Source organism: Pseudoalteromonas sp. S3178 (assembly GCF_005886985.1).
GTDB classification, from domain to species: Bacteria; Pseudomonadota; Gammaproteobacteria; order Enterobacterales; family Alteromonadaceae; genus Pseudoalteromonas; species Pseudoalteromonas carrageenovora.
In genome coordinates this window covers 57,672-100,824 of sequence record NZ_PNCW01000006.1, presented here as the reverse complement: position 1 = coordinate 100,824, position 43,153 = coordinate 57,672, and the positions used below count along the sequence as shown (strand labels likewise).

General features: G+C 40.8%; 33 protein-coding genes (1 of these 33 running past the window's edge). 10 read left to right on the top strand and 23 right to left on the bottom strand.

What is annotated here, in order from left to right; all coding sequences use genetic code 11:
- Positions 1 to 28 precede the first annotated feature (28 nt).
- The 7 genes from CWC11_RS01665 to CWC11_RS01635 form a co-directional block, all read right to left on the bottom strand.
- Complete coding sequence (locus CWC11_RS01665) at positions 29 to 376, bottom strand: DUF3802 family protein (protein ID WP_058549265.1); 348 nt, start codon at positions 374 to 376, stop codon at positions 29 to 31.
- Between the two features lie 123 nt (positions 377 to 499).
- Positions 500 to 1,969 (bottom strand): succinylglutamate-semialdehyde dehydrogenase, encoded by a 1,470-nt coding sequence (gene astD / locus CWC11_RS01660; RefSeq protein WP_138681324.1) that lies wholly within the window; start codon positions 1,967 to 1,969, stop codon positions 500 to 502.
- Positions 1,970 to 1,984: 15 nt separating this feature from the next.
- Complete coding sequence (astA, locus tag CWC11_RS01655; RefSeq protein ID WP_058549263.1) at positions 1,985 to 3,001, bottom strand: arginine N-succinyltransferase; 1,017 nt, start codon at positions 2,999 to 3,001, stop codon at positions 1,985 to 1,987.
- Positions 3,002 to 3,086: 85 nt separating this feature from the next.
- Entirely contained in the window at positions 3,087 to 4,292 is a 1,206-nt protein-coding gene (locus tag CWC11_RS01650; protein ID WP_058549262.1) for an aspartate aminotransferase family protein, read from the bottom strand.
- A gap of 379 nt (positions 4,293 to 4,671) precedes the next feature.
- Complete coding sequence (locus tag CWC11_RS01645) at positions 4,672 to 5,832, bottom strand: HDOD domain-containing protein (RefSeq protein ID WP_138681323.1); 1,161 nt, start codon at positions 5,830 to 5,832, stop codon at positions 4,672 to 4,674.
- Between the two features lie 43 nt (positions 5,833 to 5,875).
- Positions 5,876 to 6,457: an anthranilate synthase component II gene (locus CWC11_RS01640; RefSeq protein ID WP_138681322.1), complete on the bottom strand. Its 582-nt coding sequence runs from the start codon at positions 6,455 to 6,457 to the stop codon at positions 5,876 to 5,878.
- A gap of 178 nt (positions 6,458 to 6,635) precedes the next feature.
- Positions 6,636 to 7,625: a zinc-dependent alcohol dehydrogenase family protein gene (locus tag CWC11_RS01635; protein WP_138681321.1), complete on the bottom strand. Its 990-nt coding sequence runs from the start codon at positions 7,623 to 7,625 to the stop codon at positions 6,636 to 6,638.
- Positions 7,626 to 7,929: 304 nt separating this feature from the next.
- On the opposite strand from CWC11_RS01635, the gene CWC11_RS01630 reads away from it, so the two are divergent.
- Entirely contained in the window at positions 7,930 to 8,169 is a 240-nt protein-coding gene (locus CWC11_RS01630) for an HP1242/YdcH family protein (protein ID WP_058549258.1), read from the top strand.
- Positions 8,170 to 8,246: 77 nt separating this feature from the next.
- Here CWC11_RS01630 and CWC11_RS01625 read toward each other — a convergent pair whose 3' ends face one another.
- Both CWC11_RS01625 and CWC11_RS01620 read right to left on the bottom strand, forming a co-directional pair.
- Positions 8,247 to 8,600, bottom strand: coding sequence for a putative quinol monooxygenase (locus CWC11_RS01625; protein WP_138681320.1), 354 nt, complete (start codon positions 8,598 to 8,600; stop codon positions 8,247 to 8,249).
- Positions 8,600 to 9,430, bottom strand: coding sequence for an SDR family NAD(P)-dependent oxidoreductase (locus CWC11_RS01620; RefSeq protein WP_138681319.1), 831 nt, complete (start codon positions 9,428 to 9,430; stop codon positions 8,600 to 8,602). Before CWC11_RS01620 ends, CWC11_RS01625 begins: the two co-directional genes overlap by 1 nt.
- 336 nt (positions 9,431 to 9,766) lie before the next feature.
- Here CWC11_RS01620 and galE point away from each other — a divergent pair, with 336 nt between their 5' ends.
- The 7 genes from galE to glpD all read left to right on the top strand — a co-directional run bounded on the left by galE (position 9,767) and on the right by glpD (position 18,768).
- Positions 9,767 to 10,780 carry a UDP-glucose 4-epimerase GalE gene (gene galE / locus CWC11_RS01615; protein ID WP_138681318.1) on the top strand — a complete coding sequence of 338 codons (1,014 nt, stop codon included), beginning with the start codon at positions 9,767 to 9,769 and terminating at the stop codon, positions 10,778 to 10,780.
- Position 10,781: 1 nt separating this feature from the next.
- Positions 10,782 to 11,846, top strand: coding sequence for a UDP-glucose--hexose-1-phosphate uridylyltransferase (locus CWC11_RS01610; RefSeq protein ID WP_138681317.1), 1,065 nt, complete (start codon positions 10,782 to 10,784; stop codon positions 11,844 to 11,846).
- Entirely contained in the window at positions 11,836 to 12,984 is a 1,149-nt protein-coding gene (gene galK, locus CWC11_RS01605) for a galactokinase (RefSeq protein ID WP_138681316.1), read from the top strand. Before CWC11_RS01610 ends, galK begins: the two co-directional genes overlap by 11 nt.
- A 19-nt stretch (positions 12,985 to 13,003) precedes the next feature.
- The gene (locus tag CWC11_RS01600; protein WP_138681315.1) at positions 13,004 to 14,005 is read left to right on the top strand and encodes a Gfo/Idh/MocA family protein; all 1,002 of its coding nucleotides are present in this window, start codon (positions 13,004 to 13,006) and stop codon (positions 14,003 to 14,005) included.
- Between the two features lie 31 nt (positions 14,006 to 14,036).
- Entirely contained in the window at positions 14,037 to 15,365 is a 1,329-nt protein-coding gene (locus CWC11_RS01595; RefSeq protein WP_138681314.1) for an alpha/beta hydrolase family protein, read from the top strand.
- Positions 15,366 to 15,572: 207 nt separating this feature from the next.
- A complete protein-coding gene (gene glpK / locus CWC11_RS01590; RefSeq protein ID WP_138681313.1) occupies positions 15,573 to 17,081 on the top strand; it encodes a glycerol kinase GlpK in 1,509 nt (502 codons plus the stop codon).
- 181 nt (positions 17,082 to 17,262) lie between these two features.
- The gene (gene glpD / locus CWC11_RS01585; RefSeq protein WP_138681312.1) at positions 17,263 to 18,768 is read left to right on the top strand and encodes a glycerol-3-phosphate dehydrogenase; all 1,506 of its coding nucleotides are present in this window, start codon (positions 17,263 to 17,265) and stop codon (positions 18,766 to 18,768) included.
- Between the two features lie 62 nt (positions 18,769 to 18,830).
- Here glpD and CWC11_RS01580 read toward each other — a convergent pair whose 3' ends face one another.
- Together CWC11_RS01580 and CWC11_RS01575 are read right to left on the bottom strand one after the other, a co-directional pair.
- Positions 18,831 to 19,781, bottom strand: a complete 951-nt coding sequence (locus CWC11_RS01580; RefSeq protein WP_138681311.1) for a 2-dehydro-3-deoxygalactonokinase — start codon at positions 19,779 to 19,781, stop codon at positions 18,831 to 18,833.
- A 3-nt stretch (positions 19,782 to 19,784) separates the two neighbouring features.
- Positions 19,785 to 20,543: an SDR family NAD(P)-dependent oxidoreductase gene (locus CWC11_RS01575; RefSeq protein WP_138681310.1), complete on the bottom strand. Its 759-nt coding sequence runs from the start codon at positions 20,541 to 20,543 to the stop codon at positions 19,785 to 19,787.
- Between the two features lie 185 nt (positions 20,544 to 20,728).
- Between CWC11_RS01575 and CWC11_RS01570 the strand changes: the two genes are divergently transcribed.
- The gene (locus tag CWC11_RS01570) at positions 20,729 to 21,430 is read left to right on the top strand and encodes a FadR/GntR family transcriptional regulator (protein WP_058549246.1); all 702 of its coding nucleotides are present in this window, start codon (positions 20,729 to 20,731) and stop codon (positions 21,428 to 21,430) included.
- A 63-nt stretch (positions 21,431 to 21,493) separates the two neighbouring features.
- Here the strand turns inward: CWC11_RS01570 and CWC11_RS01565 are convergent, their stop codons facing one another.
- The 7 genes from CWC11_RS01565 to CWC11_RS01535 form a co-directional block, all read right to left on the bottom strand.
- Positions 21,494 to 23,626, bottom strand: coding sequence for an alpha-galactosidase (locus tag CWC11_RS01565; protein ID WP_138681309.1), 2,133 nt, complete (start codon positions 23,624 to 23,626; stop codon positions 21,494 to 21,496).
- A 308-nt stretch (positions 23,627 to 23,934) separates the two neighbouring features.
- Entirely contained in the window at positions 23,935 to 25,413 is a 1,479-nt protein-coding gene (locus CWC11_RS01560; protein WP_138681308.1) for an SLC5 family protein, read from the bottom strand.
- 52 nt (positions 25,414 to 25,465) lie between these two features.
- On the bottom strand, positions 25,466 to 26,227 hold the full coding sequence (locus tag CWC11_RS01555; RefSeq protein WP_138681307.1) for a SapC family protein: 762 nt from the start codon (positions 26,225 to 26,227) through the stop codon (positions 25,466 to 25,468).
- A 12-nt stretch (positions 26,228 to 26,239) separates the two neighbouring features.
- The gene (locus CWC11_RS01550; RefSeq protein ID WP_138681306.1) at positions 26,240 to 27,766 is read right to left on the bottom strand and encodes a tryptophan halogenase family protein; all 1,527 of its coding nucleotides are present in this window, start codon (positions 27,764 to 27,766) and stop codon (positions 26,240 to 26,242) included.
- A 185-nt stretch (positions 27,767 to 27,951) separates the two neighbouring features.
- Positions 27,952 to 30,696, bottom strand: a complete 2,745-nt coding sequence (locus tag CWC11_RS01545; protein ID WP_138681305.1) for a TonB-dependent receptor — start codon at positions 30,694 to 30,696, stop codon at positions 27,952 to 27,954.
- Between the two features lie 186 nt (positions 30,697 to 30,882).
- Complete coding sequence (locus CWC11_RS01540; RefSeq protein ID WP_138681304.1) at positions 30,883 to 31,857, bottom strand: aldose epimerase family protein; 975 nt, start codon at positions 31,855 to 31,857, stop codon at positions 30,883 to 30,885.
- A gap of 200 nt (positions 31,858 to 32,057) precedes the next feature.
- Positions 32,058 to 32,456, bottom strand: a complete 399-nt coding sequence (locus CWC11_RS01535; RefSeq protein ID WP_076925789.1) for an acyl-CoA thioesterase — start codon at positions 32,454 to 32,456, stop codon at positions 32,058 to 32,060.
- 33 nt (positions 32,457 to 32,489) lie between these two features.
- Between CWC11_RS01535 and CWC11_RS01530 the strand changes: the two genes are divergently transcribed.
- Positions 32,490 to 33,194: a 2OG-Fe(II) oxygenase gene (locus tag CWC11_RS01530; protein WP_138681303.1), complete on the top strand. Its 705-nt coding sequence runs from the start codon at positions 32,490 to 32,492 to the stop codon at positions 33,192 to 33,194.
- A 75-nt stretch (positions 33,195 to 33,269) separates the two neighbouring features.
- Here CWC11_RS01530 and CWC11_RS01525 read toward each other — a convergent pair whose 3' ends face one another.
- From CWC11_RS01525 to CWC11_RS01505, 5 genes are all read right to left on the bottom strand, one after another.
- Positions 33,270 to 34,505 carry a cysteine desulfurase-like protein gene (locus tag CWC11_RS01525; RefSeq protein ID WP_138681302.1) on the bottom strand — a complete coding sequence of 412 codons (1,236 nt, stop codon included), beginning with the start codon at positions 34,503 to 34,505 and terminating at the stop codon, positions 33,270 to 33,272.
- Positions 34,506 to 34,514: 9 nt separating this feature from the next.
- Complete coding sequence (locus CWC11_RS01520) at positions 34,515 to 35,147, bottom strand: 2OG-Fe dioxygenase family protein (RefSeq protein WP_138681301.1); 633 nt, start codon at positions 35,145 to 35,147, stop codon at positions 34,515 to 34,517.
- Positions 35,148 to 35,367: 220 nt separating this feature from the next.
- Entirely contained in the window at positions 35,368 to 39,546 is a 4,179-nt protein-coding gene (locus CWC11_RS01515) for a hypothetical protein (RefSeq protein ID WP_138681300.1), read from the bottom strand.
- 225 nt (positions 39,547 to 39,771) lie between these two features.
- Positions 39,772 to 42,369: a bifunctional aconitate hydratase 2/2-methylisocitrate dehydratase gene (acnB, locus tag CWC11_RS01510; RefSeq protein ID WP_058549235.1), complete on the bottom strand. Its 2,598-nt coding sequence runs from the start codon at positions 42,367 to 42,369 to the stop codon at positions 39,772 to 39,774.
- Between the two features lie 297 nt (positions 42,370 to 42,666).
- A protein-coding gene (locus CWC11_RS01505; RefSeq protein ID WP_138681299.1) for an OmpA family protein crosses the window boundary here: on the bottom strand, positions 42,667 to 43,153 show its 3' end. It continues 575 nt past the right edge of the window; the window shows 487 of its 1,062 coding nt (coding positions 576–1,062); the start codon falls outside the window, past its right edge — the gene reads right to left on this strand; its stop codon occupies positions 42,667 to 42,669.

Genomic DNA, 43,153 nt, shown 5'->3' with positions numbered 1-43,153 from the left:
CTTAACCAGAGTTCAGGTTAACTAAAAATTAAGACTCTTGAGTTACTGCGCTATCGAACAAGTTTTTAATTAAGCTTGCAAACTCGTCTATAAAGGCATGCTGTTCAACCGTAACAGGCTGTGAGGTAATGCTACTGAGGACTTCTTGTAAATCGTAAACTATGCCGTCAACTTCACGCACAATTTGACTGCGTTGTTCGGTATTAAGGTTTGTGTGTTGCTCACAAATAAGCATAACGTTATGGGCTATTACGTCTTCAATTAGTTCCATAACCGTAGGTGCACCTGGTTTAATTTCGCCTGGCTTCTCAAATAAAGCTAAATTTTGAGTTAGATACATGATCAAATCATCGTACCCTTGCCTGTCTAAAACCATTACTGTCACCTTAAAAACGTTAATTGATTAGATTTAAGCAGAAAGTGCTGCTAATTACTAGCTTTGCGCGATAGCAATACAAAAAAAGCAGCCGAAGCTGCTTTTGTAGTAATTAAGTAGTACTTAATCTATTTTTAAGCCTGGGCTTAATGTTGCCGGCATCGCTACTTTTTCAAGCTCTACAGAAGCAACTGGGTATGCACAGTAATCAGCTGCGTAATACGCACTTGCTCTGTGATTACCCGACGCGCCAATACCACCAAATGGTGCTGCGCTTGATGCGCCAGTAATTGGGCGGTTCCAGTTAACAATACCTGCGCGAATACGACGTAAAAAGTGGTCGTAGTCTGCTTCGCTGTCGCTTAGTAAGCCAGCTGATAAACCAAACGTTGTGTCGTTTGCTTTATCAATTGCTTGGTCAAAGCTCTCAAAACGGAATACTTTTAAAAGTGGTCCAAAATGTTCTTCATCTGGGAAGTCGCCAATTGCTGAACACTCAATAATACCTGGCGTTACAAAGCCCGTATTCGCTGTGTGCTCAAGCTCTACTAATACTTTACCACCAAGTGCAACTAGCTCGCTTTGTGCTTTAACCATGCCTGCTGCTGCCGCTGATGAGATCATAGAGCCCATAAATGGCTGATCTGCATCATCGTAGTTACCTACTTTAATGGCTTTTGTTGCAGTGATAAGGCGCTCTAAAATTGCATCGCCTTTGCTACCTTTAGGTAAAAACAATTTACGTGCACACGTACAACGCTGGCCGCTTGAAATAAATGCAGATTGAATAATATCGTGTACAACTGCTTTGGTATCTTCAACGTCGGTAATAATAAGTGGGTTATTACCACCCATTTCAAGCGCTAAAATTTTACCCGGCTGACCTGCAAACTGCTCATGTAAAATATGACCAGTGCGTGAAGAACCAGTAAAGAACAAGCCATCAATACCTTTGTGAGCAGCAAGGGCTTTACCCGTTTCTACTTCACCTTGAACAAGGTTAATAACACCTGCTGGCAAACCTGCTTTTTCCCATAGTTTAAGCGTAAGCTCGGCAACTTTTGGTGTTAGCTCTGATGGTTTAAACACAACCGTGTTACCCGCTAAAAGCGCAGGAACAATATGCCCGTTAGGTAAATGCCCTGGGAAGTTATATGGGCCAAATACCGCGACCACGCCATGTGGCTTATGACGGATCATGGCACGCCCTAGTGGCATTGCGTTTTCTACGTCGCCAGTGCGCTCTAAAAATGCTTTTTCAGAAATGGCAATTTTACCAACCATAGCGCCCGCTTCAGTGCGCGTTTCCCATAGTGGCTTACCAGTTTCTTGAGCAATAGTAATAGCTAGCTCTTCGCTGTTTTCTTTTAATTGTGCTGCGAATGCTTTAACTATTTCTAAACGCTCAGCAAAGCTTTTATCAGCCCATGCGTAAAATGCTTCACGCGCTGAATTTACAGCGGCATCAACTTGATCAGCAGTTGCTGATGATGCTTGCCAAATAACGTCGTTATTTGCAGGGTTTACTGAGTTAAATTCTGTGCCTTGGCCTTGTGACCATTGACCATTAATAAATTGTGCAGGATGAGTCATATACTTTCTCCTAAATTAAACTGGGGTTGCGCTAACAATATCGCCAGATTGTAGTTGCAATGCATCGGCTAACTCTTGCGATAAAACAAGGCTGTCTGCTCTGTTGTCATACGACATTGGCGCTACAGTTGCTCTAAAACCTTCAAGCTTTTCGTTGGCTAAAAGCACCATGGTGTCGCCTGACGCTTCGCCTATTTCAACTTTAAAGTTATGTGCATTACGAATAGTGGCAATGTTATCTACTTTTGCTTCAACCGTTGGGCCGGCGTCAAAAATGTCTACGTAGCCGTTAAACGTAAAACCTTCGCTTTTTAAAAGCTCAATAGCTGGGCGTGTGTTGTCGTGCACTTTACCAATGACCGCTTGCGCATCTTTGCTTAGCAAGTTTACGTAAATTGGGTACTTTGGCATTAGCTCTGCAATAAATACCTTTTGGCCAATACCTGTTAGGTAGTCGGCTGTAGGAAAGTCCATTGAGAAAAAGTGCTCTTCTAACCACTGCCAAAAAGGGCTACTGCCGCTTTCGTCAGACACACCGCGCATTTCTGCGATTACGGTTTGTGCAAAACGTGCCTGATGTTGCTTAATAAACATAAAGCGCGCTTTTGAAAGAAGTTTACCGTTACAGTTTTTACGATATCCATCTTTTAAAAATAGCGTACATAATTCTGTTGCACCGGTGTAGTCGTTACACAGCGTTAAAATATCAACCGCTTTGTATACGTCTAATGTGCGTGATGAATGAATCACTTTACTTAAGTGGTAATGATAAAATGCATCATCAAGGCCTACAGCTGCTTCTATTGCAGATGTGCCAACTACTTCACCGGTTTCGCTATCTTCAAGAACAAACAAGTAGCCTTCGTCACCGGGTTGTGACGTTTGTTTAGCAAATGAGCTTACTGAATGGTCAATCTTCTTTTGTAATAGCTCTTCATTTAAAGGCAAAGACGTAAAACCATGCCCTGATTCGTGGGCAATTTTCAGTAATGCTGAGTAATCATTTTGCTGGATTGGGCGAAGGATCATCATGAGTCCGCTTGCTCCCTTATAAATAACGGTAAATAGGATTTACAGGGCAAACAGGGTTTGCCCTTAATTACTTGGCTTAGGTAGCTTATGCGTTTACTACGCTTGCTACTGCTTTTTCAAAGCGTGCCATACCTTCGCGAATGTCTGCTTCGGTAATGACTAGTGAAGGAGTAAAACGAACTACGTCAGCGCCTGCCACTAATGACATTAAGCCTTGCTCAGTACCCGCTACTAAAAACTCTTTAGCACGGCCTTTATATTGCTCGTTTACTACTGCACCAATTAATAAACCTTGGCCACGAATTTCGCTAAATACGTTGTATTTTTCGTTTACCGCTGCAAGTAGCTCGTTAAATAACGCGGCTTTTTCTTTTACGCCAGCAAGTACTTCAGGTGTATTTACAGTATCAAATGCAGCTTCTGCAACAGCACACGCTAGTGGGTTACCACCGTATGTAGAACCGTGAGTACCTACTTTAAGATGCTGTGCAATCTCAGTAGTTGTGATCATAGCGCCAATAGGAAAACCGCCGCCAAGTGCTTTAGCTGAAGTTAAAATATCAGGTACTACGTTTAAGCCTTGGTATGCGTATAAATCGCCAGTACGGCCAACACCTGTTTGTACTTCATCAAAAATAAGCAGTGCGTTGTGCTTAGTACATAAATCGCGAACACCTTGAGCAAACTCATCAGTTGGCGAAACAATTCCGCCCTCACCTTGAAGTGGCTCCATCATTACTGCACATGTTTTGTCGCTAATTAGTTTTTCAAAAGCAGCTAGGTCGTTGTAATCACAATGAACAATGTCGCCAGGCTTAGGGCCAAAACCATCTGAGTATGCCGCTTGGCCGCCAACAGTTACGGTAAAGAATGTACGACCGTGGAAACCTTTGTTGAATGCGATGATTTGTGATTTTTCTGCGCCAAATTTATCAAGTGCAAAACGACGCGCTAATTTAAGTGCGGCTTCGTTTGCTTCTGCGCCAGAGTTGGCAAAGTAAACTTTGTCAGCAAAAGTAGCATCAACCATTTTTTTAGCTAGACGAAGTGCTGGCTCGTTGGTCATTACATTTGAAAGATGCCAAATTTTTTCGCCTTGCTCTTTTAATGCGCCTACTAATGCAGGGTGGCAATGGCCTAGACAGTTAACTGCAATACCACCAGCAAAATCGATAAATTCTCGACCTTGTTGATCCCATACACGAGAGCCTTCGCCTCGAACAGGAATTACGCTTGAAGGTGCGTAGTTAGGAACCATTACTTGATCAAATAATTCGCGATTGACTGTCATTTTATTTCCTCTTAATTGTGAGCAACACAAAACATCAAAATAGGTGTTTGGTTAATATTTGTAACCAACTTTATAGGCAAAATCAGACTCTGATAATTGCGCAAAATTGCTTTGTGGTTCAATTTTCAGACGCACATTATTTCAGAATAAATGAGTACTGTCTCGTTAAAAACTTTCATCTACCCCTTGAAAATAAAGGGCTTGGGATATTATTTCATAGATAGTGAATAACTATTAGCAAAGTGAATAACCACCGCATTTTAGCCTCTTTGCGGCTGCGCATTGAACTGCGGCTAGCTTTAAGCGCTAATAAGTTACTATAGGAAAGCGTGTAGGATGAATGATTAGTCGCAAAAAAATTAACAAAAAATTCAGATTTTTAGTCAATTTGAATAGCTAAATTGGTAAAATTACTTGTTTGAAGGGTTTTTAGTTCCGTTTTAGTGAACTTAAAATACGAAAACCACGACAGTGTTTCGTCGGGCTCAATAAGTTGGTGCTCTTTTAAATTGAGATATTGAGAGTAACAACGTGCTTTTAGCATAATGTTGGTTAAAGGTAGCATTTCGTCATTTTTATCTACACCATGCACAAGTTGCTGCATTACCCCTTTAAACGGTAAATACTTAAACGCCATTTGCTCAATAACTTGAGCGCTTATCGCTAAAGACTTATTACTAAGTAACGTAGTTAAAAATAGCGGGTCGGGTTTTAGCTCTAATAAAGCGGTGTGTAAGTCTTTTTGTTGCTCTTGTCGTGCTATTTGTACTTTGCGCTGCCATACCTGCTCAAACGTTTTTAAATATAAACGTACTAATGCAATTCGCCCTACATCTAATAACATACCCAAAGTAAAAGCATGTATGGGGTTTACCTCGTTAAGCTCTGCTATTTTTTGTGCTGCAATAGCATTGGCCATCGCGCTGTCGCGTAACCTGCGCTTTAAAAGTGAAAATGGATCAGTACTGTGCGGCATCCAATGACGTACTGCAAATGTAGGAATGACTAACTGCAAGTTATCAAGCCCAATATAACGAAGCGCCAATGCGGGGCTGTCTACTTTAACTGAGGTGTTTTTGCTGCGTTGATTACGGTAATAAGGCAAATTAACCAAGGTTACAAGCTCGCGACCTAGCCAGCTTAAATCGTTAACTAAGGGCTCAAGGCGCCCAACAGATGCCGACTTTACTGCAAGTATGTCGAGTATACTGGCAATGCCGTCTTCAATACCTATGGTGCTGTGTATAACACCGTCCATATCTTCGAGCTGTTTAAAAATTGCGGTTTCGATTACTTTATGCAGCTGTTCACTCGCTTGTGCACGATATTTATGATGTGCTGTACTGCTTTGCTGGCGCTTTTGTTGCGCGGCCACTTCAACCTGCAACAAGGTGCGCTGCTTCATCGGTTCGCCGTAATCTATATCAAGGGTATGAATGAAACCAATTTGCTGATGTGCAAAGCTGTGCCCAAGCAATAAATCATGTGCTCGTTGGTCTAATACTTTGGCAATACGCTGCTGGGTTACAAGTTCAGTCATGGCATCCATTCAATTAATATAAAATGCGTTTTGTATTATAACATTAGAAGCGAGTTAAAAAGTTATCAAGCAATTGCAAACCATGCTCAGTTAAAATTGCCTCAGGGTGAAACTGCACACCTTCTATTGCAAGCTCGGTATGAAGTAAGCCCATAATTTCGTCAAACTCACCTTGCTCGGTTTGGCTCCATGCTGTTATTTCTAATTCACTCGGTAGGCTTTGATGCTTAACCACCAGCGAATGATAACGACATACCGTTAATGGATTTACCAAACCTTTAAATACACCTTTATTAGTATGCACTATGGGCGATGTTTTCCCGTGCATTACTTTTTTGGCTCTAATTACGTCACCGCCTAATGCTTGCGCGATAGTTTGATGCCCTAGGCAAATGCCTAAAATAGGAAATTGCCCTTTTAGCTGCTCAACAACACTCAGTGATACGCCCGCCTCATTAGGCGTACATGGCCCAGGTGAAATAACAATATGCTGCGGGTTTAGTTGCTTTATTTGTGCAACAGATATTTCGTCATTACGCTTTACCAAAACTTCTTGGTCTAAGCGCTGAAAATATTGTACTAGGTTATACGTAAACGAATCGTAGTTATCGATCATTAACAGCATTACACAACGACCTTATTAAATTATCGACCACTCATGTTACGTAGGTGGCGCCAAGCGTTGCATTCTATCACTATTAATTCGTCAATATAAATGAGGTTTGTTTTTCTTGCGTTAGGGCTATATTTTAAGGGTATATGAGGATTATAAAGAAGCCGGCTAAAAAGCCGGCTTTAATGCATTATTGTACGTCAATTACCACTTTGCCCATTGCTTGGCCGCTAGCTAAACGGTCGTGTGCTTTAGCAGTATCTGCAAGTGTAAACGATTGCTCATCAAGTACTGGGCGCATCCCGCCTGCTTCAACAATTTGTGCAAGCTGTGCTAGTTTGTCGCCATGATCTTGACGGTTAAAGTCGTGGATCATTGGAATAAGCATAAAGATTACATTTAACGATAACCCTTTAAAATGTACTGGGCTTAAATCAAGCTCTAATAAAGAAAGCGTTGTAGATACCTGAGCATTTAATTTTGCCGCTGCAAAAGAGTTAGTCAGGTTACCGCCGCCTACTGTGTCAAACACCATATCAAAACCAACGTTGCTTGTGTGTTTTTCAACGTATTGCTCTACGGTTTCGTCTTTAAAGTTAATGCCTGTTGCGCCAAAGCTTTCAATAAGGGCTAGCTGCTCAGCGTTACCGCCCGTTGAGTAAACATCTGCGCCAAAATGCTTAGCAAGTTGTACCGCTAAATGGCCTACACCACCTGCTCCACCGTGCACTAATACTTTTTGGCCTGCGCTTACATTTGCACGTGTTAAACCTTCAAGTGCTGTAATACCTACAAGTGGAATAGCTGCCGCTTCTTTCATTGTTAGGTTTTTAGGTTTGTGAGCAATTAAACGCTTATCTGCAAGCATAAACTCTGCAAGTGCACCTGGTAAGTCGCCTAGTCCACCCGCACAACCGTAAATTTCGTCGCCTACTGCAAATTCTGTTACGCCCTCACCAACTGCTTCAATGGTACCCGCAAAGTCCATACCTAAAATACCAGGTAACTTTGGAGCAAATGGTAGGTCAGCACCCATTTGACGAATCATCATATCAATTGTATTTACGCTCGTTGCAGCAATACGAACTAACACGTTGCCTGCTGTTACTTGTGGTTTTGCAACGTCTGCTGCTACAAATTCTTCAGTGCCACCAAAATTATTAATTGTCATTGCTTTCATGGGTATTGCCTCTGTTATTTGTTGATGTGTAATCTTGTAATGAGGCTTCATTGTAGTTTCACTTGATATAAATGATAATAAAGCTAAATATACAATCTGTTTCAAAATAATATTGATAATGAAGCGTAAAAATCATCCTCTTAATCTACTTTTAAAGTAGCTATTAAACAAAATCCAAAGCAATCGTTGCGCTATATCAATTTAAGCTTCCTATGGTTGATTTATGATTGAGTAAACCCCAGAGTAATATATGACAAGACAGTAATTCACTTAAGTAACTCATTTTTCCTACTAAGGAGCGAATATGTTAGGCGAAGACCACTCACTCACCAATGACTTCCCGCAATATCTAAATACAATTGCAGAGCTAAATAAAAGCGATACCGAGTTTGCAAAAAAAGCAGATAAGTACGACAAGCTAGACAAAGAAATAAGAGTATTAGAACTTAAAGATGCCCCGATCAGCGATGAACAAATGCACCAGCTAAAGCATGACCGTTCTGAGTTAAAAGATTGGCTCTACGAACGTTTACAACAAGAATAGTATTGTATAAACGAAAAAAGAGCTCACTGATGAGGTGAGCTCTTTAGATCAACAAAGGGTAAAACGTTTACTACTTTCTAATTTACAAACCCACCTAAAGGCTTCATAAATACAGTGTTTGGACCTGCAAAGGCTTTGGCAAATTCTTCACTAAGCTGGCTGTAAACAGTCACTCGTTGCATATCAACCACACTTAAAAATAACGGGCCGCTTTCGCCCCACCCTTGCAGGTGTAACTTTGCTGCGGCTTCATTTTGGTAACGCTCATAAATATGTACGCTGCGGCTATTCTCGCTCATCGTCCACTCATACATCACCGTACCTGCTTCACTTTTAGCAGAGGTAATAAGTTGCTGCATTACCTCTAAAAACTGATCGTACTTGCCATCTTTAATTTGGCCTTCTACGGTCCAGGTAATTTGCTCACTCACTATGCATTACCTAATTTAAGCTGCGCTAATACAGAATCTAAGGTATCAACAAGCTGCTGGTTTTTAGCGTTGTTAAGTGCATCCGGATGTGGAGGAACAAAGCACTCTGCGTCGTTATCAAAGTAAAGGCCTGTTGCCTCTTTAAATTCATCGCTTAATGCTGCACGGCAAAAAATATCAGCGCCTAATTTTAGGTCGCCGCCATCAAGTCCGTATGCATCTTTAACCATTTTACTACCTAGTAACGATTTAGGGTTTACCGATACAACTAGTGGCCCTGTGCCTTTGAGCGCAAGCCCTAAATGGCGTGACCACATAGTAATAGCCAATTTACTTTGTGCATACGCAACGCTATCTGACAGTGGCCTATTACCTACTAAGGACTCAAAGTTAATACTTGATTGCGCAGCTGATGATACGTTTACAACGCGAGATTGAGTATTCATAGCAGGTAATAACAACTTGGTAAGTAAATAAGGGGCAATGGTATTTACTGCAAAACGAGCATCAAGCCCTTCTTTTGTCGTTATATCAGCAAGCTTGTACACACCTGCATTATTAATAAGTACATCAAGTATTTTATCTGCTTGTTGTAAATCGCTCAGAACGCTTTGCGCCAATGTTTGTACTTGCGCCATATCGCTTAAATCAGCAACGTAGGTTGCAGTGCTTGCCTGCGGGTATTGCTCATTTAAGGCACTTTGTACGTTATTTAATTTATCTTGGTTACGGCCATGCAATAATACTGTGTGACCTTGGGCTAGTAACATTTTTGCTGTTTCGAGGCCTATGCCATCAGTAGCACCGGTTAATAAAATTGTTTTATTCATGTTGATCGTTCCTAATTTATTAAATGTTATTCAACGCACAGTGCACTTTATGGGCAAACGTTTAAACGTATTGCGATGACCGCTGTTTATCAATTTATATTAGCACTGCTTATCTGTGGTGATAATTAGGTCGATAAGAGAATCAGTTTATAGAATTAATTGATAAACCTAAGTATTTGTTAGCGCTTATAAAACAATATATTTGTATGCTTTACCCTCTGTAAGGTATGTACGTTTTTTAAGCTTTTATTTGTAATAACGCGCAATCATAACTATTGTTTTTAAATCACCTTAATAGTAGTATTTATCATATAAATACACTTTTCGAGAAAACACATGAAAGTTTTAGTTACTGGCGGTATGGGTTACATAGGTAGCCACACATGTATTGCATTACATGAGGCGGGTATTACGCCTGTTATTTACGATAACTTATCTAATGCGAGCCCCCGCGTACTTGACCAGCTCGAAAAGATTACAGGCACTCGCTTTGAGTTTATCCTAGGTGATATTCAAGACGAGCAGCAATTTAAACTTGCGCTTAAACACACCCAAGCTGAGGCTGTATTTCACTTTGCAGCACTAAAAGCGGTTGGTGAATCAACCGAGCAACCACTGCGTTATTACCAAAACAATGTGTCGGGCACATTAAGCATGCTACAAAACATGCAAGATGAAGGCGTTAACCACATTATATTTAGCTCATCGGCCACTGTGTACGGCGAGCCAGACTACCTGCCTATTGATGAAAAACACCCTATACGCGCTACTAACCCTTATGGTTGGACTAAAGTGATGGTTGAGCAAGCCATGCAAGACGTATGTAAGGCTAACAGCAAATTTATGGGTATAGCACTTCGTTACTTTAACCCAGTAGGCGCACACCCAAGCGGTTTATTAGGCGAAAGCCCAAATGGTATTCCAAATAATTTAATGCCGTTTATTGCCCAAACTGCGGTAGGTAAACGCGAGGTGGTTAATATTTTTGGTGACGACTACGACACCGAAGATGGCACAGGCGTACGCGACTATATTCACGTTTTAGATTTAGCTAAAGGCCATGTAGCGGCCTTTATGCAGCACAAAACAGATACCGCCTTTCATGCTTACAACCTAGGCACAGGCCAAGGTTATTCAGTGCTTGATATGATCAAAGCATTTAGCGCATCAGCCAATAAAGATATTCCTTATAAAAGTGCACCGCGCCGAGCGGGCGATATTGCCTGTAATTACGCCGATGCCACAAAAGCGCAAAACACCCTTAACTGGCACGCAGAACTAACACTTAGCGACATGACCAACGATACATGGCGCTGGCAAACTAATTACCCAAGTGGGTTGGAGAGTTAACATGGCTTTATTAGAAAGTACTCACAGACGTAAAAACCCGCTAACGGGGCGTTGGGTATTGGTATCACCACATCGTAATAACCGCCCTTGGTTAGGCGCAACAGAAGCAGTAAACGAAAGCGTACTGCCAAAACACGATGAAAGCTGCCCACTTTGCCCAGGTAACACCCGTGCAAATGGCGACAGCAACCCAGATTACAAATACACACATGTATTTAGAAATGACTTTGGTGCGCTGACGCCTAATGCCAGCGAGCAACCGCAAAGCTTAGAGTCAGACAGCGATTTATTTATTGCTGACGAAGCAAGCGGCGAATGCCGTGTGATTTGTTTTTCACCAGAGCATAACAAAACACTACCTGAGCTTGAGCACGATGCCCTGCACGAAGTGGTAAAAACCTGGAAAGACAACTACACAGAACTTGCACAGCACTATGAGTGTGTTCAGGTATTTGAAAATAAAGGCGAGATAATGGGTTGCTCGCAACCTCACCCACACGGCCAAGTATGGGCGCATTCGCACTTATCAACCGAAATAGAAGATGAAGATACGCAGCAGCTTGCCTATTTTAAAAAGCATGGCAGCGCAATGCTTGCCGATTACGTGCAAAAAGAGAAAGCAGATAAAACCCGCGTCGTATTTGAAAACGAGCACTGGCTTGTTGTGGTGCCATTTTGGGCAGCATGGCCGTTTGAAACAATGATCGTAACTAAAGATAACATTCAAAACTTTAGCCAGCTAAACGATGCACAAACAGATTCTTTAGCTCAGGCACTAAAAGTATTAACAACTAAATACGACAACGTATTTAATTGTAGCTTCCCGTATTCTATGGGGTGGCACAATGCACCCGCTAATCGTGGCTCAGATGAGCAACATTGGCGCTTACATGCCCACTTTTACCCGCCGCTACTTCGCTCTGCTACCGTAAAAAAACATATGGTTGGCTACGAAATGCTAGGCGAAAGCCAGCGCGATTTAAGCGCAGAAACAGCTGCCTCTATTTTACAAGCAGCCAGTACCACACACTATAAAAAAACAGCAGGACACACAGATGACGCTTAACGATTTTCAACAACAATTTTTATCACTGTACGGTGCGCCTGCTCAAGGTATTGCTGCAGCGCCAGGGCGTGTAAACCTAATTGGCGAATTTACCGATTACAACGACGGTTTTGTATTTCCGTGCTCGTTAGAGTTTCGTACTCAAGTTATGTTTAAAGAGCGCGACGACAACATTATTACCGTGCATTCGTTAAATTACCCAGGCGAAAAAGACAGCTTTAGCGTTGATGAAGATATCAGCGAAGGACAATCGCAATGGGGTAACTATATTCGTGCCGTGTCATTTGTATTAAAGCGTGCGGGCCATACTTTACGCGGCGCCGATTTACTGATTGATAGTAACTTACCGCAAGGCAGTGGCTTATCGTCATCGGCTGCGCTAGAAGTTGCTGTTGGTGGTATGTTTAACCATATTGCACAGCTTGGTTTAAGCGAAGAAAAAATCGCATTACTAGGCCAAGAAGCCGAAAACGACTTTATGCATTGCCAATCGGGCATTATGGATCAGCTTATTTCAGCAAAAGGCGAAAACGGCCATGCTCTTTTAATTGACTGTGAAAACCTAGCAACCGAGTCTGTAAAAGTACCCGATGACTTAAACATTGTTATTGTTAACTCTAACTACCCACGTAAATTGGTAGATAGCGAATACAACCAACGTCGTGTTGACTGTGAGCAAGCAGCTGCAAAAATGAATGTAGCCACACTTCGTAAAGCAAACATGGCCACGCTTGAAGCAACAAAAGACGCATTGAGCGAGAACGAATACAAACGTGCACACCATGTAATTAGCGAAAACGACCGTGTAATTGCAGCAACTAAAGCGCTGCAAAATAACGACATTGACGCGCTACGTGAGCTAATGGCTGCATCGCACCAGTCGCTTAAACATAACTTTGAAGTAACCGTACCAGCGACCGATGGCCTAGTAGAAATTTGTAAAGAAGCCATGGGCGAACGCGGTGCAGTACGCATGACCGGTGGTGGCTTTGGTGGTGCTATTGTATGTTTATGCCGTGATGCTGAAGTGCCACTAATTAAAGCAGCAGTAGAGCAGCACTACTTTGAACGCTTTAACTTAAATGCCGACATTTACGTATGTTCAGCAGGTTCAGGATTACAAATTACGTCTTTTTAAATTAAATTAAGGAATAAGCATGGCAAAGGTTAATTGGGGAATTATTGGGTGTGGCAATATTGCTCACACCTTTGCTAAGAGCATTGCGCATTGCGCTGATGCTCAGCTTATTGGTGCTGCATCGACGAGTATGCAGCGCGCAAATGAGTTTGCCACACACTATTCAATTAAAGGCTATGAGAGCTACCAAGCCCTTATGCAATGCCCAAACATTGATGCCATTTATATTGCCAATACCCACGAGCAACACTTTAAAGCCATAGCACAATGCTTAACACACAATAAGCATGTACTAAGCGAAAAACCCATTACTGTTAATGCTCAGCAACTCATTACACTTAAAGAACTAGCGCAGCAGCAAAATCGCTTTTTAATGGAAGGTGTTTGGATGCGCTTTTTACCAGCTATAGTAAAACTGCAGCAGCTATTAAGCGAAGGCGTAATAGGTAAAGTACACAGTGTGAATGCCAATTTTAGCCTAGCGGGTGAGTTTGATTCATCACACCGATTAATGAACCCTGCAACCGCTGGCGGTGCATTGCTCGATTTAGGTATTTACCCTATATCGATTGCCGATGTGGTATTTAATAAAGCCCCTGAGCAAATTAAATCATTAGTACATAAAAGCACGACCGGCGTAGATGAGCGAAGCGTAACCCTTATAAATTACGGCCAAGGCCAATTTGCACAGCTAAGTAGTGCTTTACAACAAAATGGCCCTACTCAAGCCTGTATTTTAGGTGAGTATGGATATATTCGTATTGATGAATTTGTGGGGGCTCAGTCACTAGAGCTACATTTAAACGCACAACAAATGCAGCGCTTTGATTTTAGCTTTAATGACGATGAAAACTTTAAGTTTGAAATTGATCACGTTAGCGAGTGTATTTTACAGCAGCAAACACAAAGCAGTGTATTACCGCTCAGTACTAGCCTAAGAGTTATGAATATAATGGATGAGCTACGGGCGCAGTGGCAGCTTAAATACAGTGATAGCGTTGAGTCTAACAATCTAAATTAATAATAAAAAATACACACAACAAGGATACACAATGACAACCACACACACATTTAAGGCGCTTTCAAAAGCCTTAGTATTAGCAACGAGCTGTTTATCAGCAAGTGCCGTTTTTGCTGCTCAAAGCACGCCAGAGCAACTCTACCCGCCAATAACCAGCGAAGTACTTCCAGAGCTTGCTGCCAAAGGTAGCTACAGCGTTGGCGTAAAAACGCTTGATTTAGTAAACCCAGCGCAGTTTGACCCAGCTACACAAGGTCAAAAAGATCGCCCTTTAAAAGTAGAAGTATGGTACCCGGCTGCAAATACAGCAAAAGCGCCACTTACCAGCTACACCGATCAAACTCGCTCAGGTAAAGAGTTTACTTTGCAAGCCGATGCAATGCGCGATGTAGCCATTAATAATAAAGAGCATTACCCTGTGATAGTGCTTTCGCACGGTTATACAGGCTATCGCACCATTATGTACTACCTTGGTGAGCACTTAGCGTCGCATGGGTACATAGTTGCTGCCCTTGATCATACCGACTCAACCAATGCTGATGTTGATTTTAAAAACGCACCGTTTTCGGGCTTTTTTAGCACGCTTATAAACCGCTCTCGCGATCAGCAATTTGTTATTAATTACTTTAATGAGCAAAACAACTTTGCCAGCAAGCAAGTAGATAACAACAGCGCAGGTATTATTGGCTATTCTATGGGTGGCTATGGCGCGGTAAATACAATTGGCGGTTGTTATGACTTTAATGAGCAAACAACCGCAATGTTTACGGGCATGAAAGACCCAGCACAAATTAAACAAGTTCAGCAATTACTAAATAGCTGTGCTGGTGGGCAATATAAAAACCCGCAAGTAGATACACGCATAAAAGCCATGGTGGCCTTTGCACCGTGGGGCGGGCAGCATAACCTATTTAAAGCCGATGCTATGCAAAACATTAAAGTACCTTCGCTTTATGTAGCGGGCAGCTTAGATGATATATCGGGTTATGAAGGTATTAAAAACCTTTACAATCAAACAGGCAGCTCAGATAAGTACATGCTTACTTACAAAAATGCTCGCCATAATATTGCACCGCACCCTGCGCCTGCTATTGCACAAAGTAGTAGTGAACTAGATATTGGCCATTACTACGAGCCATCGTGGTCTATGCGCACCCTAAACGAGACCAACAAACACTTTGTACTTGCCATGATGGATTGCCATGTAAAAGGCATTACCAGTCAATGTGAATACTTAGATTTGCCACAAAACGGCGACCAAGCGGTTGTTGATGATAAACCATTGCCACAATGGCGCGGGTTTGATAACCGCTTTTCAACGGGTATGGATTGGCAACAAGCTAAACCACACACCAAATAATATTAAGTTTTAAGCGGCTATTTTTATATATAGCCGCGTTCGCGCTTAAAATAATCACAAAATAAAACGCCTGTTATTTAAAAGAGTTAGCAAATAAAACCTGCGTGTTTATTTTTTATTCGGCTATTTTAAGAAAAAACCATTGCCATTAACCTTAGTTAAAGGCAATCTAGTCATATATAAGATAAGATAAATAACACAAATATCATGTCCAAATACATACTCTCAATTGATCAAGGAACCACAAGCTCTCGGGCCATCTTGTTTACAAAAGATGCAGACGTTTTTGGGTCAGCACAACAAGAATTTTCGCAGCATTTTCCGCAAAATGGCTGGGTAGAACACGATCCCAACGATATTTGGCAAACTGTGCTAAGTACAAGCCGCGAAGTGCTGGCTAAAAAAGACGTAAAGCCTGAAGAAATTATTGCTATTGGTATCACCAACCAACGCGAAACCACACTGGTATGGAACAAAAAAACAGGCAAACCAATTTATAACGCTATTGTTTGGCAAGACCGCCGCACCAGCGCTTATTGCGAAAGCCTAAGTACTGACGAGCTTTGCCAAACGATTAGCGATAAAACAGGCCTACTACTAGACCCTTATTTTTCAGCCACTAAAGTGCGCTGGATTTTAGATAACGTAGAAGGTGCACGCGAGCAAGCCCTTGCTGGCGAACTGGCTTTTGGTACTGTTGATACTTACTTGCTTTGGCAACTAACAGGCGGCAAAGAGCACCGTACCGATGCAACTAACGCATCTCGCACTATGTTATTTAATATCCATACTCAGCAATGGGATCAAGAGTTACTCGACTTATTCGAAATTCCTGAATCTATGCTGCCACAAGTTATGGACTCAGCAGACGAGTTTGGCTCAACCAGCGAAGATATTTTTGGCGCGCCTATTCGGGTTTGTGGTATTGCCGGAGATCAGCAAGCAGCCCTTGTTGGCCATGCATGTTTTGAACAAGGCATGGCTAAAAGCACCTATGGTACGGGCTGTTTTTTAATGCTTAATACCGGCGAAAAAGCGCTCACATCTGAAAACCGCTTACTGACTACGGTCGCTTATAGGTTAAATGGCAAGCCAACTTACGCCATTGAGGGCAGTATTTTTATGGCAGGCGCCACTATGCAGTGGATTGTTGAAGGCTTAAAACTACTAAGCCATGCCGGCGAGAGCGAGTCATTAGTAAAAGATGTCCCGCTTGATCATGGGGTATTTTTAGTGCCTTCGTTTACAGGTTTAGGCGCACCGTATTGGGACCCTAATGCACGTGGTGCCATTTTAGGTTTAACGCGCGACTCAGGCATTAGCACCATTGTTGCAGCAGCGCTTCAATCAGTTGGTTATCAAACCAAAGATTTACAAAAAGCAATGGAACGTGATGGCCTACGCCCAAGCGTGCTACGTGTAGATGGCGGTATGGTTAAAAATAACTGGGTGCTTACCTTTTTATCTAACATTTTAGGTGCAACCGTAGAGCGCCCAACAGTGACCGAAACCACCTCTTTAGGCGTAGCATTTTTAGCAGGCTTACAAACAGGTATTTACGAGTCGACTGAGCAGTTGGCAAAAATGTGGACCTGTGATCGTCGTTTTGAGCCAACAATGAGCGCCGATGAGCGTAACGATTTATACGCAAAATGGCAGCACTGTGTAGCGCAAGTTCGTTTATCTAGTGACGATTGCCAACAAGCCGTTAATTAAGTTAGCGGCTTATAAAACACCTTTAAGGCTAGTCAAATAGCGCGTTGTACGCAGGGTGTTTTTAAAAAGATCAGGATCAAAAATTAACAAGCAAAAAGCGCGGTTATCTATTGTCAAATAAGAGCCACAGCTTTATGATGCTATATGTCTTATTTATATTACAAATAAAAAGGTTAGCTCGGTGGAATTAGCAGATAACGAATATGACTTACTAGTCATCGGTGGCGGAGTAAACGGCACCGGAATAGCAGCTGATGCAGCAGGCAGAGGATTAAAAGTACTTTTGTGCGAACAATCAGATTTAGCCTGCGCAACGTCTTCAAACAGTTCAAAGCTGATCCACGGTGGTTTGCGCTACCTCGAGCATTACGAGTTTAGATTAGTAAAAGAGGCGCTAGCTGAGCGTGAAGTGCTACTTAAAAATGCACCTCACATAATGTGGCCGCTAACCTTTAGACTTCCACATCAAAAACACCTGCGCCCTGCGTGGATGATTCGCATTGGCCTATTTATGTACGACAACCTAGCTAAGCGCGAGACGCTTGCAGGTTCTCGTGGTATTAAGTTTGGTGAAAACAGCGTGTTAGAGCCTTCAATTACCAAAGGTTTTGAATACTCTGATGGTTGGGTTGATGACTCTCGTTTAGTTGTTTTAAACGCGCTGGCGGCTCAAAACAAAGGCGCGACCATTGCTACGCAAACTAAGTGTGTAAACGCTAAACGCGAGCAAGACAAATGGCAAGTGACGCTAGAGCAACAAAATAGTAAAGCTAAATATACTATTTCGGCTAAAGGTATAGTTAACGCTGCAGGCCCTTGGGTTGCTAAGTTATTTGACGAAGCACTTATTGAAAAGTCACCACAAAATATTCGACTTGTTAAAGGCAGCCACATTGTGGTGCCTCGCATCCATGATGAAAAACAAGCATACATTTTACAAAATAAAGATCAGCGTATCGTGTTTGTTATTCCGTTTGAGGATGACTACTCGCTGGTAGGCACCACCGATGTTGAACACAAAGGCGCAGCACAAGATGTTAAAATTAGTGATGAAGAAATCGATTACTTAATCGATATTACTAACAGCTACTTTAAAAACCACATTAAACGCGAAGACATAGTACATACCTTCTCAGGTGTGCGCCCATTACTTGATGACGAGTCAGTTAATGCGCAAGCCGTAACACGCGATTATAAATTAGAGCTTTCAAGCGAAGGTAAGCAAACACCATTACTGAGTGTATTTGGCGGGAAAATTACCACTTACCGTAAACTTGCCGAGGCCGCAGTAAACAAGCTCGAAGAGTTTTACCCGCAAATGAGTGAAGCGTGGACTAAGCACAGTGCGCTTCCTGGCGGCGATTTTAGCTCGGTAGAAGCGCTTAAGTCTGAACTTAGCGCTGCTTATAGTTGGTTACCAGAAGTGACTCTTAAACGCTTTGTACGTACCTACGGTACTCGCGCTAAACTAATTTTAGGTAGTGCAACACAGCTAAGCGATTTAGGCCAAGACTTTGGCCATGGTTTATTTGCAGCAGAAGTAGATTACTTACTAAGTGAAGAATGGGCAGAAAACGCTTACAACATTTTGTGGCGCCGTAGCAAATTAGGGCTACGCTTTAATGACGCGCAAGTAGCGACGCTTAATCAATACATTGATAACAAGCAAGCAGCTATAAGCGCTTAATTAAATTGCTGCTATAACAGCTTCCCGTTAACCCCTTTATAATTTAATCGTTATAAAGGGGTTTATTTTTTTGACTCTAAATTAAACAGGTAATTAAAACCGCTCAAAGTGGCTGTTTTAATATCAAACTCAACGCACTTAACGCCTATTTGTTTAAGCGCGGTGGTAAAGCATTTATTAAGCTGCTTTGTGCCAATAACCACGACTTGTGTATCGCTTAGTAATTGCCATTCGCTTGCATGGCGTGCTGCACGTACATCGCTGCCAATTAACACTCCCGATAAGTATGCTTTAGCTTGCACTGGCGTTAACTCTTTTGAAAGCTGGCGAGTTCTTACACTAAAAATGCCATGCGCTAAGTTACCGCTATCGCTGCCTAGGGTCAGCTCACAACCTTGCTCAAATGCCTTAAAGTCAAACTCACCCTCTGCACAGTCATTAGGTATTAATACGCTTTGATGGCAAAGTAAGTCATATAACTCGCCGGTCATCGCCGTTTTAAAATAGGTTATTTGCCCGTCATTTAGTAGCACCCACTTTGTGTGTGTGCCCGGTAAACAAAGTAATATTTTGCCTTGCTGATATTCGGGGTTTTGCTTTAAAAAACCGAGTATTTGCAGCTCTTCCCCGCGCATAACGTCAAATAAACCATTTTGCAGCGTGCACTTTGTGCCAGGCAATGCCTTTATGGTGTGCCCATTGCATTCAAAAGTAACAGCCGCACTAAGCAAACCTTCTGGGTTAATTGGGCATTCTAAATAAGGGGTTTCATGCCAGCCTATACTTGAAGTAATTTGCCCGGCTATATAAATAGGCAAATCTCCATACTGCTGCTTCCATACAGCCACAGTATCAATTAGGGTTTGCTCAAAGTTTTGATTAGCTTTAACAACACCTAACCCATCTCTTTGCGCTAATAGTTTAAGTGTTGATTGCGCGTTTACTTCGCACAAATAAGCCCTTAAATGGCTTGTGCCCCAATCAACAGCAATAAAAAAGGTTGAAGTAGCCAAGCTTTAAAGCCTCCCACCGTCAATTTTAATACTTTGACCGGTGATCATACTGCTTTCGTCAGCGGCTAAAAAGAGTGCTAAGTTCGCAACGTCATTAGGAGTTACGAGCTTTTTAAGTGCCATGGCTTCCATCCACTTTACTTGCTCTTCTTGTGTAAACCAGCTTGCAAGCTGACGGTCGGTGGCAACCCAGCCGGGTAGTATTGCGTTTACGCGAATACCATGTTCGCCATAATCGCGAGCCAGTGCTTTAGTCATACCTATTAAACCCGCTTTAGCTGTTACATAACCGGCCATTTGAGGTTGTCCCATAATGGCATTAATAGAACTAAAGTTAATAATACTGCCCGCGCCCTCGCCTTTCATAAAAGACATAGCAACTTGAGAGGCAAAAAAAGCTGGGTTTAAATTTATTTGTAAGCATTGATCCCAGTCTTGCACAGTAACGTCTTCACTTGCTTGACGACGATCATTCGCTACATTATTGACCAAAATATTAATAGTACCTAAGGCTGCGCACGCATCGACCAATGATTGCTGGAGTGTGTGTGAGTTGGTTACATCAACTTGCCTGTACCATAAATTTGCATCGGGTAATTCGCTAATAAGCGATTGCGCTGCAGCATCGTCAATATCTATAAATGCCACTTTTGCATTTTGCTTTACAAAGGATTTAACCATTGCTCTGCCAATGCCTGATGCGCCACCCGTTATAAAAATAACTTTGCCAGAAATACTATGATATTGAGCTAGGGTGTCCAAATTAAACTCTCCAAACAACAACTTGCATCAATGTTTTGCTTATTAAAAACGCCAATAGTCGTTATAACGCACTAAAACACTGTGTTAAAATATTTAACTGATTAAAAGTTTATATCATATCCTTGAGTACATTAATATGATATATGATATATAATAAAGTAATGTTCAATACGGAATCCTACGCAATGAAAAGCCAACCCCGTCAAAATTTAACACAACAATTAACCCATGATCTGGGCTTTGCTATTGTGCGTGGTATTTACCCTGTTAGTGAAGGACTACCGTCTGAAGCTGATTTATGTATAAAGTACGATGTGAGCCGCAGTGCAACGCGTGAAGCGGTTAAAATGCTCTCAGCTAAAGGGCTTATTTCTTCTCGTCCTAAACAAGGTATTCGTGTTTTACCAGAAAGTAGCTGGAATATGTTTGACACCGACGTACTACGTTGGATTTTAAGCAGCAAACCATCACTCTCTTTATTAAAAGAATTTACTCAAGTACGTGTAGCACTTGAGCCACAAGCAGCCGCTTTAGCCGCTGTAAATGCCACAGCTGAGCAACTTGCTGAAATAGATAACGCACTTGCTCGCATGGCCGATGCAGATGAAGGCTTAGACGATCCGCTAGAGGCTGACATTGCCTTTCATACCAGTATATTAGTGGCCAGTAATAATCGCTTTTTTGTGCAGTTAACAGAATTTATTAGCACTGCGCTGCGTGTAAGTATTCGTTACACAAACCATATTAAAGGTGTGCCAGGTGCCGATGTAGCAAAACATGCTGATATTTTAGATACGATTAAATCACGTAATCCAGAACGCGCTAAAAAAGCAGTAGAAACTATTTTAGAAGAAGCCTTAGAGCTTATTGAATCTAAACTCGACTAATAGCTTAAAAAACATCATTAAAAAAGGGAGCTAATTAGCTCCCTTTTTACTGCTTATTATATTTTAAGCTTTAACAAGCTCAAAAATAAGCGATGTTTGCGGGAATGAAATTGGCATTTGTAAGCCAAATTCCATTAACGCTTCACCGGTAAATGTTTGCCCATTAACAGCCGCAATAGATGAAGGGCGATACTCTTCAAATTTAACAGGCCATACTAAATTAAGCGTGTACTGTGTATCTGCATCTAAACCAACAAAGCGCAGTTTGTTAGGCGCTGTACGCGGTGTTTCGCGAACGCTGTTATAAGCAAACAACGCTTTTGATTTTTGCTCGTCGATTAAACCAAAGTTAATTGATAAATCGTCACTATCTAGGCGGTATAAATCGGCGCCATGAATAAATTCGCGGTGTTCTTTATGCAGTGCAATAGCCGCTTTAAGGGTATTGTATTCGTGTTCGGTCAGTTCACGTGGGTCCATCTCGATTCCCATGTGGCCAAACATTGATACCGCAGCGCGCATTTCAATACTTACATTACGACCAGTAATATGACAATCACGTGGGCCTACGTGTGCCCCCATAACCGACGATGGGAAGAAGAACGAACAACCACGTTGAATTTCAAGACGATCGAGCGCATCGTTAGAATCTGACGTCCAAACACGGTCTGTATGTGCTAGTACGCCGTAATCTACACGTGCACCACCTGATGAACAGCTTTCTATTTCAAGGCCTGGGTGCGCTACTTTAATACGATCAATTAAACGGTACAGTGCCAGTGTTTGTTGATGCACGGCCGGCTTACCATCAAAGTTACCTGCATGGTTAATATCGCGGTTCATATCCCACTTAATGTACTTAATAGTTGGGTATTCAACTAAAATGTCGTCAATGGCTTTGTATAAGTATTCAACAACCTCAGTGCGCGTTAAATCAAGCACCAGCTGGTTTCTAAAGCTTAGTTGCTCGTTATTTTCTGAGCCTAATACCCAATCAGGGTGAGCACGGTATAAATCGCTATCTGGGTTAACCATTTCTGGTTCAAACCAAATACCAAACTCCATACCTAAGCTATTTACATGGTCAATTACTGGCGATAATCCATCTGGGTATATTTCGTAATCTACAGTCCAATCACCTAAGCCTGCGTTGTCGCCTCGACGACCTTTAAACCAGCCGTCATCAAGTACAAAACGATCAATACCTAGTGGGGCTACTTTATCGGCTAACTGCTTTAACGTGTCTACATCGTGGTCAAAGTAAATGCCTTCCCAGGTGTTGTAATGCACTGGGCGTGTTTTTTCGCGCTGTGCTTGGCTAAGTAAATTGGCTTTAACAAAGCGATGGAAATTACGTGAAAGCGCACTAAAACCTTCACTTGAAAACGAGCCATAAATACTAGGGCTTTGATACGTTTGACCTTTAGCAAGTGTAAGCTCACCAGGTAATAATAACTCGCCCATTTGTACATAACGGCGCCCTTCAGCTAAAAGCTCTGCACGTAGTTTATTGTTACCACTCCAACCTAAATGAAAGCCGTAACATTCACCGTGTTGCTCACCTGCACCTTCGTTATGTACTAATAAACCAGGGAATACATCGTGTGACGTTTTACCTTTACGGTTTTCGCGAACAAAGCTGCCAAGCACTAAATCAACAGATTGACGTTGGAATTCGTTTGACCAGCGCCCTTCAAAACTTACAATTTTGCTTACGCTATCTGGCAGCTGGAACGTTGGCGCTGCACAAAAGTTAACGCTTAGTGGTGAGTCACCTAAATTAGTTAATACAGTATGTGCACTTAAAACATTTGTGCTGTTATCAAGCGTGATGCTGTGAACGACTTCAATACCACGAAGCTCATCTACGCTTACAAACTCAAGCGTTGCTGATGATGGCTGACGAACTTCTTTTAGCTTTGGCCCTACAGACCAAGCAATAGAGTCGTTTACAAGTTCAAGGCCTGGCGCCCCAGTAAAGCCTTCACCTAAAAGTGGAGAAAGAGAAATAGGTGCTTCTTCAACCACGGCACATTTTACTTCTTGACGAGTTGCAAGCTGAGTAAGCATTGTTTCAGTTGTTTGCACAGATAGACGCTTACCAAAGTACAGTAATGCCGGTGTTTTGCTCTGGCAGTCGAAAATAACGGTGCTGTTTACACTGTCCAATCGATAAAATGATTTAGTGTCGGCCATGATTTTCCTATCCTCTTCTTCATTGTGTGAGTTATAAATGTTACGAAAGTTGCCTAGCTATATTACTTTCGATGCTTGAGACACAATCTAGCAGATGGTGACATTCAATAATAATAGTATATATCATATAAATTAGATTTTGATAGTCTTTACAACTTAAATTCCCAGATAAACTCACTGGAAGTACCACTGCAACTTAAAGGTTAAGGCTAACTTTAGTTTTAAAGCTCTGATACTGCCTTAATGCATATAAAAAATCGGTCAGAGTTGCCCCATGACCGATTTTGTCAGCTTAAACTTTTTATATATTATTTTTGTACTTGTGCTTGAACTGCGTCATCTAAAGCAGGTGTTTTACCAGCCCATTGCGCGTTCAAACCAAACACTACTTTATTTACAATTAATGCAAACGCTACACATACAATCAGTGTAATTGGCATTAAGTGAATGTAGTGCAAATCAGTATGCAGTGGTGAATTTTCAAAGGTCAGCATGCCATACATAACCACACCTAAAATCACTGCGGCGATACCCGCACGTGCATCAACATTTTTAAATAACAAGCCTACAACAAAGATTGAGAATATAGGCATACTTAGTAAACCATTTAACTGCTGTAGTAAATTAATAATGCTATCTGCTTGCTGGTAAATTGGCACTAATACTAGCGTTAAGCTTGTAAGTAACAACGTAACGTAGCCGCTTAGCTTTACAACACTTGGCTCTTTATTAAAGTAAGCTTCGTGAATGTCACATACATATAATGCAGTTGCTGAGTTTAATAAGCTGTTGTAAGTAGATAACACCGCTGCAGCCATTGCCGCTGCAAATACGCCGGTTAACCATGCTGGCATTACGTCACCTACAATTCGGCCATAAGCTGCATCACCAATGTCGCCATACAGTTTGTACGAAATAATACCTGGCAGCACTACAATTGCAGGGACGATTAAAAAACGAATACCTGCTGCTGCAAAAATACCTTTTTGCGCTTCTTTAACATTTGGCGCAGCCATTGCTCGCTGTGTAATTGTTTGGTTAGTACCCCAGTAATACATTTGGATAAAGATCATACCGGTTAATAGTGTTGGCCAAGGAATTGGTGAATCAGCATCACCAATTAATGTTAAACGCTCCTGTGGAATACCGGTAAAGTCGTAATCAATTGCATTAAGCGCCAAGAACACAACAAGTATTGCCATACCGAGCACCAGCAGCCCGTTGTAAGTATCTGATACCGCAACAGCCCGCAGACCACCAAAAAATGCATAAATAGCACCTACAAGAGCAAATGCCGTCGCTATGTACATTAGCGGAATATCTACTTTAAACATGGTTTGCATAAATAGCGCGCCTGAGTAAATTACCGCTGGCATATAAATAAGTGCATTACCTAAAAAAAACAAACCACCAATAACAGCACGAATGTGTTTATTGTTATAGCGTTTTTCTAGTAGCTCAGTGGTAGTAGTACAATTGTATTTGTAATAAACAGGAATGAAGACTTTAGCTAAAATAATGAGGCCAATAATCGCTGCTAATTCCCACCAAACAAGCAAGGCCATTTGGTTACCGTTCATGCCTACTAGTTGGTCGGTACTTAAATTAGTTAATGTGATTGAACCGGCAACAAACATCCAAGTAAGGCCACCGCCCGCTAAAAAATACTCTTTTGTTTCGCTGTTTCCGCTATTTCTATTTTGGCCGCGGCACTTCCAATATGTAAGTCCACCAATTAAGGCGGTCACAAAGAAAAAAACCACCAACTGCAAAATGTTGTCTGACATGTGTGTGTCTCCTGCGCGTTAACGCAATGTCTGTGTAATAAAAAAGTGCACGCTACAGCGCGTGCGCATCTCGACTTAGTTCTAACTTAATTTGCTTTAAAGGCATAAGTTCGGGACGTTGGTTATGCAGCTTTACCAGTGCGTTGAGTTGAAACAATGAAATAAGCATGCTGTTAAGCACACTTAGGTAACCTTGCTTGTGTAAGTTTGCAATGGTATCGCTATCTAAAGTTTGTAGTTTGTCTTCATCAACGGTGCTTAAACCTTGAATGGTTTGCGCTTCGCCTTGCTCAAACTGCAAAACAATATCTATGTTTTTAATAAGCCCTAACCGCGCAGCTTCTTGGGTAAATTGATACGTTTGGTAATCATTTTTTAAATCGCTTTCAAGTAGCTTTTGCTGCGAATTTAAAAATAAACTTGGGTTACCTTTAGCATCAAATAGCGGCTCACCTTGATCAGTGCTTAGTGCAGAGCTTTGCTCATCAAAGGCAATAAAGTAATCGCTGCTATTTGCTTCACGAGTCATTAAATAAAGGGGATGTGTTTGTATACATACAGGTATGTAAAGTGCCTGCCACTGGCTGTTATTAACCAATAAACTTTGCCCAGCACTAAAGCTTGTTAAACCCGATACGGTATAACTGCCGTTTTGCGCATTTCGCGCTAAAAATATAGGTAAGTCGCACGCGGCTTTTGCCACTTCGTTAGCTCTTAGATTAACTAAGTGCTGCGTTTTTGCGTATTCAACACCTGCATTATGTTTAACTTTTAATGCTTGGTGCTGTGTATTAGATAGTTCACTAATAGCCATAGTTACACATCCTTAAACTGGGTTAGCCGCTAACCACTGCTCAATATAAGCGCGGTGTGGCGGCAAAGTTTGCAACATCTGCTGTGTAAGCTGGCTGTTACGTTCAATTATTTGTTTAGCTTGAGCATCTTGTGAATACAAATATGCTTGCTTAGTAAAGTCTGGTTTAAAGCCCATGCCATACAACACGTACTGGTAGCTGGCAGCTGGGAATAACTCCAAAGCGCCATGAAAGTCTTGTATAAGTGGGCCACGCGTCCCCCAAAGTAGTAAGTCTTCTTGTAAGCTTTGTGGAATAGTTTTTGGCTGAACATGCGCCTGCCAATATGGTTCAGGGCGTTTAGTAAGCATATAGTGCAGCTTTAAAAAGTCGATAATGCGTTGCCAGCGGTAATCCATTTGTTCGTTAAAACGCTTAGCAACAATAGGCATTACTTGAGTATCAGCAGGCATGTGCTCTGCAACAAAGCGAGACGAAATTTCAACAAGCATGATTGCGGTTGCCTCAAGCGGCTCTACAAAACCTGCCGACATCCCTACTGCAACACAGTTTTTATGCCAAAACTTTTCTCGGTAGCCCGACTCAAAGCTAATTTTTCGGGCGGTTAAGCCGTTTGCAGCATCACCTAAATAGTTACGCAGGTTTTGCTCAGCTTCTTCATCTGATAAAAATTTGCTTGAATAAACATGCCCTACACCACGACGATGCGTTAAGCCTATATCCCAAATCCACCCTGCATTTTGCGCTGTTGCTATGGTATGACTGGCTAAGGAGTCGTCGTTTTCATCGTAAGGAACTTGCATAGCAAGCGCGCTGTCATTAAATAGCACGTGGTCCATTTTTTTAAATGGCACGTTAAGGGCTTGGCCTAATAACAGCGATGAAAAACCAGTGCAGTCTATGAATAAGTCGGCATTTATGGTGCGGGTTTGATCTTTTAAAGTCAGCGTATCTATAGCGCCGTTATCATCAAGCTTTACTTGCTCTACTGTGCCAATAACATGCTCAATGCCAAGCTTGCTTTTACAGTGTTGTTTTAATAATTCAGCAAAAGCACCTGCATCTAAATGATAGGCATAGTTACAATTACCTTGATATTCACCTTGAGCAATACCTCTTGGTGCTAGGCTTGCTTCGCAAATATCATGCTGAAAATTAGTTTGTTGTGCGTAATCTTCAACATTATCTAAATAAGGGGCTAAATCTATACGGCCGTATCCTAGCGGTACAGTAAATGGATGGTAGTAAAAGTCGTTATTGCCGTGTGTCCAATTTACAAATTTACCGCCTTGTTTAAAGGTGGCATTACAGGCTTTAAATACATCAACTTCTCGCAAACCAATTTGCTGAAGCGTATTTTTCATCGTTGGCCAGGTGCCTTCACCTACACCAATTGTTGGAATATCTGACGATTCAACCAACATCACTTTTAAGCCATCACCATTTTTACCTTGGTGATACGAAGCTATAATTGCAGCGCTCAGCCATCCTGCTGTACCACCACCAATTACTGCGACTGTTTTTATTGCTTTATTCATAATGGACTACTCTTTGAGTATTTTTTGATAACGTTTTATACAACAAATGCCCGGTAGGGCATTTGGATATAATGTGGTTTCATTTTAGCCAATTAGGTTAACATTACTGCTAAATTAACCTAATTGGTATTAGCACTAATGTGCTGCAATGAAACAAGAGGCGAGAAGTTCGCCTCAAACATTAATTAAAACGATCCGCGAATACCAAACGCGTAACGTGAGCCATTATCTTCTACTGAATAGATTTGGTTGGCAAAACGACCTGTTTGCACTAACTCTTCTTCAGTGATGTTGATGCCTTCAGCAAAAATAGTAAAGTTTTCGTTAATATCATAGCTTGCGCTGATATCCCACTGACCGTATGTTTCAACGTTCACTGGCTCACCATTAAAGCCGTTATCAACTAAGCGTAAAAAGCCTTCACGGTTGTTAAATGCAACACGTGCTTGCCAGTTTTCTTGCTCATAAAACAATACTAAGTTTTGCGAATCGCCTAAGCCTTCAAGCGCAAATGTTTGTGTCGTATCGTCACCTACACTGATGTCGCTATTCACAACAGTCGCATTAGCAATAAAACCAAAACCATTTTCAAACATGTGAGTAACACCCACTTCGAAGCCGGTTACAGTTGCAGACTCACCATTTTGAGGGCGGCTTACAGTGTAAATTTCTGAGCTGCCATTTAGTTCGTCATCAGTTTGGTCTGTACATGTAGTACACGCAAAATCAGGGCCTGAACGGTCAGACATTTCAAAAGTTTCTGCGCCTGTTAGGGTAACAATAAAGTCGTCAACTTCTTTACTAAATACTGCAAAGCTAAATAAGTTAGCATCGTTGTAGTACCACTCGTAAGAAATATCCCAGTTTTCTGATTGGAATGGCTTAAGTGCTGGATTACCACCACTTGCCGTTAAGTTTTGACGACGAGGCTCATTAAAGTTAGTTGCTGGAGATAGCTGAGACATAGTTGGACGAGTAATACTATCGTACGCAGCAAAGCGTAAAATCATATTATCTTGTAGTTCAAGCTTAACGTTAAAAGACGGTAGTAAGTTTGAGTAGCTAGTACCTTGTTCAATGTTAGTTGCTGGGCCAAATACATTCTGAAACAATGTTGCGTCAGATGTTGGTACTACATCGCTAATAAAGCTTTGTATTGCCTCTACTTCAATATCTGTTTCAGAGTAACGTGCGCCCATATTAACGGTTACTGGCATATCAGCTAGGTCAAAACCAAGCGTAAAGTCCATGTATAAACTAGTAATGTCTTCGTTAATTGTGTAACGGTTATTTTGTAGTGTAGGTTCTACTGGGAAACCTTGATCGGCTAAGTAATCTAGCATTTTATCACCATCGTAGGTGTAGAATGTATCGATTAAGCCTGGGAAATAATTGCTTGCTTGGTATGCTTCAAAATCAATTTCATCAAGCGGTGCTTGTGTACCATAACCACAAAATTGACATTGGCTACCAAAAATTTGGAAGCTAGATTTTTCACGTTCTTGACGGTAAGCACCAAAGTTAATGCGATCAACTGGGCCTTTATCTGGCACGTATTCAAAATCGGCTTTTAGCTCAGTGATTTCATCTTCATCAGTAAATTGGTTCCCAATTTCGTTGTAATGAAGGCGTGCAAGGCTAGGATCTGGTAATGAACCATTATCAAAACCATCGTGCTGAACCGTTGGTACACTGCCTGTGCCATCAAAGCTGTAGCTGTTAATAATACCTACAACGTTAAAGCGGTCATTGCCAGCACGGTCGTTTTCAGCAGTTGAACGAGATACATCAAATTTAGCTTTTAATGAATCGTTTACCTGCCAATCAACGTTAATACCAAATGCTTTATTAGTTACATCACGTGAGTTACGTGTGTGTGATACAAAATCACTTGCAGGGTCGCCACTTGGCGCGCCAAGACCTACATCTTGAGAGAAAGTTAAAAGTGTACCTGTTTCAGCGTCAATTGTTGCGCTGCCTACACGATCTGGTTCAAACCAAGATGCAAGGTCACGTACTGTAGAATCAACTTCAAATTTTGAAATCATACCATCAACAGTAATTGTAATATCATCAGATGGTGCGTATTGAAGTACTAAGCTTGCGTTTGTACGTTCACGGTCTTGCTCATCAACTACTTGGTCCCAGTTACGTGGAATGTATGCATTTTCAAACAGTACACCATCAGTAGGGTTAGAAATTGTTTGGCCGCCGCGCCAACCTGCCGTTAAAATTTGGTTATTTTGAAGCTTACGTTGCTGATTAGTAATAGCAAAAAGCACACCTAATTTATCATCATTAAATGTATTACTAATTAAAAATGATGCAGAAGGAGATACTTCTTCAGATAAGCTTTCGTACATGCCTTTCACAGAGCCTAAAACATGTAATCCGCCAAAATCAAAAGGACGAGCTGTCGTTACGTTTACCGTACCACCAATACCGCCTTCTTGAAGTGTTGCTGTATTACTTTTATAAATATCAGCACCGGTGATTTGATCTGCTGCTAATACATCAAAGTTGAATTCACGACCAGCACTGTCTGTCGCAATTTGACGGCCGTTAACAAGTACCGTATTGAACTGTGGGCCAAAGCCACGAATTGTTACCGCTTGGCCTTCACCACCACTACGGTCAATTGCTACACCTGTAATACGTTGCAGAGACTCTGCTACGTTTAAATCAGGGAATTTACCAAGATCTTCTGCTTTAATTCCGTCGGTTACAACGTTAGATGCTTTTTTATCTAACATTGATGAACGCAAGCTGCTGCGGATACCCGTTACTGCGATAACTTCAACATCTTGATTTACTGTAGGTGTGTCGCCTTCAGCGCCTTGAGCTGCAACGTTGCCGCTTGCCAATACACCAGTGATAGCAATACTGAGCGCGGTTTTCTTGTTGAACGATAACTTATTGTTAATTATCATTTTTTAAAAACTCCTGATTGTGTGTAGTCATTGTGTCGTTGTGGTAGTAAATACATTTCAAATACTATTTATATTATAAATACTTTAAACTAAGCAAAAGTGCAACCTTTTCCTTAATTATAGGTATCATTTAATTACTGTATTTTTGCTTTTAATTTTCTTTTAATTAACATTGGCAGGTTGAATTTACTCAGAAAACGCGTAAATAATAACCTGCTCATAATTTTCTTCTGGCAATAAATTTGCTTTGGGGAAGTTTTCACGATTTGGCGCATCAGGCCAATTTTGCGCTTCAAAACACACAGCTTGGCGTGCTTTAAAAGGCGCACCAACAAAGTTTGCGGTATAAAGTTGCATGCCTGGCTGCGTACTTTTAAGGGTTAAACTAACGTTCGTGTGTGGCGAAGTTAATGTAGCCATCGTTTTTAAACTGCCATCATTATTGAAAATATAGCAGTGATCAAAACCATTACCCGCTTCTAGCTGTGGGTTTACTGCACAAAGTGCCTCGCCTAACTGCGTTGCTGTGCAAAAATCAAAGCAAGTACCTGCAACTGTTTGGCCGTTATTAAGTGGAATACTGGTTTTATCTATAGGAAGAAAGTGATTGGTATTTATTTGTACAAAGTGCTCATTAATAGAATCGCTACCATCGAGGTTAAAATAACAATGGTTAGTAAAATTAACGAGAGTTTCTTTATTGGTAGTAGCTTTAAAACTTAAAGTTAGCTCGCCATTTTTAGCACTAATAGTTTGCCATACCTTTAACTGCCCCGGAAAACCCTGATCGCCATCAGGTGAGCAATAATATAGCTCCACTTCACTTTCGCTTTGCTGAGTAACTTGCCAAAGCACTTTATTAAAGCCTTTAACGCCGCCATGTAAGCTATTTGGGCCGTTATTAGTATCTAGCTGATATTCAGTACCCGATAAACTAAAACGTCCACCAGCAATGCGGTTAGCGTATCTACCAACAGTTGCGCCTAAGTAAAATGGGTTTTCAAGATAGTATTGAGGGTCATCGACGCTAAGCGTCATTTCTTGTTTTTTAAATTTAATGCTTTTTATGATTGCGCCAAATGGCAAAACTTCAGCTGTTAAATTTTGACCATCACTGAGCTGAATAACTTGTAAAGGTTGGTCATTGGCAATAGATGTCACACGCATTCTCCAATCAAATTACCGAATTAACATTTCCTGTTATAACGGCGCAACAATATATAATATAAATAGTATATAATTGAAGCCTGTAACTCAATCAAAATACGTTAAAATTTCTCGGCAAAAATTTACAGTTGCCGTCATATATTTACAATAATTCAGCTCAGCACGAGCTTATATAAAATATAAGCTTCGTAAGGTTAACTGCTTTGGTAAATATGCTCGTTAAGCGCTGCTTTTTCGTCAACGCTAAGCGCTTGCTTTGATTTAGCGATAAAATCGTATCTCACCATCACGGCTTTGCCTATTGCGCAGCATTTATCATGTTGCCATGCTTCTTGCCTGAGCGTAAAAGAACTAGTGCCTATATGCTCTACAGACGTTTTTACTGTCACTTCGTGGCCATAAAATAATTCGCCTACAAACGACACTTCTACTTTGGCAATTATCAACTTCCAATCGTGCGGGTTTAAGTCCGGTGTAAAAAACTTAAAAATAGGTCCACGCGCTACTTCAAACCATACAGGGAGTACGGTATTGTTAATGTGTCCGAGTGCATCAGTTTCACTAAAGCGCGGCATCACTTTTTCAATAAACATAAAAATCCAATAATAATTATATAAAGGTAAACCATGACGGACTTTATACGCGTGATTGATAACGCATTAAGCGATGAGTTTTGCGATGAATTTATTACCACATTCGCGCAAAGCCCGCATGTAAAACAAGGGGTAACATCGGGCGGTGTCGACTTAAAGAAAAAAGACAGCCACGATCTGCATTTAAATAATCACCCCGAATATGCACAACAATTAAAACATATACAACAAACGACTGCACAGCATGTTTTTAACTATGTTGAAGAGCATATTTTTATGATGATTGGTGCATTTGGCTTAAAGGTTTATCATCCAAAAACTGGGGAAGTAGTAGATTTAACTCAAGAAAATTTTGATGAGGTAGGTAAACCACAGCTCCCTATATTAGTGCAGCAAATATTTAGACTGGGGAACATTCAAGCGCAAAAATACGAGGTAAATAAAGGTGGTTATCCTTACTGGCACAGTGAGGTGTATCCGCAGTTACAACACAATGAAGCGCTGCACCGGGTATTATTGTTTATGTTTTATTTAAACGATGTAGAAGAAGGCGGTGAAACGGAGTTTTATTATCAAAACCGTAAAATAGCTCCTAAAAAAGGCACTATGGTGATAGCTCCTGGCTACTTTACGCATACCCACAGAGGGAATAAACCTGTCTCTAACGATAAGTATATTTTAACCTCGTGGGTGCTATTTAACCGTGCAGAGCAAATATATGGTGCGCCTAAGAGCTAGATCCTAAGTAATCAGCCAATAAAAAAGCCATAAGTTTTTTACTTATGGCTTTTAAAATGCTGAATGGATAAGGCTTTAACCTAGTAACTCATCAAACAAATCAAATAATTTATCAAGCTCAGCTGTTGTGTTGTAATGCATACAGCCAATACGCACAACACCGCCTTTATCAAGCACGTTTAATTGCTTACATAAACCTTGCGCGTAGAAATTACCATCCCACACACATATGTGTTGTTTGCCTAAAAATTCAGACACTTCACGTGGCTCTACACCTTCAAACGTTAAAGCAAAAGTAGGTGTACGCTCGTTTAAGCGATCAAAATCATCAATACCAAACAATTTAATACGCGGGTAATTAACCAAACGTGTTAAAAAGTGCTCACTAAGCGCCATTTCATGCTGCTTAGTTTTAGCAAAAGCCACGCTTAACTTTTCGCGGCGTGAATGACTACCGTCAAGCTCGCTTATTGCAGCAATGTAATCAACAGCCGCTATAAAACCAGCCATTGCTTCAAAGCTTTGAGTACCCGTTTCCCAACGCCCCGGCGCTACATCTTTAGCGGGTTCGACTTTATAAGGTGTAAAACCTTCCAAGTGCTCAGTTTTACCAAAAACCATGCCTAAGTGCGGGCCAAAAAACTTATATGCCGAGCAGGCTAAAAAGTCGCAATCAAGCGCTTGTACATCAACTAACTCATGCGGTGCGTAATGTACCGCATCAACATAAACAAGAGCGCCTACAGCGTGGGCAAGTTCTATAATACGTTTTATATCGTTTATAGAACCTGTTGTATTTGAAGCGTATGTTACCGCTACAAGCTTAGTATTACTGTTTAATAAGCTCTCAAATTGCGCCATATCCAAGCTACAATCAACTTCGTTAATAACTGCGGTGTTAACTTTAACGCCTTTATCTTCTGCAGCTTGCTGCCAAGACGACACGTTTGAGAAGTGATCAGCGTTAGTTACAATGATTTCATCGCCAGCCTGCCAATTGCGCGAAATAGCACGGCTAAAACTAAAGGTAAGGCTCGTCATATTTGGGCCAAACACAATATTTTGTGCACTTGGCGCATTGAGTAAATCTGCTGCAGCTTGGCGAGCATTTGCCAGTAGCTCTACCGTTTTATCACTTGAAAAAAACGCGCCACCTAGGTTTGAGTTGTAGTGCCCTAAATAAGCAGACATTGCATTTAGCACTGACTGCGGCACTTGAGAGCCACCTGGGCCGTCTAAAAATATCGGCGATTTACCATCAACGCTCTGCATTAATGCCGGAAACTGCTCACGTAATTGCGCTATGTTCATGCTTATTCCTTAAGACGTAAGTACAAAACAATCCAGGTAACCTGGTTTGCTAGCATCAATTTTATTCATTGGTGTGGCGTTGTGCCACACTTGACGGTCGTTTATTAGTGCAAACATTCCGTCTTTAATCTCCATTTTAAAACATGGCGCAGCTTGTTTATTTTCGTATACAAGTAGCTCGCCACCTTCTAGGTTTTCGTGCGAAACACCGCATATACATACATGGTCAAAACCATCTTGGTGCACACCTTCAGGCGCGGCCGGCGTATCACTATCAATAGCTAACATTCTAAATTGGTGTATTTCAATATCGCGCTCTTCATCAATACCGGTAAGCTCAAAAAACTCACTTACAATGCTTTGCATACCTTGAGACTCAAGTAAGCTTTGCTCTAAGTTCTCGTAAGTACGCTCTACGTTACCCTGAAAAGTATTAATTGAATCGTCTTGAACAAATGCTTTGGCAGCTTGTAGTTTTAGCTCACCATTTTGAAATTTAATTACTGAGTAACGACGTTTACGAAATTCGCCATCTGCATAAGGGTTTGCAGGTAGGTTATCAAAAGAAGGCTTAACCAAATCAATATTTGCTTGGTTAACAAAACGTAGTTGCAGTAAATTCTGGTTGTTTAATGCAGTCATAAAATCTCGCCTAAAATAATGAGAATATTAAAAGAGATTTTAATGCATGTGTGTAGGATTTTCTGAGCATAAATTGAGGTATAAAAGATTAAAAGTTAAATTTTAAGATCTAAATTCAGACTTTATTGAAAATTTAATTCAAAAAAATTGGCTACACTGCGTAGCCAATTTATTAAATTTAATTATCGCTCTAATTTTAGCCTAAAACACTAAAGCGCATTTACTCTATTAGTTCAAAGGCGATATCAATATCGCAGCTTTGCGCCAAATAATGAACCGTGTATATATTGTCTTCTAAAATGCCATCACACCCGCTTATAGACTCTAATTTATAGCCTGCATTTGCAGAAATATTAAAGGTTAACGTATCACCATGAAAGCTTGTGTAGTTTTCAACCCCATTATTTACCACACCATTACCATCTGAATAAACTTTAACATCATACCTTGGCTCAAAAATCGTAAAGGTCATCTCTTCTTGATTTTGACATGCTGTTCCTTGTAAATACTCACAAAGCACTATCTCATCGCGATCATTTGAAATAAATTCAATCACCTTGTTTTGGCCGTCTTGCTCGTAGGTAAACTTACCTTCAACTAATTCAAGTGAGCCAGCTTTAATATCGTTTTTCCAAAGCTCGTACCCATCTATATAGTAAATACCCCACTTTACGAAGCTCTCACCACTATGTTCATAGATTTCAAAAGGGATTTCATGCTCATAAAACTTATCAGCGCTTGTATTTTCAATATAGTTTTCAAAGTAAAGTGATGCATAAGAAAGGTTTTCTTCCCCTGAATTAGTATCAAATGCTCTCGATACTCGCTCCACGACTTGGTAATTATCATTTTGATTAATAAGCCTATAGTCCATCGTATAATCAATTAAACACGTTTCTAAAGTCAAATCACAATCAGAGCCGTATGATCCTGTTAGTTGATCATATTTTCTGCTTCGGCTAAAGCTTCCATCCTTAAACTCACCTTGAACGGAACTTGTAAAATAGGTAAAGAACACTTGCCCATCTTCATATATTTGCAGCTCATCCCAAATAGTCTCTAAGTCATGGCCTTCTTTAAATAAGTGACGCCCAGCAAAGTTACTCGGGATAATTTCCTGCTCTTCTTGCTTTATCATTACGGCAACATTTACTTGATTTTCATCTTCGTACTGGCCTTGCATTATTACTTGATAGCCAAGGTCTATATCCTTGGTAATATAGATATCTTCAACGCTACCTGAAGTAGTAATATGAAGCCCTACTGCTGTTTGCTGCCAAGTAAAGCTTTCTGTTTGCGCTTCATCTATAGTATCGACTACGCTACCTGTTCCATTATCATTTAGCAGTAATTCCTTAACGGTACTTTCAGATGGGATATCTAACGACCAACTACCAACCAAATCGTTTGGGGTTAAATCAACTTGAGGCACTACTGAATCAAATAACTTAACATGGCTATCACTATGCCACTCTTCAACTAGTTCCTCGTTACGGAACTTACTTATACTTTGCGTCATTTTGTACCAGCCGTTACCCAAGTCGAAACGCTCTTTAAGGGTAATATGCGTCATTACATCTTTACGCCTAACTTCTACTTGAGTGCCATCTTCAACTTCATACGCAACACTTTCATTTAATACATATTCATCAGAAAAACTAACTCTAATTTCGTCAAAATATTTGTTCCAAGATATTGCTACTTGGTTATTGCCAGTAAAGCTGCCCTCATCATTTTCATTAAGCTCTAATTTGAAAGAGGTAGAGGTAAAATAATCAGGATTATTAATTAAAAATTGCCCTGATATTGTTTCTGGTTTTTCTACAAAGGTCGCATTAATTTCGCAGTCACCGTGTCCACTAAAGGCAATATAATATTCCCCCTCAATATAACCTTCGCAACCTTCTATTGAATCAACTTCATAACCTTCATTAGGCACTATATTAAAACCAACCAGTTGAGAAAAAGGCACCTCTTGTACCGCAGGTTGTAACTGTCCAAATTCATTAGATACAGCTGTTAAAGTTACACGTGGGTTTTTAGATTGATAAACAGTTTTATCGCTCTGAGTACAGTTACTACCTTGTTGATAATTACAAATAGTGTATGTTTCACCATCACCACTAATAATTTCAAAAAGCCATGCTTGCCCACCTATTTGGTATTCAATTACACCTTCATTTAACTGTGCTTCATACTCGATACCGTCGATTGTTATCGTAAATGAGCCGTCATCGTAATTAACCCGAATTCGATCTTCTATTACTTGCTCACCAGCACTTTTATAAAGGTTAAAACTGCTTTGTAGTAAGTAAGGCGTAAACTCTGAATAGCTTAACTCTTTACTGTACTGATAAATGAGTAAACCTTTTTGGATATCATACATATCTCCTTCAGGGGAAAACCATTTAAACTCTCTTAGTAAGTAGTAATGCCTGTTCTCTACTGCAATGATGTCATGGGTTACCTCTGCGCTTAAGTAACAGGTTTCATCAAACCCTTCACAACTGCTAACGGTGTAGCCATTATATTCATAGCGGCGTCTAGTTAGTTTTCCATCCTCAAGAACCCCTTGGTAAGACGTTGTGCCAAGTCCTAACATTATGGTGCCATCGGCAAACACGTTCATATCATAAAGTTGTGCCGTACCAACAAAGCCCTGCCATCGCCCAACTAAGTCATCATTTGATAAAGACACCACTTCTCTTTTTATCATCAGGCCATATTGGCTATCGGCAGGATCGGCTGATGTAGTATCTAAGGAAACTAATTGATAGCCTGCTTTTAAATTTTTAGTAAACCAAAAATTTGTTGTTCCAACGCTACCATCTTCATCATAGGTTACAGTTAATTTATTATTAGCCAGCTCCCATTCAAACGGTGCTGAGTTATCACTTAAAACAACGCCTGTACCATCCTCATAAAAGGCAATAGTCTCTAGGTGGCTAACATAATTACGGCTTTCTATTCGCTCCATTTCCCACTCACCAACGATATCTTCGACGGTCAAACTTAAGGTTTTACTTTTAAGAATAAGGTTGGTGGTTTGTATTTCTTGCTTGTTTTGCACCTCAACGCTGTTTTCGTAAACTGTAATATCGCTTTTAATATCTATTGTTTTAAAAACATCGTTTTCGCCGAGTACTTGCAACGAGAATGAATTTAAATGCTGCTCATAAATAGTTTCAACATCGTCTTCGATTTGAGAGTATTTATTAATAAGTACAGGAGACTCTAAAGTAACTTCTACTTTACCACTCACTTCTTGCCACGTTAGTGAGCTGCCCGTAACTGCATGATACTGACCAGTACCATTTTCGTTTAAAGTTAAGTGGCTGGCTGTATTTGCATAGTAGCGCGGGGAGTTAATTATATACTCACCAACTAATGACTCTTTTGAGCCTGTAACTAAGTCTTCATCTTCTTTAATTTCGGTTTTAGTTTGCTCTATTAGGTCGGGATCTTGCGCATTAACGTCTTCTTCAAACTGCTGTGCAGCTTCTTCATCGGTTACTAAATCAAGCGTACTATTTACGCCCTCTGGCAGCTCATAATTTGGGTTGTCTACAATGATTTTAATCAGGCTCGCAAGTTGTACCTTCTCGTCTGCATCAACATTTAAAAGTGCATTATCAAGCTCATCTTCACTTGTTGGCTCATCACCTTCTCTAACAATAAGTGCGTACTCTGCGGTTGTTACATTGGTTGTATTTACTCCAAAGTTTTCATCGCTATCTAAAATACCATCATCACCAGCCTGAGTAGCTAATTTTTTAACTGAACTAAGCTGAGAAATAAACTCAACACCAGGGTTTAAATCATCTCGTCCTTTGGCTTTAACTTTTACTAGAGCTTGCTCTAAAGCCTCATCGACATCTAATACTATTGTATAAACACCATTTTCGTCTGCTGTAGCTGAATAAGTTTTATCACCTATGGTTATTTCTACACTTGCAAAGCTAATCGTGTTGTCAGTAATTAAGCCATTTAGAGTAACAGCCGTTGAATTTCGCTTTATTAATACTTGTTGAGTAGCTGTGGTGGTTGCGCCATCGTCATCTTCTACCGTTACGCTAAAATTAACGGTTACATCTTCTGTAATGTCGGGTGAGAGGTAAGTGATTTCGTTAGAGTCGGGGTTTTGTGCACTTAAATTAAGTGTTGAATCATGCTGCCAACTATAATTAATAATTTGACCATCTGTATCAATGGCGTTGGCCGATAGGGTAAAAGCCGTTTTTTCTTGTGTTTCATCTTGTCCTAAAATTTGAACAGAAGGAGCTAGATTTACCTCCTCAGAAACATCATCATCTTTGTCAAAACTACAACCAGATATAAATAAGCTTGCACTCACTGCGCTCGCTATTAACTTTAACCGGTAGTTATTTTTATCTTCCATTATATGCTCCGAAACTATAGTTAAGTGGAGCAAAAAAAGACCTGATGATCGCTCCCTCAATCATTAACAAGTGTTATCAATACATATAATTGTTCATTTTTTGTTAATATTCAAATTTATTTCATGATTTTTTAAATACACTTCATACAGTTAACCCTGTATTAGGTACTTGGGTTTCAGATAATAAAAAACCCGCCTAAGCGGGTTTTTTAAAACAGGTTTAAATTATACAGCTTGCTGAATAATTACGTTGTCTGCTTTTTTAGTGTACTGAGGCATACGGTGGAAGTTCAAGTAACGGTATGTATCTGCAGCCGTTGCATTGATTTTCGCAGCATACTCTTGGTATTCAGCTGGCGTAGGTAATTTACCTAAAATAGCAGCAATTGCTGCAAGCTCTGCTGAAGCTAAGAATACGTTCGCACCATTACCTAAACGGTTAGGGAAGTTACGTGTAGAGGTTGAAACAACAGTTGCTTTATCTGCAACACGTGCTTGGTTACCCATACATAGTGAACAACCTGGAGTTTCGATACGTGCACCAACACGACCAAAGATACCGTAGTAACCTTCGTCAGTAAGCTGATCTTTATCCATCTTAGTTGGTGGAGCAACCCAAAGTTGTGTTGGGATACGACCGGTGAAACCATCTAGTAATTTACCAGCAGCACGGAAGTGACCAATGTTAGTCATACAAGAACCGATGAATACTTCATCAATTTTCTCGCCAGTAACATCAGAAAGTAAACGTGCGTCATCAGGGTCATTTGGAGCACAAAGGATTGGCTCTTTAATCTCTGCTAGGTCGATTTCTACAACGTGTTTGTATTCTGCGTCAGCGTCAGCTTCCATAAGTTCTGGGTTAGCTAACCAATCTTGCATTGCTGTAATACGACGTTCGATTGTACGTACATCGCCGTAACCTTCAGAGATCATCCACTTAAGCATAACAATGTTTGATTCTAGGTATTCGCTGATAGACTCTTTAGAAAGCTTAACAGTACAACCAGCTGCTGAACGCTCTGCTGATGCATCTGATAATTCAAACGCTTGCTCAACAGTTAAGTGCTCAACACCTTCGATTTCTAGTACGCGACCAGAGAATTCGTTGATTTTACCTTTTTTCTCTACTGTTAATAAGCCTTGCTTAATACCGTAGTAAGGGATTGCGTGTACAAGGTCACGTAAAGTGATACCTGGTTGCATTTCACCTTTAAAGCGAACCAAAATAGACTCAGGCATATCAAGAGGCATAACACCTGTTGCTGCTGCAAACGCTACTGCACCTGAACCCGCTGGGAACGAAATACCTAATGGGAAACGAGTATGTGAATCACCACCAGTACCTACAGTATCTGGTAATAACATGCGGTTTAACCAAGAGTGAATTACACCGTCACCAGGGCGAAGTGAAACACCGCCACGGTTCATGATGAAATCAGGAAGCGTATGGTGAGTGTTTACGTCAATTGGTTTAGGGTAAGCAGAGGTATGACAGAATGACTGCATTGTTAAATCTGCAGAGAAACCTAAACATGCTAAGTCTTTAAGCTCATCACGTGTCATAGGACCTGTAGTATCTTGCGAACCTACAGTGGTCATTTTAGGCTCACAGTATTGGCCTGGGCGAATACCTTCAACGTTACATGCTTTACCAACCATTTTTTGCGCTAGTGTAAAGCCCTTATCTGAAGCTTCAGTTACCGCTGGTACTTTAAATACGTCAGTTGCGCCTAAGCCAAGAGATGTACGTGCTTTGTCTGTTAAACCACGACCAATGATTAGAGGAATACGGCCGCCGGCACGTACTTCATCTAAAATTACGTCTGATTTAAGTTCAAAAGTAGAGATAACGTCATCAGTACCGTGACGCTTAACAACACCTTCGTATGGGTAAATATCAATTTGATCACCCATGTTGAACTCATCAACATTTAATTCAATTGGTAATGCACCAGAATCTTCCATTGTATTGAAGAAGATAGGCGCAATTTTATTACCTAAACATACACCACCAACGCGCTTATTTGGTACAAATGGGATATCGTCACCCATAAACCAAAGCACAGAGTTAGTAGCAGACTTACGAGAAGAACCAGTACCTACAACGTCACCTACGTAAGCAAGTGGTAAACCTTGAGTTTTTAACTCTTCTAATTTAGTGATTGGACCTACTTCACCCGCTTTATCAGGAACGATACCGTCGCGCTCATTTTTTAGCATTGCTAAAGCATGAAGTGGGATATCAGGACGTGACCATGCATCTGGTGCAGGAGATAAATCATCAGTGTTTGTTTCGCCAGTTACTTTGAATACAGTTACTGAAATTTTTTCAGCTACTGCTGGTTTGTTAGTAAACCACTGCGCATCTGCCCAAGACTGAATAATTTTTTTAGCGTGCTCGTTACCCGCTTTTGATTTTTCTTCTACGTCGTAAAAAGCATCAAACATTAACAAAGTGTTTGAAAGGCCTTTTGCTACGATTGGTGCAAGTGCTTCGTCATCAAGAAGTTCAATCATAGGAGCGATGTTGTAGCCACCTAACATTGTACCTAATAACTCAGCTGCTTTTTCTTTTGAAATAAGTGGAGACTGCGCTTCACCTTTTGCAACTGCCGCTAAAAAGCCTGCTTTGATATACGCTGCATCATCAACACCTGGCGGTACACGGTTGATTAATAAATCTAAGATGAACTCTTCTTCATCTGCCGGTGGCGTTTTGATTAGTTCAATAAGATCAGCCGTTTGCTGAGCATCTAGTGGCGCTGGTACGATACCTAACGCGGCACGTTCTTCTACGTGTTTACGATATTCTTGTAGCACAATATTGCCCTCTTGGTGACGTGAAAGTATTCGGTAGCGCTTCATGCGCAAATAAGTTACCCAATACTTATAGTATTCTAACGCGTGATTATAAAGCTTTTATGATTAGATGAAAATCCATCCAACTAAGCAACTGATTATACCGACTATAAATATTATGAATAGTGGCTTTAATAAAATCTATTTTCGTGAATGTTTGTTAAGTAATAATCATTACTATTTGATTACTTGTTCACTTTATTCCGCCCATAAAAAAACCCAGCACATGGCTGGGTTTCTAGATTTAGTAAATTACTATTAACGCTTAACTTTTACACGTTCAATAGATTTTACATGCGCTTCTACACGACGGTTTTCTGCGTGAGCTGCTTTAGTATTTGCTGTATTCTTAAGACGTTCTTCACCTAGACCTACTGTAGTGATACGGTCTTCATCGATACCATCTTTAACTAATTCTTTAGCTACGTCATCAGCACGCTTTTTAGAAAGCATTTTGTTGTAGTTTGCATTACCTACAGCCGATGCATGACCTTCAAGAAGTACTGTTGTATCTGTATGCTCTTTTAAGAACTCAGATACTGATGCGATATCAGTGAAGTACTGTGAACCTACTTCTGCAGAGTCATGTGGGAAAGTAACTAATAGGCTAGTTGTTACTTCACGGTCTTCATATAATGTACAACCTGTACCGTCTACAGCATCTTCCATAGGTGTATTTGGACATTGGTCATCAGCATCTAAAATGTTGTCATTATCGCTATCAGCAGGAACTACTGCAACTTCA

Excerpts from the sequence above, each read along its gene's own strand:
- CWC11_RS01665 (WP_058549265.1), bottom strand. The coding sequence starts at position 376 with ATGGTTTTAGACAGGCAAGGGTACGATGATTTGATCATGTATCTAACT.
- astD (WP_138681324.1), bottom strand. The coding sequence starts at position 1,969 with ATGACTCATCCTGCACAATTTATTAATGGTCAATGGTCACAAGGCCAA.
- astA (WP_058549263.1), bottom strand. The coding sequence starts at position 3,001 with ATGATGATCCTTCGCCCAATCCAGCAAAATGATTACTCAGCATTACTG.
- CWC11_RS01650 (WP_058549262.1), bottom strand. The coding sequence starts at position 4,292 with ATGACAGTCAATCGCGAATTATTTGATCAAGTAATGGTTCCTAACTAC.
- CWC11_RS01645 (WP_138681323.1), bottom strand. The coding sequence starts at position 5,832 with ATGACTGAACTTGTAACCCAGCAGCGTATTGCCAAAGTATTAGACCAA.
- CWC11_RS01640 (WP_138681322.1), bottom strand. The coding sequence starts at position 6,457 with ATGCTGTTAATGATCGATAACTACGATTCGTTTACGTATAACCTAGTA.
- CWC11_RS01635 (WP_138681321.1), bottom strand. The coding sequence starts at position 7,625 with ATGAAAGCAATGACAATTAATAATTTTGGTGGCACTGAAGAATTTGTA.
- CWC11_RS01630 (WP_058549258.1), top strand. The coding sequence starts at position 7,930 with ATGTTAGGCGAAGACCACTCACTCACCAATGACTTCCCGCAATATCTA.
- CWC11_RS01620 (WP_138681319.1), bottom strand. The coding sequence starts at position 9,430 with ATGAATAAAACAATTTTATTAACCGGTGCTACTGATGGCATAGGCCTC.
- galE (WP_138681318.1), top strand. The coding sequence starts at position 9,767 with ATGAAAGTTTTAGTTACTGGCGGTATGGGTTACATAGGTAGCCACACA.
- CWC11_RS01610 (WP_138681317.1), top strand. The coding sequence starts at position 10,782 with ATGGCTTTATTAGAAAGTACTCACAGACGTAAAAACCCGCTAACGGGG.
- galK (WP_138681316.1), top strand. The coding sequence starts at position 11,836 with ATGACGCTTAACGATTTTCAACAACAATTTTTATCACTGTACGGTGCG.
- CWC11_RS01600 (WP_138681315.1), top strand. The coding sequence starts at position 13,004 with ATGGCAAAGGTTAATTGGGGAATTATTGGGTGTGGCAATATTGCTCAC.
- CWC11_RS01595 (WP_138681314.1), top strand. The coding sequence starts at position 14,037 with ATGACAACCACACACACATTTAAGGCGCTTTCAAAAGCCTTAGTATTA.
- glpK (WP_138681313.1), top strand. The coding sequence starts at position 15,573 with ATGTCCAAATACATACTCTCAATTGATCAAGGAACCACAAGCTCTCGG.
- CWC11_RS01570 (WP_058549246.1), top strand. The coding sequence starts at position 20,729 with ATGAAAAGCCAACCCCGTCAAAATTTAACACAACAATTAACCCATGAT.
- CWC11_RS01565 (WP_138681309.1), bottom strand. The coding sequence starts at position 23,626 with ATGGCCGACACTAAATCATTTTATCGATTGGACAGTGTAAACAGCACC.
- CWC11_RS01560 (WP_138681308.1), bottom strand. The coding sequence starts at position 25,413 with ATGTCAGACAACATTTTGCAGTTGGTGGTTTTTTTCTTTGTGACCGCC.
- CWC11_RS01555 (WP_138681307.1), bottom strand. The coding sequence starts at position 26,227 with ATGGCTATTAGTGAACTATCTAATACACAGCACCAAGCATTAAAAGTT.
- CWC11_RS01550 (WP_138681306.1), bottom strand. The coding sequence starts at position 27,766 with ATGAATAAAGCAATAAAAACAGTCGCAGTAATTGGTGGTGGTACAGCA.
- CWC11_RS01545 (WP_138681305.1), bottom strand. The coding sequence starts at position 30,696 with ATGATAATTAACAATAAGTTATCGTTCAACAAGAAAACCGCGCTCAGT.
- CWC11_RS01535 (WP_076925789.1), bottom strand. The coding sequence starts at position 32,456 with ATGTTTATTGAAAAAGTGATGCCGCGCTTTAGTGAAACTGATGCACTC.
- CWC11_RS01530 (WP_138681303.1), top strand. The coding sequence starts at position 32,490 with ATGACGGACTTTATACGCGTGATTGATAACGCATTAAGCGATGAGTTT.
- CWC11_RS01525 (WP_138681302.1), bottom strand. The coding sequence starts at position 34,505 with ATGAACATAGCGCAATTACGTGAGCAGTTTCCGGCATTAATGCAGAGC.
- CWC11_RS01520 (WP_138681301.1), bottom strand. The coding sequence starts at position 35,147 with ATGACTGCATTAAACAACCAGAATTTACTGCAACTACGTTTTGTTAAC.
- CWC11_RS01515 (WP_138681300.1), bottom strand. The coding sequence starts at position 39,546 with ATGGAAGATAAAAATAACTACCGGTTAAAGTTAATAGCGAGCGCAGTG.